At 69.8% G+C, this 57,026-nt stretch carries 51 protein-coding genes and 3 pseudogenes (2 of these 54 running past the window's edge); 29 read left to right on the forward strand and 25 right to left on the reverse strand.

The window, feature by feature from the left end:
- The 11 genes in view from asnB to ABGB12_RS29305 are tightly spaced (at most 48 nt apart) and all read left to right on the forward strand, a layout consistent with a single transcriptional unit that may run on beyond the window.
- On the forward strand, positions 1-221 hold the end of the coding sequence (gene asnB / locus ABGB12_RS29255; protein WP_347682711.1) for an asparagine synthase (glutamine-hydrolyzing). Its footprint begins 1,582 nt before the window's first position; 221 of the gene's 1,803 nt are visible here — the last part of the coding sequence; its start codon lies beyond the left edge, outside the window; its stop codon occupies positions 219-221.
- Between the two features lie 29 nt (positions 222-250).
- Positions 251-1,105 (forward strand): TauD/TfdA family dioxygenase, encoded by an 855-nt coding sequence (locus tag ABGB12_RS29260; RefSeq protein WP_347682712.1) that lies wholly within the window; start codon positions 251-253, stop codon positions 1,103-1,105.
- An 8-nt stretch (positions 1,106-1,113) separates the two neighbouring features.
- Positions 1,114-2,712 carry a GMC family oxidoreductase N-terminal domain-containing protein gene (locus tag ABGB12_RS29265; protein WP_347682713.1) on the forward strand — a complete coding sequence of 533 codons (1,599 nt, stop codon included), beginning with the start codon at positions 1,114-1,116 and terminating at the stop codon, positions 2,710-2,712.
- Positions 2,713-2,725: 13 nt separating this feature from the next.
- Complete coding sequence (locus ABGB12_RS29270; protein WP_347682714.1) at positions 2,726-4,114, forward strand: hypothetical protein; 1,389 nt, start codon at positions 2,726-2,728, stop codon at positions 4,112-4,114.
- Positions 4,111-4,806 (forward strand): methyltransferase domain-containing protein, encoded by a 696-nt coding sequence (locus ABGB12_RS29275; protein ID WP_347682715.1) that lies wholly within the window; start codon positions 4,111-4,113, stop codon positions 4,804-4,806. Before ABGB12_RS29270 ends, ABGB12_RS29275 begins: the two co-directional genes overlap by 4 nt.
- Before the next feature lie 48 nt (positions 4,807-4,854).
- Positions 4,855-6,117 carry a diaminopimelate decarboxylase gene (locus tag ABGB12_RS29280; RefSeq protein WP_347682716.1) on the forward strand — a complete coding sequence of 421 codons (1,263 nt, stop codon included), beginning with the start codon at positions 4,855-4,857 and terminating at the stop codon, positions 6,115-6,117.
- On the forward strand, positions 6,114-6,944 hold the full coding sequence (locus ABGB12_RS29285) for a 2,3,4,5-tetrahydropyridine-2,6-dicarboxylate N-succinyltransferase (protein ID WP_347682717.1): 831 nt from the start codon (positions 6,114-6,116) through the stop codon (positions 6,942-6,944). Before ABGB12_RS29280 ends, ABGB12_RS29285 begins: the two co-directional genes overlap by 4 nt.
- Positions 6,945-6,946: 2 nt before the next feature.
- Positions 6,947-8,128 (forward strand): aminotransferase class I/II-fold pyridoxal phosphate-dependent enzyme, encoded by a 1,182-nt coding sequence (locus ABGB12_RS29290; RefSeq protein ID WP_347682718.1) that lies wholly within the window; start codon positions 6,947-6,949, stop codon positions 8,126-8,128.
- On the forward strand, positions 8,118-9,713 hold the full coding sequence (locus tag ABGB12_RS29295) for an AMP-binding protein (protein ID WP_347682719.1): 1,596 nt from the start codon (positions 8,118-8,120) through the stop codon (positions 9,711-9,713). The genes ABGB12_RS29290 and ABGB12_RS29295 overlap by 11 nt, the downstream gene beginning before the upstream one ends.
- Entirely contained in the window at positions 9,710-9,955 is a 246-nt protein-coding gene (locus ABGB12_RS29300; RefSeq protein WP_347682720.1) for a phosphopantetheine-binding protein, read from the forward strand. The genes ABGB12_RS29295 and ABGB12_RS29300 overlap by 4 nt, the downstream gene beginning before the upstream one ends.
- 5 nt (positions 9,956-9,960) lie before the next feature.
- The gene (locus ABGB12_RS29305) at positions 9,961-10,902 is read left to right on the forward strand and encodes an amidohydrolase family protein (protein ID WP_347682721.1); all 942 of its coding nucleotides are present in this window, start codon (positions 9,961-9,963) and stop codon (positions 10,900-10,902) included.
- Positions 10,903-10,959: 57 nt separating this feature from the next.
- Here ABGB12_RS29305 and ABGB12_RS29310 read toward each other — a convergent pair.
- Positions 10,960-12,138: pseudogene (locus tag ABGB12_RS29310) on the reverse strand (RNA-guided endonuclease TnpB family protein); the annotation flags it as partial.
- A 104-nt stretch (positions 12,139-12,242) separates the two neighbouring features.
- Here ABGB12_RS29310 and ABGB12_RS29315 point away from each other — a divergent pair.
- The 10 genes from ABGB12_RS29315 to ABGB12_RS29360 are packed head-to-tail and all read left to right on the forward strand — an operon-like array spanning position 12,243 to position 21,253.
- A complete protein-coding gene (locus ABGB12_RS29315; RefSeq protein ID WP_347682722.1) occupies positions 12,243-13,148 on the forward strand; it encodes a chlorinating enzyme in 906 nt (301 codons plus the stop codon).
- Positions 13,148-13,420, forward strand: coding sequence for a hypothetical protein (locus tag ABGB12_RS29320; protein WP_347682723.1), 273 nt, complete (start codon positions 13,148-13,150; stop codon positions 13,418-13,420). Before ABGB12_RS29315 ends, ABGB12_RS29320 begins: the two co-directional genes overlap by 1 nt.
- Positions 13,417-14,337, forward strand: coding sequence for a hypothetical protein (locus ABGB12_RS29325; protein ID WP_347682724.1), 921 nt, complete (start codon positions 13,417-13,419; stop codon positions 14,335-14,337). Before ABGB12_RS29320 ends, ABGB12_RS29325 begins: the two co-directional genes overlap by 4 nt.
- A complete protein-coding gene (locus ABGB12_RS29330) occupies positions 14,334-14,789 on the forward strand; it encodes a GNAT family N-acetyltransferase (RefSeq protein WP_347682726.1) in 456 nt (151 codons plus the stop codon). Before ABGB12_RS29325 ends, ABGB12_RS29330 begins: the two co-directional genes overlap by 4 nt.
- Positions 14,790-14,793: 4 nt before the next feature.
- A complete protein-coding gene (locus ABGB12_RS29335; protein ID WP_347682728.1) occupies positions 14,794-15,738 on the forward strand; it encodes a hypothetical protein in 945 nt (314 codons plus the stop codon).
- A 16-nt stretch (positions 15,739-15,754) separates the two neighbouring features.
- Positions 15,755-16,288 (forward strand): cupin domain-containing protein, encoded by a 534-nt coding sequence (locus tag ABGB12_RS29340; protein ID WP_347682730.1) that lies wholly within the window; start codon positions 15,755-15,757, stop codon positions 16,286-16,288.
- A complete protein-coding gene (locus ABGB12_RS29345; protein ID WP_347682733.1) occupies positions 16,278-17,543 on the forward strand; it encodes an MFS transporter in 1,266 nt (421 codons plus the stop codon). Before ABGB12_RS29340 ends, ABGB12_RS29345 begins: the two co-directional genes overlap by 11 nt.
- Before the next feature lie 3 nt (positions 17,544-17,546).
- A complete protein-coding gene (locus ABGB12_RS29350; RefSeq protein ID WP_347682736.1) occupies positions 17,547-18,755 on the forward strand; it encodes a hypothetical protein in 1,209 nt (402 codons plus the stop codon).
- Positions 18,752-19,975 carry an ATP-grasp domain-containing protein gene (locus tag ABGB12_RS29355; protein ID WP_347682740.1) on the forward strand — a complete coding sequence of 408 codons (1,224 nt, stop codon included), beginning with the start codon at positions 18,752-18,754 and terminating at the stop codon, positions 19,973-19,975. The genes ABGB12_RS29350 and ABGB12_RS29355 overlap by 4 nt, the downstream gene beginning before the upstream one ends.
- Positions 19,976-20,008: 33 nt before the next feature.
- A complete protein-coding gene (locus tag ABGB12_RS29360; RefSeq protein ID WP_347682744.1) occupies positions 20,009-21,253 on the forward strand; it encodes a cation:proton antiporter in 1,245 nt (414 codons plus the stop codon).
- A 649-nt stretch (positions 21,254-21,902) separates the two neighbouring features.
- Here the strand turns inward: ABGB12_RS29360 and ABGB12_RS29365 are convergent.
- From ABGB12_RS29365 to ABGB12_RS29375, 3 genes and pseudogenes are all read right to left on the reverse strand, one after another.
- Positions 21,903-24,131 carry a DEAD/DEAH box helicase gene (locus ABGB12_RS29365; RefSeq protein ID WP_347682747.1) on the reverse strand — a complete coding sequence of 743 codons (2,229 nt, stop codon included), beginning with the start codon at positions 24,129-24,131 and terminating at the stop codon, positions 21,903-21,905.
- Positions 24,128-24,958, reverse strand: coding sequence for a hypothetical protein (locus ABGB12_RS29370; protein WP_347682750.1), 831 nt, complete (start codon positions 24,956-24,958; stop codon positions 24,128-24,130). Before ABGB12_RS29370 ends, ABGB12_RS29365 begins: the two co-directional genes overlap by 4 nt.
- Before the next feature lie 209 nt (positions 24,959-25,167).
- Positions 25,168-25,380 (reverse strand): annotated as a pseudogene (locus tag ABGB12_RS29375) (transposase family protein); the annotation flags it as partial.
- Positions 25,381-25,712: 332 nt separating this feature from the next.
- Here ABGB12_RS29375 and ABGB12_RS29380 point away from each other — a divergent pair.
- On the forward strand, positions 25,713-26,939 hold the full coding sequence (locus tag ABGB12_RS29380; RefSeq protein ID WP_347683022.1) for an IS110 family transposase: 1,227 nt from the start codon (positions 25,713-25,715) through the stop codon (positions 26,937-26,939).
- Between the two features lie 9 nt (positions 26,940-26,948).
- On the opposite strand, the pseudogene ABGB12_RS29385 reads toward ABGB12_RS29380, so the two are convergent.
- From ABGB12_RS29385 to ABGB12_RS29400, 4 genes and pseudogenes are all read right to left on the reverse strand, one after another.
- A pseudogene (locus ABGB12_RS29385) lies at positions 26,949-27,364 on the reverse strand (transposase family protein); the annotation flags it as partial.
- 262 nt (positions 27,365-27,626) lie between these two features.
- Entirely contained in the window at positions 27,627-28,502 is an 876-nt protein-coding gene (gene meaB, locus ABGB12_RS29390; RefSeq protein ID WP_347682753.1) for a methylmalonyl Co-A mutase-associated GTPase MeaB, read from the reverse strand.
- Between the two features lie 103 nt (positions 28,503-28,605).
- The gene (locus ABGB12_RS29395; RefSeq protein WP_347682755.1) at positions 28,606-29,748 is read right to left on the reverse strand and encodes a thiolase family protein; all 1,143 of its coding nucleotides are present in this window, start codon (positions 29,746-29,748) and stop codon (positions 28,606-28,608) included.
- Positions 29,741-31,204 carry a class I adenylate-forming enzyme family protein gene (locus ABGB12_RS29400; protein WP_347682757.1) on the reverse strand — a complete coding sequence of 488 codons (1,464 nt, stop codon included), beginning with the start codon at positions 31,202-31,204 and terminating at the stop codon, positions 29,741-29,743. Before ABGB12_RS29400 ends, ABGB12_RS29395 begins: the two co-directional genes overlap by 8 nt.
- 54 nt (positions 31,205-31,258) lie before the next feature.
- Here ABGB12_RS29400 and ABGB12_RS29405 point away from each other — a divergent pair, with 54 nt between their 5' ends.
- Positions 31,259-32,023, forward strand: coding sequence for an SDR family NAD(P)-dependent oxidoreductase (locus ABGB12_RS29405; protein ID WP_347682759.1), 765 nt, complete (start codon positions 31,259-31,261; stop codon positions 32,021-32,023).
- Positions 32,024-32,084: 61 nt separating this feature from the next.
- Here ABGB12_RS29405 and ABGB12_RS29410 read toward each other — a convergent pair whose 3' ends face one another.
- The 14 genes from ABGB12_RS29410 to ABGB12_RS29475 form a co-directional block, all read right to left on the reverse strand.
- Positions 32,085-33,635 (reverse strand): AAA family ATPase, encoded by a 1,551-nt coding sequence (locus ABGB12_RS29410; protein ID WP_347682761.1) that lies wholly within the window; start codon positions 33,633-33,635, stop codon positions 32,085-32,087.
- Positions 33,636-33,751: 116 nt separating this feature from the next.
- The gene (locus tag ABGB12_RS29415; RefSeq protein ID WP_347682763.1) at positions 33,752-34,519 is read right to left on the reverse strand and encodes an enoyl-CoA hydratase/isomerase family protein; all 768 of its coding nucleotides are present in this window, start codon (positions 34,517-34,519) and stop codon (positions 33,752-33,754) included.
- A gap of 1 nt (position 34,520) precedes the next feature.
- Positions 34,521-35,612 (reverse strand): acyl-CoA dehydrogenase family protein, encoded by a 1,092-nt coding sequence (locus ABGB12_RS29420; RefSeq protein WP_347682765.1) that lies wholly within the window; start codon positions 35,610-35,612, stop codon positions 34,521-34,523.
- Positions 35,599-36,504 carry an acyl-CoA dehydrogenase family protein gene (locus tag ABGB12_RS29425; RefSeq protein WP_347682767.1) on the reverse strand — a complete coding sequence of 302 codons (906 nt, stop codon included), beginning with the start codon at positions 36,502-36,504 and terminating at the stop codon, positions 35,599-35,601. The genes ABGB12_RS29420 and ABGB12_RS29425 overlap by 14 nt, the downstream gene beginning before the upstream one ends.
- On the reverse strand, positions 36,482-37,885 hold the full coding sequence (locus tag ABGB12_RS29430) for a class I adenylate-forming enzyme family protein (RefSeq protein WP_347682769.1): 1,404 nt from the start codon (positions 37,883-37,885) through the stop codon (positions 36,482-36,484). Before ABGB12_RS29430 ends, ABGB12_RS29425 begins: the two co-directional genes overlap by 23 nt.
- Before the next feature lies 1 nt (position 37,886).
- A complete protein-coding gene (locus ABGB12_RS29435) occupies positions 37,887-38,948 on the reverse strand; it encodes a CoA transferase (RefSeq protein WP_347682771.1) in 1,062 nt (353 codons plus the stop codon).
- Complete coding sequence (locus ABGB12_RS29440) at positions 38,945-39,901, reverse strand: LLM class F420-dependent oxidoreductase (RefSeq protein WP_347682773.1); 957 nt, start codon at positions 39,899-39,901, stop codon at positions 38,945-38,947. The genes ABGB12_RS29435 and ABGB12_RS29440 overlap by 4 nt, the downstream gene beginning before the upstream one ends.
- On the reverse strand, positions 39,886-40,296 hold the full coding sequence (locus ABGB12_RS29445) for a cobalamin B12-binding domain-containing protein (protein WP_347682775.1): 411 nt from the start codon (positions 40,294-40,296) through the stop codon (positions 39,886-39,888). The genes ABGB12_RS29440 and ABGB12_RS29445 overlap by 16 nt, the downstream gene beginning before the upstream one ends.
- Positions 40,296-41,873 (reverse strand): methylmalonyl-CoA mutase family protein, encoded by a 1,578-nt coding sequence (locus tag ABGB12_RS29450; RefSeq protein WP_347682777.1) that lies wholly within the window; start codon positions 41,871-41,873, stop codon positions 40,296-40,298. Before ABGB12_RS29450 ends, ABGB12_RS29445 begins: the two co-directional genes overlap by 1 nt.
- A 163-nt stretch (positions 41,874-42,036) precedes the next feature.
- Complete coding sequence (locus ABGB12_RS29455) at positions 42,037-42,369, reverse strand: hypothetical protein (protein WP_347682779.1); 333 nt, start codon at positions 42,367-42,369, stop codon at positions 42,037-42,039.
- A 13-nt stretch (positions 42,370-42,382) separates the two neighbouring features.
- Entirely contained in the window at positions 42,383-43,210 is an 828-nt protein-coding gene (locus ABGB12_RS29460) for an NAD(P)-dependent oxidoreductase (protein ID WP_347682781.1), read from the reverse strand.
- Between the two features lie 23 nt (positions 43,211-43,233).
- Complete coding sequence (locus ABGB12_RS29465; RefSeq protein ID WP_347682783.1) at positions 43,234-44,661, reverse strand: FadD3 family acyl-CoA ligase; 1,428 nt, start codon at positions 44,659-44,661, stop codon at positions 43,234-43,236.
- Positions 44,658-45,836 (reverse strand): amidohydrolase family protein, encoded by a 1,179-nt coding sequence (locus ABGB12_RS29470; RefSeq protein ID WP_347682785.1) that lies wholly within the window; start codon positions 45,834-45,836, stop codon positions 44,658-44,660. The genes ABGB12_RS29465 and ABGB12_RS29470 overlap by 4 nt, the downstream gene beginning before the upstream one ends.
- Before the next feature lie 30 nt (positions 45,837-45,866).
- The gene (locus ABGB12_RS29475; RefSeq protein WP_347682787.1) at positions 45,867-47,429 is read right to left on the reverse strand and encodes an AMP-binding protein; all 1,563 of its coding nucleotides are present in this window, start codon (positions 47,427-47,429) and stop codon (positions 45,867-45,869) included.
- A 65-nt stretch (positions 47,430-47,494) separates the two neighbouring features.
- Between ABGB12_RS29475 and ABGB12_RS29480 the strand changes: the two genes are divergently transcribed.
- The 4 genes from ABGB12_RS29480 (at position 47,495) to ABGB12_RS29495 (ending at position 51,238) form a co-directional block, all read left to right on the forward strand.
- Complete coding sequence (locus tag ABGB12_RS29480; RefSeq protein ID WP_347682789.1) at positions 47,495-48,475, forward strand: ferredoxin--NADP reductase; 981 nt, start codon at positions 47,495-47,497, stop codon at positions 48,473-48,475.
- Between the two features lie 33 nt (positions 48,476-48,508).
- The gene (locus ABGB12_RS29485) at positions 48,509-49,231 is read left to right on the forward strand and encodes an enoyl-CoA hydratase/isomerase family protein (RefSeq protein ID WP_347682790.1); all 723 of its coding nucleotides are present in this window, start codon (positions 48,509-48,511) and stop codon (positions 49,229-49,231) included.
- Complete coding sequence (locus tag ABGB12_RS29490) at positions 49,221-49,949, forward strand: alpha/beta hydrolase fold domain-containing protein (protein WP_347682792.1); 729 nt, start codon at positions 49,221-49,223, stop codon at positions 49,947-49,949. Before ABGB12_RS29485 ends, ABGB12_RS29490 begins: the two co-directional genes overlap by 11 nt.
- A 74-nt stretch (positions 49,950-50,023) precedes the next feature.
- Positions 50,024-51,238 carry a hypothetical protein gene (locus tag ABGB12_RS29495; RefSeq protein WP_347682794.1) on the forward strand — a complete coding sequence of 405 codons (1,215 nt, stop codon included), beginning with the start codon at positions 50,024-50,026 and terminating at the stop codon, positions 51,236-51,238.
- A gap of 83 nt (positions 51,239-51,321) precedes the next feature.
- Here ABGB12_RS29495 and ABGB12_RS29500 read toward each other — a convergent pair whose 3' ends face one another.
- The 3 genes from ABGB12_RS29500 to ABGB12_RS29510 all read right to left on the reverse strand — a co-directional run bounded on the left by ABGB12_RS29500 (position 51,322) and on the right by ABGB12_RS29510 (position 55,434).
- Positions 51,322-52,623 (reverse strand): amidohydrolase family protein, encoded by a 1,302-nt coding sequence (locus tag ABGB12_RS29500; RefSeq protein WP_347682796.1) that lies wholly within the window; start codon positions 52,621-52,623, stop codon positions 51,322-51,324.
- 142 nt (positions 52,624-52,765) lie between these two features.
- Positions 52,766-53,971 (reverse strand): CaiB/BaiF CoA-transferase family protein, encoded by a 1,206-nt coding sequence (locus ABGB12_RS29505; protein ID WP_347682798.1) that lies wholly within the window; start codon positions 53,969-53,971, stop codon positions 52,766-52,768.
- On the reverse strand, positions 53,968-55,434 hold the full coding sequence (locus ABGB12_RS29510) for an aldehyde dehydrogenase family protein (RefSeq protein WP_347682800.1): 1,467 nt from the start codon (positions 55,432-55,434) through the stop codon (positions 53,968-53,970). The genes ABGB12_RS29505 and ABGB12_RS29510 overlap by 4 nt, the downstream gene beginning before the upstream one ends.
- 226 nt (positions 55,435-55,660) lie before the next feature.
- Here ABGB12_RS29510 and ABGB12_RS29515 point away from each other — a divergent pair, with 226 nt between their 5' ends.
- Both ABGB12_RS29515 and ABGB12_RS29520 read left to right on the forward strand, forming a co-directional pair.
- Entirely contained in the window at positions 55,661-56,467 is an 807-nt protein-coding gene (locus ABGB12_RS29515) for a TauD/TfdA family dioxygenase (protein WP_347682802.1), read from the forward strand.
- On the forward strand, positions 56,464-57,026 hold the 5' portion of the coding sequence (locus ABGB12_RS29520; RefSeq protein ID WP_347682804.1) for an SDR family NAD(P)-dependent oxidoreductase. It continues 142 nt past the right edge of the window; only the first 563 of its 705 coding nucleotides appear in the window; it begins with the start codon at positions 56,464-56,466; its stop codon lies off the right edge, out of view. Before ABGB12_RS29515 ends, ABGB12_RS29520 begins: the two co-directional genes overlap by 4 nt.

Below are 57,026 nucleotides of genomic sequence, written 5' to 3' on the forward strand. Positions count from 1 at the left end.
ACCGGACGCTGCTCGCCGAGGCGTCCTGGATCGTCAACGACCCCGGCTCCCCGCTGAGGCACCTGTTCGACACCGCCCGGATGAACGATCTGATCCAGCGGATCACCGCCGGACGGATGAACGACGAACTGCCCGGCGGATCGAATCCGGCGGCGTTGCTGATCCAGCTCGTGGAAATGCGTCACTGGGTCGAGGACTATCAGGTCGAGATCCCCGCCTGAAAAAAATCTCGGCAGGAATGGAAAAGCGCATGCTAGAACTGCGTCCGATCACTGAGGGAATCGGCACCGAGGTACTCGGTATCGACGTCACCGAGAAAATCTCGAACACAGATTTCGACCGTATCTACGAGGCGTGGATCGATACGACGATCCTTCTCATCAGGGGCCAGGACATGACCCCGGACCAGCACGTGGACTTCACCCGCCGTTTCGGCGAGGTCTTCTCCTACACCCGTTCGAAGTTCAACGAGCAGGAGCGCCCCGAGATCCTCGTGCTGTCCAACATCACCAAGAACGGCAAGCCGATCGGCTCCCCCTACAGCGGCCGGGTGTGGCACAGCGACGGCGCGTACCTGGAGAACCCCCCGGCGGGTTCGATGCTGTACGCCCGAGAGGTGCCGCCGGTCGGCGGCGACACCTGGTTCGGCAACATGTTCGGCGCCTACGAGGCGCTTCCAGAGGAGCTCAAGGCGCGGATCGAGGACCTGAAGGTCGTCATCAGCCGGGTCCGCTCCCGCCCCTACAACTACCCCGACCGCCCCGCGCCCACGGAGCAGGAGCGTGCCGAGTGGGTCGACGTCTCCCATCCGATGGTCCGGGTCCACGAGGTCAGCGGACGCAAGGCCCTCAACGTCGGCGGGAACGTTCCCTGGCGGATCGAGGGCATGTCCGAGGACGAGAGCGCCCCGCTCATCACCTTCCTCCAGGAGGTCGCGGTGCTTCCGCGCTTCACCTACCGCCACCGGTGGCAGGTGGGCGACATCATCCTGTGGGACAACCGCAGCGCCATGCACCGCGCCACCCCCTACGACGAGACCGGCACCCGGCGCCTGATGCACCGCACGACCATCACCGGCGCGCGTTCCGTGCGTCCGGCCGCGTAGGAGCAGCCGTGCGCGACCCCCATTACGTCATCGTCGGTTCCGGCGCCGCGGGCGGCGTCCTGGCCGCCCGGCTCAGCGAGGACCCCGGCGTCCGGGTGCTCCTGCTGGAGGCGGGCGAGGAGCGCCGCAGCCCGCTGCTGTCCATTCCGGCGGCCGAGACCCTCCTCATGAACAACCCGAAGTACGACTGGTGCTTCACCACCGAGGCGGACCCCACCATCGCGGACCGCTCCGTCTCGATCCCGCGCGGCCGCCTCCTCGGCGGCTCCAACGGCATGAACGGCATGATCTTCGTCCGGGGCCAGCGGGAGGACTACGACGACTGGGAGGCCCAGGGCAATCCCGGCTGGTCCTGGGAGGGCGTCCTGCCCTCTTTCCGCCGTCTGGAGCGCGCGGTCGGCATCACCGGCGAGACCCGGGGCACCGACGGCCTGATCCACGTCGGTCTCCCCCGGGAGCGCGACGTCCTGTGCGACACGTTCCTCGAAGCGGCGGTCAAGTCCGGCTATCCGGAGAACCCCGATTACAACTCGGGCGACCAGGAAGGCTTCGGCTACTACCAGGTCAACCACGACAGGGGACGCCGTTCCGCCGTCGGCTCCTACCTGAAGCTCGCCCGGAGCCGCCCGAACTTCGCCGTCCTGACCGGAGCCCTCGCCACACGCCTCGTCTTCGACGGCAAGCGCTGCACCGGCGTCGTCTTCCGCCACAAGGGGCAGGAGCGGATCGCCCGCTGCCGGCGCGAGGTCATCGTCAGCGCGGGCGCCGTGCAGTCACCGCAGCTGCTGGAACTGTCGGGCGTCGGCTCGGCCGACGTCCTGCGCGCCGCCGGGGTCCCCGTCGTCCACCACCTGCCCGGGGTCGGGGAGAACTACCGCGACCACTTCGCCTCCCGGCTGCGCTGGCGGGTCACCCGGCCCATCACCTTCAACGAGCGGTCGCGCGGCATGCGCCTCGCCCGCGAGATCGCGGTGTACCTGCGCGGCCGGCGCGGCCTGCTCAGCCTGCCGATCGCGCTCGGACACGGCTTCGTCCGCTCCACCGGCGCCGAGCCCAGGCCCGACGTGCAGTTCCACTTCGCCCCGGCCAGCTACGGGGCGGGCGCCACCCGCCGGCTCGACACCGAGCCCGGCATGACCCTCGGCGTCTACCCGCTGCGCCCGCTGTCCGCCGGGTCGATCCACATCCGGGAAGCCGATCCGACGGCTCCGCCCGCGATCCGCCCCCGCTACCTCGAGCACGAGGAGGACGCGCGGCGGCTGGTCGCCGGGATGCGCCTGGCCCGCGCCATCGTCGAGAACCCCGTGTTCGACGCGCTCCGGGCGCACGAGCTGGTCCCCGGCCCGGACGTGCGCACCGACGACGAGTTCCTGGACTACGCCAAGAGGAACGGCGACACCTCCTACCACCCGGTCGGCACCTGCCGGATGGGCGCGGACCCGATGGCGGTCGTCGACCACCGCCTGCGGGTCCACGGGCTGGCGGGCCTGCGGGTCGTCGACGCCTCGGTCATGCCGTCGATGGTCTCGGGCAACACCAACGCCGCGGCCATGATGATCGGCGAGAAGGGCGCGGCCATCGTTCTCGAGGACCAGCGGAATGACTAGAGAGGAAAGGTCCGTGGCCGACGCGCTCGCCGCCGACAGATTCGATCACGCCTCCAACCTGTCCAGGACGGGCACCTACCGGGAATACCGCAGCGCCTTCTGGCCGCCGTCCGCCGGGTACGAGCTCTCCTGCCTCGACCTCGGCCCGGCCGGCCCCGGCCTCGGCGGGGAGTTCCTCGCCGGGCTCGCCGCGCTGAAGTCGGCGATCGAGGCCGAGTGGCAGCGGGTCAAGGAGATCGGCGTGCCCGCGCGCCGCCGGTTCAACGACCCGGCCCCCGTCGCCAAGGCCCTGCGGGAGATCGGCGGAAGGCTGCCGGGCGAGCAGGACCGGCGTGCGGCGGCACTGCGCGCCGACGCCGTCGAAGGCGGCTACTCCGACGAGATCCTCGCCGAGCTCGCCGGGCTCAAGGAGGAGTACACCCTCGTCGCAGGCCAGGTCTCCACCTGGTACGGCAAGGAGGTCAAGGGCCTGCCGACGGCGTTCGCCTGCCGGCGCGACGGCGTCCGCCAGGCGTTCGTCGACGCGGCGTCGGGCATGCGGGAGGAGACCGGGGACTACCTGCGCTCCCTCCACCCCGACCTGAAGCTGGGCGACGTGCCGGCCTTCGGCGCGGCCGAGCTGTTCTTCATGGCGGGAGAGGGAAACCTCCACCCCAAGCACATCGCCTACTTCCTGCCCGAGGACGAGGGCGTCAAGTACTCGCCCTTCAAGAAGACCTACTACTTCGCCAACACCCACGAGGCGCTGCTCCGAAGCGCCTCGGCCCCGCTGTCGGAGGAGTTCCTCCGGGTGGGCGACGGCTTCGACCCGGCGGCGGAGCGGTTCGCGGCCGTGCCGGTCCTCGGGGTCCTCGGCCACGAGTTCGGGCACTTCGTACACCGGCCGTCGACCGACTTCAAGGAGCTGAACGCGGCGGACCGCTGGGTGTCCGTCACGCTCCAGGAGGTCGCCGCCGACGTGTTCGGCACGCTCATCCTGGCGGAGGTGTGGGCGGAGCGGTTCGGCTTCACCGCCGCCGACGTCATCTCCTACTACCTCGCCGAATGCCTCCGGTACACCTCACGGGGCCTCGGCCACTTCCCCGACAGCGACGGCATGTACCTGCAGCTGTCCTACTTCCGGCAGTTCAGCGCGCTCGCCTTCGAGAACGGCGGGAGCGGACCCGTGCTCACCGGAGATCCGGAGGTCGTGCTGGCCGGGCTCCGCTCGCTCGCCAGGGTCCTGGCGGACGCCCTGCTCGCGGGCGGTTCCGACCAGGCCCGCAAGCTCTACCGGGCCTTCGGCCCCGCGACGCCGGCGCCGCTCGCGTCGCTCGTCGAGGAGCTGCGCCGCAGACCGCTCAAGTCCGTCGAGTACACGCAGGAACACCTCTACTCGAGAGCCGACCAAGGACAGGGATGATTCAGACGAAGCAGGATCTGGACCAGGTTCGCGACTACTACACGGAGCTTCGCCAGGTCGGACAGGCCGAGGAGAGCATCTACGCCATCTGGGAGCGCGGAGGCGCGTTCCAGGACTCCATCACGCCTTCCACCTACGTCCCGGAGTACCGCTCGCACATAGTGCTCAAGCTGCTCTCGCTCACCCAGAGCGGGGCGCAGATCTTCTCCCTGGGCTGCGGCAACGGTTTCGTCGAGGGCGACCTCGCCCGGCTGGACCGGAGGGTCCGCGCGATCGACGTGAACGACGAGGCCGTCGCGCTCACCTGCGACAAGGGCGTCGAGGCGTTCACCGCGGACTACTTCGCGATGCTCCCCTACGACCTCGGCACACCCGACGTCGTCTACGCCGACGGTTTCCTCGGCCACCTCTTCGACCCCGAGGAGGGCACCGGCCCCGCGCTGGCCAAGCTCAAGACCTTCGACCTCAAATCCGGCAGCCACCTGGTCTTCTCCAACGACGCCCCACGGGATCCGGCGCTGCCGTTCACGCCGCACGACCGGCTCAAGGACTTCTGGTTCATCTCCAAGGAGCACCTCAGCGAGCGTCTGGCCGAGCACGGGTTCGAGCCGGTGGAAACGTACTACTTCCCCTACCTGCGGCCGATCAGCGGCCTGCGCAACCGGACGATCTGCATCGCGCGGGTGCCATGACGACCCGAGTGGACCGTGACACGGCGCGAGAACCGAGAGGAGGTGGACTTGCCGGCGTCTGAGGAGTTCACCACGAGGCTGCTCCCGATCCTGGAGGACCTCGTCGCGGCCTACGGCACCCCGTTCCACATCTACGACGCCCGCGGCATCGTCGCGACGCACCGCGAGATGGCCGGGGCGTTCGAAGGCGAGCCCTTCCAGCAGTACTTCGCGGTCAAAGCCCTGCCCAATCCGAACGTGCTGCGGCTGCTGCTGGAGGAGGGCAGCGGTCTCGACTGCGCCTCGCCGGTCGAGCTGGAGCTGGCCGAAAGGCTCGGCGCGCAGGGCGAGGACATCGTCTTCACCTCCAACAACACCTCGCCGCACGAGTACGCGATGGCGCTCAAGGCGGGCGCTCTGATCACCTTCGACGACCGGGCGTTCTTCGAGCGCACGGACGAGCTGCCGGAGATCGTGGCGTTCCGGGTGTCTCCGCACGGGCTGGCCGCGGGGTCGTCCCTGATGGGCGACGCCACCCGCACCAAGTTCGGCGTGCCTGCCGAGGAGCTGGTGGACGTCTACCGGGAGGCCCGCCGCAGAGGGGCCCGGCGGTTCGGCGTCCACGGGATGATCTGCGCGAACGAGCTGAGCGTGGAGCGCGCGGCGCGCGCCGCCTCCGACGTCATCGAGCTGGGCGCGAGGGTCGCCGAGCAGGCCGGCGTCGAACTGGAGTACGTGAACGTCGGCGGCGGCCTCGGCATCCCCTACCGGCCGGGCGACGTCCCGTTCGACTTCGGGGCCTACGCGAGGGCGATCATCGAGCAGCGGGACCGGAGCTTCCCCGGCGCGCGGCCCCGCGTCCTCATGGAGTGCGGGCGGTACGTGACGGGGCCGCACGGCGTGCTCGTCACCACCGTGATCAACCGGAGCCGCAAGGCCCGTGAGATCGCCGGGGTGGACGCCTCGATGTCGGCGCTGATGCGGCCCGGCTTCTACGGCGCCTACCACCACGCGACCCTGCCGTTCGCGCAAGGACGTCCCGAGGTCGAGATCGACCTGGTGGGGGCGCTCTGCGAGAACATGGACAAGTTCGCGGTCGGCCGGACGCTGCCGGACCCGCGCGTGGGCGACATCGCCCTCATTCACGACACGGGCGCGCACGGTCACGCCATGGGGTTCACCTACAACGGCAGGCTCCGCCCCGCCGAGCTCCTGCTCACCGACGGCGGCGACGTCGTGGAGATCCGCAGGGCCGAGGGCATCGAGGACTACCTGGCGACGGCCCGCTGGCGGCCCGAGCCGGTACTGAGCGGCACCTGGACACGGACATGACCGGCATGGACCACGAGAAGATCATCGAGGACGCGTTCGAACGGCGGGACCGGCTGAGCGGGGCGGATCTGGAGGCCCTCTCCCCCGTCGTGGCGGCGGGTCTGGCGGCCCTGGACCGGGGCGAGCTGCGGGCGGCGCGGCCGGTCGGCGACGAGTGGGTGCCCGACACCCACGTCAAGAAGCTGATCCTCCTGTCGTTCCTCACCTCCGGAAACGAGCTGGCCGACGGCGGCCCCGGCCGTCCGCGGACCTTCGACAAGGTGCCGCTGAAGTTCGAGGACTGGGCGCGCGAGGACTTCGAGGAGGCCCGGTTGCGGGTCGTGCCCGGAGCCGTGGTGCGCTACGGCGCGCACATCGCGCCCGGCGCGGTGCTCATGCCGTCGTTCGTCAACATCGGCGCCTTCGTCGGGGCCGGGACGATGGTCGACACCTGGGCGACGGTCGGCTCGTGCGCCCAGATCGGCGCGCGCTGCCACATCTCCGGCGGCGCGGGCATCGGCGGGGTGCTGGAGCCGCTCGGCGACAGCCCCGTGGTCATCGAGGACGACGTCTTCGTCGGGGCGCGCAGCGAGATCGCCGAGGGCGTCCGGGTCCGGCGCGGCGCGGTGATCGGCATGGGCGTGTTCCTCGGCCGCTCGACCCCGATCGTGGACCGGGCCTCGGGCGAGACGAACTACGGGGAGGTGCCGGAGAACGCCGTCGTCATCCCGGGGACGCGCGCCGACCCCGGCCGGCCGTGGCTGGCGCTGTCGGCCGCGGTGATCGTCAAGTACGCCGACGAGCGCACCCGCGGCAAGACCGCCCTGAACGACCTGGTGCGGGAGTGACCGTGCCCGAACCCGGCGCCTTCGACCGGCTGCACGGCCTGCTGGCCGACGCCGCCCCGCCGCCGGGGCTGGAGCCGATCCACCTGCACCTGGGAGAGTCCCGGCTCGCGGTGCCCCGCGACCTGGACCTCGGCCCGCTCACCGACGTGGACGCCTGGTCGCGCTACCCGCCGCTCGGCGGGACGCCCGCCCTGCGCGCCGCCTACACCGGGTGGCTGGAGCGAAGGTTCGGCGTCGGCCGGTCCCTGGCGGACGGGCGGATCGCGGTGGAGCCCACGGCCGGCACCAAGCACGCCGTCTCCGCCGCCCTCGCCCTGGCCGTCGCGAAGGCGGGGCGGGACGCCGCCGTGGTCATGCCGAACCCGTTCTACCCGACCTACCGGGCGGCCACCGCGGCGGCGGGCGCCCGGAGCGTGTTCTATCCGGCGGACGGCGACCCCGCGGCCGGTGTCGCGGACGCCATCGCCGAAGCGGGCGGACGCGTCGCGGCGGTCATCGTGTGCGATCCCGGCAACCCGCGCGGCGACGTCGCCGGCCCGGAGGCGCTGACGGAGATCGCCAAGCACGCGTCGGCGGCGGACGCCCTCCTGATCGTCGACGAGTGCTACACCGACCTGGCCACCGGCGAGCTCCCCGAGGGATACCTCTCCCTGGTTGAACGGAACGCAGCCGGGACGGGGCGCTTCCTCGTCCTGCACACCCTGTCCAAGCGGTCGGCGATGCCGGGGCTGCGCAGCGGGTTCGCCGCGGGCGACCCCGTGACCACGGCGGAGTTCGCCGCCCACAACCGCGCCTGCGGAGTGTCGACGGCCGTGCCGGTCGCCGCGGTGGCCGCCGCGCTGTGGTCGGACGACGCCCAGGTGCGCCGCGCCCGGGAGGCGCTCGCCCGAGCCTGGGACCTGGCCGACGAGGCGCTCGCCGGGCTGCCCGGCTACCGCAGGGCCGAGGCGGGCTTCTTCCTATGGCTCCCGGTCGGCGCCGACGACGAAGCGGCCGCGCTGCGGCTGTGGCGCGAACAGGCGCTGACCGTCATGCCCGGCCGGTACCTCGCGGCCGACGCCGGCGGGCGCAACCCGGGGGCGGGGCATCTGCGGATCGCCCTGGTCCACCAGGGGCCGCGGCTGCGCACGGCCCTCGCCCGCCTGGCCTCCGGACTCCACGGAAGGAGTGTTCATGTCCGCTGACCTCACCGGCCTCCCCGAGCGGCTGGCCGCCGCCCCCGACCGGACGATCCGCCTGGTGGGACTCGACGGGAGGCTCCACACCAGGACCTTCGCCGAACTGCGTGACGACGTGGCGGCCCTGACCGGGGAGCTGCGGGAACGCGGAGTGGCCGAAGGCGACTTCGTCGGCGTCCTCGGACCGAACTGCTACGACTGGATCGTCGTCGACCTCGCGCTGCTCGGCATGGGCTGCGTCTCGGTGGCCTTGGCCGTCCAGGGACGGCCGGAACCGGAGGAACTGGCGGAGCTGGTCGAGCGCTACCGCCTCACGGCGCTACTCGTCGTCGGCCGGGCCGTCCCGTCTTCGGAAGGGCTGCCGCCCGCCGCGGCGCTGCTGGAAGAACGCCCGCTGCGGTTCACCCCGCGTGAATGGGGCCCCGGCGACCGGCCGGAACTGCCCGCCGACGTGTTCACCGTCGCGTTCTCCTCCGGGACCTCCGGTTCGCGCAAGGGCCTGATGCTCACCCGGTCGGGTGTCATGAACACCATCACCACCTCGCGTGAGGCGTGGGAGGTCACCGGAGACGACGACATCCTCATCGTGATGCCGTTCTCCAACTTCCAGCAGCGGTATCTGATGTACCTGGCGATCGTCTCCGGCTGCTCGGCGACGGTCGTCGCGCCCGAGCGCATGTTCCAGCAGCTGAAGAAGCTCGAACCGACGATCGTGCTGGGCCCGCCGTCGTTCTACGAGATCGTCGCCAACCGTGTCGACGCGGCGGAGGGTAAGGAGAAGCTGCCCTACCAGGTGGCCGCACTGCTGCACGCCGCGCTTCCCGAAGGGCTGACCCGGAGTCTGCGGGCTCGGCTGGGCCACCGCTGGACCGGCATGTACGGGTCGCGGGTCCGGTTGATGTTCACCGGCTCGGCGCCCGTCCCGCCGCACGTCGTCCGGCTTTTCCAGCAGCTGGGCGCCCCGCTGTTCGAGGTCTACGGCAGCACCGAGGTCGGCTGGATCGCGTTCAACCTGCCCGGACGGCACCGCACCGGAACCGCGGGCCGCCCCGTGGCGGGCATCGAGGTGACGCTGGCCGACGACGGAGAGGTCGTCGTCCGAAGCCCTCACCCGCAGGCGGCGGGCTACGTGTTCGACGGCGTGGAGACCCGGCCGTCGGTGTTCCTGCCGGACGGGTCGATCACCGGCGGCGATCTCGGCGTGTTCGAGAAGGGCGGTTTCCTGCGGCTGGCCGGCCGCAAGAAGAACGTGATCATCACCCGGAGCGGGGTCAAGATCAACCCCGAGGAGCTGGAGCTGGAACTGGAGAAGAGCTCCCCCGCCACCCGCGTCCTCGTGGCGTCGCCCGCCGGCGACGGGCTCCTGACCTGCGTGGCGTGGCTGGAGGACGGCGACTCGCCCGAGCTCGCCGCCGGGGTCGAGGCGGCGGTCGCCGAGTTCAACCGGACCCGGGACGCCGCCCACCGGATCGCCGAGGTCGTCCTGCGGCCGAACAAGGAACTGACCGTGGAGAACGGATTGCTCACCAGGAACTTCAAGCTCGACAGGACGGCGGTCATGCGCGAGGTCTTCGCGGAGGTGGCGCGGTGAAGGCGCTGACGGACGAACGGGTCTGCGAGCTCATCGGCAGCGTCCTGCCCAGGGCCTCGGCCAAGGGCGGTATCAAGCCGTCGATGAGCCTGCGCTCGGACCTGGGCGTGGACTCGGTGGGGTTGATGAGCATCGTGTTCGTCCTGGAGGAACAGGCCGGGATCGACGCGTTCGGCTACGTCGACCGGTTCGTCAAGGCCGAGTACGTGTCCGACATCATCGACATCGTGCGGGAGGGCTGAGGCCGGTGACCCGTCCCATCATCGACTTCCACTGCCACATCGCCGACACCATGTGCTTCCCGCCGTCCTTCCGCGACGGCGTCGTGGCCAACATGGAGCTGGCGCTGCGGGCCAAGGGCGTCCCCATCCCGCGCGAGAAGGTCGCCCGGATGCACGACGGCACCCTGAACGACCCGTCCTGCGACGAACTCGTCGCGCAGATGGACGAGGCGGGCATCGACGAGGCGGTCCTGCTCGTGCCCGACTTCACCTACGCGCTGCGCGACGGCTCCCACACGATCGAGGAGATCCTCGAACACCACAAGAAGGTCGTCGACCACTACCCCGGCCGGTTCCGCGTCTTCGCCGGGGTCGACCCCCGGTGGGGCGCGGACGGCCTCGCCCTGTTCGAGCGCTCCATCACCGAGTTCGGGTTCGACGGGCTGAAGCTCTACCCGCCGTGCGGCTACCGCCTCTCCGACGACATCCTGTACCCGTTCTACGAGCTCTGCGCGCAGTACGGGCTGCCGGTGCTCACCCACATCGGGGCGACCTCCCCGGTGCTGGACTTCGAGGCGGCCCTGCCGATCCACATCGACCGGCCGGCCCGCGACTTCCCCACCGTCGACTTCGTCCTCGCCCACGGCAGCGTCCACTACCCGGACGAGTGCGCGATGCTCTGCAACAACCGCCCCAACATCTACATCGACGTGAGCGGTTTCGAGGCCAACGGAGTCCCCGGCCTGAACGCCCTTTTCCGCAAGGGCATCAACCACAAGATCCTCTTCGGCACCGACTGGCCGATCTTCCGTCTCCAGGGCAGGCAGTCCGACTTCCTGACCAGGCTCCTCACCGAGGAGGCCTTCCCCCCGGAGATGACCGAGACCGAGCGGGACCTGTTCTTCCACGGGAACGCCGCCCGGCTGCTCGGCAAGCACAAGGTGAAGAACCCCGAGAAAGGCAGCTGAGAGTTGACCTCCTCCGACGCCCTGAAGGGCGGGGATTCCTTCCCTCACGGGTCGGTGTTCCTGCTTCACCGCCGGTTGCCCGCCGGGCTCGCGCCCTTGAGGTCCTACACCGGCTCCACAGGCGTTTCAGCTCTCCGCCAGCCCGGCGGCGAGAAGGTTCCTGGCTGCGTTGACGTCCCGGTCATGACAGGCCCCGCACCGGGTGCAGGTCCACTTCCGGACGCCCAGCGGCATCTTCGCCGCCCGGTGTCCGCAGGCGGAGCACAGCTGGGAGGAGGGGAACCAGCGGTCCACGACCACGAGGTTCCGCCCGTACCAGTCGGCCTTGTACTCCAGCATCGACCGCAACTCCCGCCAGGCGGCATCCGAGATGGCGCGGGCCAGGGAGTGGTTCTTGACCATGTTGCGGACGGCGAGGTCCTCGATCACGACCGTTTGGTTCTCACGGACGAGCCGAGTGCTCAGCTTGTGCAGGAAATCCCGCCTGCGGTCGGTGATCCGGGCGTGGACGCGAGCGACCTTCCGGCGGGCTTTCTCCCGGTTCCTGCCGCCCTTGGCCTTGCGGGACAACTCCCGCTGGGCCCGGGCCAGCCGGCGGCGGTCCCGCTGCTCATGCCGGGGATTGGCGATCTTCTCCCCGGTGGAGAGCACCACCAGGGACGTGATCCCGGCGTCCACGCCCACCGACTGCTCCACGGGGTCGAGGCGGGCGATGCGGTCCTCGCACAGCAGGGACACGAACCAGCGCCCGGCCGCGTCCCGCGACACCGTCACCGTGGACGGCTGCGCGCCCTCCGGCAGGGGCCGGGACCACACGATGTCCAGCGGGCCGTCCATCTTCGCCAGGGTCAGCCGCCCGTCGCAGAACGTGAAGGCGGAGCGGGTGTACTCGGCGGACGCGCGGGACTTCTTCTTGGACTTGAACGTCGGGTACTTCGCGCGTTTGTCCCAGAAGTTCACGAACCCGGCCTGCAGATGCCGCAGAGCCTGCTGCAACGGAACGCAGGAGACCTCGCCCAAGAAGGCGAGCTCCTCGGTGCGCTTCCACTCGGTCAAAAGCGCGGAGGACTCCACGTAGGAGACCCGACGCCCCTCGTTGCGGTAGGCGCGGGTGCGTTCTTCCAGCGCCCGGTTGTAGACCAGGCGGACGCAGCCGAAGGTGCGCGACAGCTCCGCTGCCTGCGCCTCCGTCGGATAAAAGCGGTACCGGAACGCCCGCTTCACCTGCCGTCCCATGCCCCGCATTTTACCAAGAGAACAGACAAGAACACGCACAGTGAAGGGAGGGAGCGGCGTTTCCTCCCCCGCCTGAAGGCAGGGGTCTTCGCGCCGCGAACTAGATGACGGACACCACGGTCCAGGGTCTGACCGACGAGCAGGTGGCGTTCTTCCGCGAGAACGGCTTCGTCGGCCCGTTCGACCTGTACGACGAGGACGAGGCTCCGCTGCTGTGGAACCAGGCCAAGATCGAGATGGTCCTGTCGCAGAACAAGCCCCACAACTCGACCATCATCAACTACGACCGGCACCTGGACTGCAACACCCTCTCGGAGCACGTCGCCAGGCCGGAGATCGTCAACCGGCTCCGCAGCCTCATCGGCGACGACATCCTGTGCTGGAAGACCAACATCTTCCAGAAGACGCCGGGTGAGAGCGGCACCGGCTGGCACCAGGTCGAGACGTTCGTCGTCGGCGACACCACGACCGCCTCGACCCCGTCGCTGAAGTACACCGAGGAGACCGACTACCTCACCCAGGAACTGACGGTGTGGACGGCGTTCTCCCCGGCCGGCCGCGAGAACGGCTGCCTGCGCTTCATCCCCGGCAGCCACAAGCGCTGGTACTACGACGAGAGCAAGCCGCTGACCCTCGACGTGGAGAGCAAGACCCACGACTTCTTCGGCTACGACTACTCCGAACTCAAGCTCGACCAGGACTGGGACCCCGAGCAGGAGCAGATCGTCGAGATGGAGATGAAGCCCGGCCAGTTCGTGATCTTCCTCGCCAAGTGCATCCACGGCTCGCTGCCCAACGTCAGCGACGAGACCCGCCTGGCCTACGCCTCCCGGTACGTGGCCCCCTCGGTGAAGGTCTACGAGAACGTCGACAGCCTCAGCGAGTTCGGCGACACGATCGACCTCGACTACCACGGCTGCGTGCTGGTCTCCGGCGAGGACCGCTACGGCTACAACCGCATCCACGAGCGCAACCTCAACGGCTACGAGTTCAAGAAGGTGACCCCCTGATGCCCGCCGTGGAGACCCAGACGTCCTTGAAGAAGCTCGTCGACTTCCTGAGCACCCAGCCGGAGACCGCGCACCTGACGGAAGAGCAGGTCACCGCGGACGCCACCCGCGAGGAGCTCGGCATCGGCTCCCTGGCCGTCATCCTGCTGGTCAACAACTACATCCAGGCCAACGCGCCCGGCGTCATGATCGACCCGGCGTGGGTGCCGCGCCTCAACGACGTCGCGGGCATCATGTCGGTCCTCGACGAGATCGACCAGAGCGCGTCGTGACCCCGGCGATCGGATCGTTCGCCTGCGCGTTCGGCGACCTCGAACGCGAACCGAAGGACATCCCCGGCTTCGACGAGCTGTGGCGCGCCCAGTCGCCCGACACGGACTTCGCGTCCATGGGCGCCGGGACGTTCCGGACGATGACCCGGCCGGTCGGCGAGTACGTCGCCGACTGCGTCAAGCGCGTCCTCGACGACGCGGGGGTGCCGGCGTCCGAGGTCGACCGGATCGTGTTCGCGACGTCCGACGCCACCCTCGCCCGGCTCGGCCGGGACTTCGCCGTCGAGGTCATGCTCGGCCTGGGCCTGACCTCGGCCGTCCCGGCCGTCCTGTCCTTCCTGCAGTGCTGCAGCTCCCTCGAGGCGCTGCGGTACGGCCGGCAGGCGTTCGACGACGAGGACGTCCGTCACGTCCTCGTCGTCGCGCTGGACTTCACCCCCGACGACGCCCAGCGGGTGAGGCAGTTCGCGCTGTTCAGCGACGCGGTGGCCGGCTGCCTGATCAGCAGGACGGCCGGCGGCCCGCTGCGGCTGCTGTCGACGGCGGCGGCCGTCGACCCGGAGGGGCTGGCCGGCCACGACTCGTTCGTCTCCCGGCAGCGCGTCGCCCGGACCGCTCTGGCCAAGGCGCTCGCCAAGGGCGGGGCCGGGCTCGACCGGGTGGCGAAGGTCTTCCCCACCAACCTCTACGAGCCGCTGACGGCCTTCAACGCGATGGCCGCCGGGCTGCCGCGCCCACTGCTGCACTTCACCGGGCCGATGCGTGCGTACGCCCACTGCGGCAACTGCGACTGGATCATCAACCTGGCCGACCACGCGGACGGCCAGGGGTTGCGTCCGGGGGAGCTGTACCTGGCGACGGCCTCCGCCCCCGGCTTCTTCGCCTGCGGACTACTGGAAGGAACTCCCGCATCATGAAGATCATCGTCGACGACCTCTCCGGTCCCGAGATCGCCGCGTTCCTCGAGGAGCACGTGCAGGACATGCGCGCGATCACCCCGCTGGAGAGCAAGCACGCCCTCGACCTCGACGGGCTGCGCCGCAAGGAGATCACCTTCTGGTCGGTCTACGACGGCGACGAGCTGGTCGGCTGCGGCGCCATCAAGAGGCACGACGCCGAGCTCGGCGAGATCAAGTCGATGCGCACCTCGCCGACCCGCCGCCGCGGCGGCGTCGCCGCCCACCTGCTCGGCCACATGATCTCCGAGGCGCGGGAGACGGGCCTCAAGCGCCTCAGCCTGGAGACCGGCTCGACCGAGCACTTCCTGCCCGCCCGCAAGCTGTACGAGCGCTTCGGCTTCACCTACACCGGCCCGTTCGCCGACTACACCGACGACCCGCACAGCTCCTACATGACCAAGGTGCTGTGAGTCGGTGGCCGCCCCCGTCTACTCCTACGACAAGGACCTCTACAGCAGGGCCTACCTCAACTGCTACCAGCGCCAGTCCCTGGTCAGGCTCGGCGAGGCGGTGCCGGACGTGACGCTGCTGTTCGCCGGGGCGCTGGTCGGCACCGACGAGATCCACCGGCAGATCGTCCGGGAGGGCAGGCCGAGGTACGACTTCGAGAGCCCCGTCCTGGACGCCGAGGCCCTCGCCCTGCTCGGGGTCACCGCGCGGCAGACCCCGGCCGCCGACTACGCCGAGGCCCGGCCGCTCCTGCTGGAGGCCGTCCGCGAGAGCGGCTTCGCGCTGCCGGTCATCGACGTGTTCTACCTGCCGCACTGCGTCGAGTACCGCAAGCAGCACGTCACCCACACGATCATGCTGACCGGCCTGGAGGACGGCCACTGGTCGTTCGTCGACGACAACCCAGCGAGTGTCCTGTGCGAGTACCGCTTCCCCGAGCGGGTCGTGGCGGACGCGTTCGACAACGGCGAACTCCGCCAGGTCAGGACGTTCACCACGGCCGGATACGACCCCGCCGAGGCCGCCGCCGGAATCGCCGCCATGTTCGCCGCGCGTCTGGAGGCCTACACCGACACCTACGCGGTGCTGAAAGGCGCAGCGGACCTGCTCGGCTCCCCGTGGATCGCGCCGGGCCGGGCGATCACCCTGCTGGGCGACGTCTTCACCGTGTACCTCGGCTCCCGGACCTGCCTGCGCGAGTACGTCCGCCGGCAGCTCCCCGACCCGGAGACCGACGCCCTGCTGGGGACGGCCGTCGAACGTGCGGCCGGGCTGCGCAGCAGGCTCCTCATCGGCGCGGTCACGGGCCTCGTCGACGTGTCGGCGCTCGCGGCGGAGGCACTGACCCTGAAGGAAACCGAAGAACGACTCCTGGACCGGCTGCGCGCCGAGGTCCTGCAACGACTCTGAGACAAGGAGCGCGCTTTTGCCCATCCAGCCCCGCCTCGTCGTGACCGGCGGCGCCGCGGAGGTCCTCATGGACGCCTCCGCCGAGCCCGTCACCGTCGGAGCCTCCCCCGGCGTGGAGTTCTTCCTGCTGTGGGGCACCCCGGACGGCACCCCCTCGGTCGGCGCGAAGCCCGCGGAGCCCGTCACGCTCCCGTTCTTCGCCGGGCCGGGCGGCACCCGGCTGCTGCTGGCGCGGTACGCGCCCGCCTCGTCGGTGCCGGAGCCCGCCGGGGATCCGGACGCGCTGCGGGCCGAGGCCGACGCGCTGCTGCCGGGCCTGCTCGACCCTTTCGAGCCGGGCGACGACTCCGGCATGCACTCCACCGACACCCTCGACTACGGCATCTGCCTGGAGGGCGAGCTGTGGCTGGAACTGGACGACGGGACCGAGGTCCGCCTCACCCCCGGCACCTGCGTGGTGCAGCAGGGCACCCGGCACGCCTGGCACAACCGCTCGGACGCGCCCGCGCTCATGTGCTTCGTCGGAATCGGCGCCGTCCGTGAAGGGTGAGCGCCACTCGGCCCGCGCCTACCTGGACGTCCTGCGCGAACGGGACTTCCGGTTGTTGTGGACGGGCTCGGTCGTCAGCCTGATCGGCGACGGCAGCACCTGGATCGCCCTGTCGTGGATCGCCGTCACGACGGGCGGCGTCGGCAGCCTGACGCTGCTGGGCGTCTGCTACTTCGCGCCGATCCTCGTCGGCGGGCCGATGGCCGGATGGATCGTCGACCGGTTCTCGCGCCGCTGGATCCTCGTCGCCGACTGCGTCCTGCGCGGGCTGGTGATGCTGAGCGTCCCGCTGTACGCGCTCTTCTCCGACGTGCCGCTGCCGTACCTGTACGCGGTCGCCGCCGTGTACGGCCTGCTCAAGATCATCCCGATCGGGGTGGTGCCCGCCGTCATCCCCGAGCTGGTGCCCAAGAGCGGGCTGAGCGCCGCGATCGCCCTGGAGATCACGGCCGCGTCCGCGGCGAACCTGATCGGGCCCGCGGTCGGCGGCGCGCTGATCCCGCTGATCGGCGCGCACGGCGTCCTGACCGTCGACGCGCTCTCCTACTTCGTGTTCGCCGGAGCCGTGCTCGCCATGAAGGCACCGCTCGACAAACCGCCCCACCGGGCCGGGGAGAACACCGCCGACCGCGGCTCGTGGCGGCCCGTCCTGGCGTTCCTGCGCCGCGACAGGGTCATGCTGGTCATCACGATCGCGTTCTCGACCCTGAACGTCGGGCTGGGCATGCTCATCGTGATGCAGCCGTGGCTCGCCCACGAACGGCTGCCCGGCGGGGCCGTCATGCTCGGCGTGCTGGTCAGCGTGCTGGCCGGGGCCGAGCTGGTCGGCTCGCTCGTCGGGGGCGCGGTCCGCCCCGCCCGCCGCCCCATGCTCCGCATGGGCCTGCTCCAGCTCGTCTGCGGGGCGGGGTTGCTGCTCCTGCTGCCCGTTGACCCCGTCCTGATCCTCACCGGGCAGGTGGTGTGCGGGCTGGCCACGTCGGTGCTGGTCGTCTTCTCGCAGACCGTGCGCTACGAGCGCACCCCCGAGGAGCTGCGCGGCCGCACCATGACCCTGATGCGCACGCTGATGCTCGGCGCGGTGCCGCTCGGCTCGATGTTGTGCGGCCCCCTGCTGGACTCCGGCTCCTACACCGCGACGGTGCTGGTGATGGCGGCCCTGGTCGGGCTGCCCGGCGTGCTCTCCCTCCTCGTCCGCGACCACACGGCCGAGGGGTCCCCCCTACCCGTCCCCGCCCTGGGAAAGGCCGACTGACCCATGCGCATCCTCGTCATGCACCGGATTCCCGACTCCTTCGCCCGCTACGCGCAGAACATCGACCACGAACGCCACGAGGTGACCTACGTCAGCGCCGCCGACCGGGTCGCGACCCTGCCGCAGGGCGTCCGGGCCCGGTTCGTGGAGCGGCCCGGCACCGGGGACACCGCCCGGGAGGTGCTGGAGGCCGTCGCCGGGCTGCCCGTCCCCGACCTGGTCATCGCGATGTCGGAATACGACCTGCTGCCCGCCGCGCGGGTGCGGGAGGCGCTGGGCACGCCCGGCCCGCGGGAGGCCGACGTCCTGCCCGTCCGCGACAAGGTCGTCATGAAGGCGGCGGTCGAGGCGGCCGGGCTGCGCGCCCCCCGCTACCTGCCGCTGGGCGCGGCCCTCGCCGGAGGGGAGAGCGCGGTGCCCTGGAAGGGCAGGACCGTGCTCAAACCGCTGTCGGGAGCCTCCAGTGAAGGGGTCAGCGAGCACCCGACCGTCGCGGCGGCGCTGAAAGCGGGCCGGTCCGTGGACGCCGCTGACCACGAGATCGAGGAGTTCGTCGAAGGCCCCGTCATCCACCTGGACGGGCTCATGGCGGACGGCGACCTCCACTCCGTCCTGGCGTCCCGCTACCTCGGCACCTGCCTGAGCTACGCGCGGGAGGGCACACCACTCGGATCGGTGCAGATCGACACGCCGCCGGACCTGGCGGACTGGGCCCGGGACTGCCTGCGCGCCGTCGGCGTCCTCGACGGGCCGTTCCACCTGGAGGCGATCCTCAGCGGCGAGGGTCCGGTGTTCCTCGAGGTCGGGGCCCGCCCCGGCGGAGCCGACATCGTGGACGCGTTCGAGCTGGCGACGGGCGTGCACCTGCAGTCGGCGCAGGTGCTCCAGCTCGTGGGAGAGACCGCGGGCCTGCCGCCCGCCCGCACCCCCGGGCCCGACGGGATGTACGGGTTCTTCGTGATCCCCGGCCACACCCTCGGCTCGCGGTACTGCCGGATCAGCGGCGAGGAACGCTTCCGCGACGACCCGCTCGTCCACCGCTGGGTACAGCGCGCCCCCGACGAACCCGTCAAGGACACCATCACCTACGCCGACTTCGACATCCCCGTCGCGGGCGTCATCGGCCCGGCGTCCTCGGAAGTCCTCGAAGGCTTCCTCACCGAACTGTTCGCCACGATCCGGGTCGAACCCGCCCACAGGGAGCTGCCGTGACCACTCCGCTGCTGCTGCTCATCACCACCGGCCTGCGCGACTACCGCGAATACCTGCTGCGCTCCATCGCCACGCGCTACCGCGTCCACCTCGTCACCGCCATCGAACCCACGTGGGAGAAGGCCTACCTGGACGGCGCGACCGTCGTCCCGCACACCGGAGCCGAACACGTCGTGCCCGCCGCCCGCGCGCTCGCCTCCGCCGAGCCCGTCGCGGGCGTGCTGAGCTGGCACGAGGAGCACATCGTGCAGTCCGCGCTCGCCGCCGAGGAACTCGGCCTGCCCGGCACCCGCGCCGACGCCGTCCGCCGCTGCCGCGACAAGTCCGCGACCCGCGCGGCCCTCGCCGCCCGCGGCCTCCCCCAGCCCGGCTTCGCCCTGGTCGGCGACCTGGCGGAGGCCAAGGAGGCCGCCGCCCGCATCGGCTACCCCGTGGTCATCAAACCGCGCGCCGCCGGCGGCAGCCAGGGCGTCGTCCTGGTCGCCGACGAGGACGAGCTCGCCGACCAGTTCACCGCCACCCGCGACGTGCCCGTCTCCGACCAGCCCGTCTTCGACCAGGGCGTCCTGGTGGAGGAGTACCTGGAGGGACCGGAGATCAGCGTCGACGCCGTCGTCCGGGGCGGCAGGGTCACTCCCGTGTTCGTAGCCCGCAAGGACATCGGCTTCCCGCCCTACTTCGAGGAGACCGGCCACGTCCTGGACGCCGCCGACCCGCTCCTGACCGATCCCGGGCTGCTGCGCGTGCTGTCGTCCGTCCACGAGGCCCTCGGCTGCGCCGACGGCTGGACCCACACCGAGCTCAAGCTCACCGCCGACGGACCCAAGCTCATCGAGGTCAACGGCCGTCTCGGCGGCGACCTCATCCCCTATCTGGGCCTGCTCGCCACCGGGGTCGACCCCGGTCTGGCCGCCGCCGACGTCGCCTGCGGCACGGCGCCCGACCTCACCCCGTCCGTCTCCCGGACCGCCGGGATCCGCTTCTGCTACCCCCCTCGCAACGACACCCGCGTCGCCTCGCTGTCCTTCCCCGAGGCCCTGCCGCCGGGCGTCGACCTGGCGGTCCCGCTCGTCGCCCCCGGCGACGTCGTCTCCCCGCCCCGCAAGGGCCTCATCGACGGCCGCGTCGCCCTGATCACAGCGACCGCGGCATCCCCCGCGGACTGCCGAGCCCTCCTCGACCGGGTGGAACGGACCCTGACCCTGACCGCCGCGCCCTGACGACCCCGCCCCCCGAACGACGGGACCGCCACCGTGACCTCTGACCAGCTCGTCATCCTGCTGTTCGACCTCGCCCTGGTGTTCGCCGCCGCCTGCCTCATCGGCTCCCTCGCCCGCCGCGTGGGCCAGCCGCCCGTCATCGGCGAGATCATCGCCGGCATCCTCATGGGCCCGACCCTCCTGGACGGCGCCGTCGGAGACCTCCTCTTCCCTCCGGAGGCCCGCCCCTACCTGACGGCGCTGGCCGACGTGGGCGTGGCGCTGTTCATGTTCACCGTCGGCTTCGAGCTCGACCACCGGCTCTTGAGGGGTATGCGCCGCGCCGTCACCACCGTCTCGATCGGCTCGGTGCTCCCCGCGTTCGGGCTGGGCGTGCTCCTGGCCTGGTACCTGCTGCCCGACGGGTCCGCCGCGTCGCTGCTGTTCCTGGGCGTCGCGATGTCGGTGACCGCCCTGCCCGTGCTGGCCCGCATCCTGCACGACCGCGGCATGACCCGCACCCCCGTCGCCGCTCTCGCCCTCTCCAGCGCCGCCGTCACGGACGCCTTCGCCTGGCTCGCCCTCGCCGCGCTCACCGTGCTCGCCGGACACCACGGCCAGTGGCGGCTCCTGCTGCTCCCCGTTCTCCTCGCCCTGCTGTCGGCGCTGCGCCCCGCGGCCCGCCGCCTGATGGCCCACGCGGAGCGGACCGGCGGCTCGACGCAGCGCGTCCTGGCCCTCGTGGTCCCCGGCCTGCTCCTGTCCGCGGCCTGCACCGAATGGATGGGCCTCCACTTCATCCTCGGGGCCTTCCTCTTCGGCCTCCTCCTGCCCAAGGACGACCTCCCCCAGATCCGCACCGAGGTCGAGGACGCCGTCCACAAGATGGGCACATCTCTGCTGCTGCCGCTCTTCTTCGTCACGGCCGGCCTGAAGGTGGACCTCTCCCGGATCGGCTGGGATGGTCTCGGCCACTTCGCCCTGATCATGCTGGTAGCCATGGGCGGCAAATCCGGCGGCGTCTTCCTGGCCGCCCGCCTCTCCGGGCTGCACCGCCCCGAGTCGGCCACCCTCGCCGTCCTCTTGAACTCCCGCGGCCTCACCGAACTCGTCATGCTCTCGGCAGGCCTCTCCCTTGGCCTCCTCGACCAGGACCTCTACTCCCTGATGGTCCTCATGGCCGTCCTCACCACCGCGTTGACCGGCCCCCTCCTCCGCCTGGTCGTCCCGCGCGCCCCGGCCGCCGCCGAGCCCTCCCCGGTCCCCGCCGGCACCGGCCCTCCTCCCCCGCCCTCCTGAGCGGCTTCGTCAGGCCGTCCGGGTGGAGGCGCGGAGGAGGGTGTGGGCCAGGGAGAGGATCTGGGCGTGGGCCCGGGCCTCTCGGCGGGCCGGGGTGTCGGCGCGATGATGGGCGTCGATCCTCCCCTGGCCTTCCCCAGCCTTGACCGCGACGCCGGGCGGTTGGCCTCACTCGCATACCGTCTACTCGGCTCGGCCGCCGACGGAGGATGCCGTGCAGGACGTGTTCCTGCGTCGGCAAGCCGCCGACCGCGACCGGATCGAGACGCCGGAGGCGTGACTGACCAAGATCGCGATGATCTTCCTCGACGCTGTCTCCTTGGGACGGGCCGAACGGCTGGTCGCACTGCCCACCGAGGACGTGACCGCGGTCTCGGACAGCGCCGGACGCGCCGAGAAGCTGTTGTTCCCCACCCTTCAGCGGATGGCCGCCGCCCTGCGGGACACGCTCAAGCCGAGCGGAGCCGAACAGCGGTTGGTCGGTGGCTCCCCCCTCGCTGCACGTCGGCGTGGTCAACAGCTCCCCCGCCGTAATCGACGGCCGGGTGGAAGAATCGCGGAAGATCGAGGCTAGCGCAACGAAAACCGAAAACTAATTCACCTTCCGCCCCAGATGGGTCTGGTCACAGTTCATGGAGGTCAATTCAAATTAGACAAGACTTCCCTTCACTGGCTCCATTAGGCCGTTAGCGACCGCCCGAATGAGTACCTCGGGAGCTCCTCCGTCATCCTCGTTCACGTAAACGCGAACCTCTCTCTGCGCACGACTGAGCGCGAGATAGAGAAGGGATAGAAGACGGGTCCTTTCATTGGCCGTCGGAGCAGCGACGTTCAGATCTGGAATACCGGCCACGAGCACCGAGTCGAACTGCAGTCCCGCCAGATACTCTGCAGGTCCGACGACGAGCCCACGGCGCCGATAGCCAAGGCCTTCGATATCAGACCGTCCGGAAATCGTGGACACATGGAACTTACCGGACTGACCGATGTGAGAAGCCAGCTCGCTGAACCTCCGCCACTGACGGGTATCGACCACTGCGAGAGCCAATCGCCCAGATGAGTACAGCTCCTGAACTGCTCGAAAGATGTCGATATCCTCAGCAGGGCGGGAGGCAGCCGAAATCAAACGCGGCACAGGACCATCGTCCTGCGCCGATTCCACAGTGGTGAAGTCGATATCCCAGTGGCGCCCCAGGTCGAGGGTTGGAAACTCATGATGAACGTGCTTGATCAGGTCAAGGATCTGTGGCGTGAACCTATGCACTGTCGTGAGTTCGAAGTTGGCTATATCACCGAGTTCCCTGTCCGTTGTGGCCGAGCTCGATGACCGGGTACCGTCAGCCGCCAGGCCGATAAATGCCTCAGACGGCGACTGACGGGGATCAAAAGCCATGAAAATTCTCGGGTAAGTTGAGACATCTCGGGTGAGGTAATGGAGCACCTGGCGCTCCAACGGACTAAAGAGATGGAACTCGTCCACGAACACCAGATCATATCCTTGCACCCTTCGTGCGCGGTTCCATTCATGCTTCTCAAGATCTTTTAGGAAGTCCGCAAGCACCTGATCTGATGTGACGAGAAAACGAGCATCAAGACTTGCCATGTACCTCGAGTAGAGCAGGAACACCACCTGCATATCCTCCCGAGTACTGAGAGGAAGCATCCATGATGCACGAGGCAGCTGGAAATAGCGCAGCTCCGACCCGACTCCGGGGAAGATGGATGAAGCGCCGATGACGGAGCCGAATTCGATCAACAGATCCCATGCAAGCGCAAGTCGATCATCATTATCTTCCGAATCAAATCTCAACCGCAGAGTCTCACTTACGCGCCCTCGATAGGTAATCCAGTCTCTGGAAATGAAATCATCCAGAAGTTCTGTTATCTCATCCAATTGGGCTCGCTTGCCACTGTAACTGTCTTCGCCAATCAGACTGAAACCAGAATCGCCGTGAACATATCGCGGGGATGTCGTCTGTGCGATTTCCAGGAGCGGGAACACGTCTATCTCGTTCAGTAGACCGAGCCCCATCGAATCAATGGAGTCCGCGATCTGCGCAGCGAGCGCCCAACTGTGCGTTACGACAAGAACACGTATGCCATCCCCCGTTTCACGGAGGCGAAGCACCTCCCGGATGGCTTTCAATGTCAACGCGAGAGTCTTACCTGACCCCGCAGGTCCTCGGAGACGTATGGACTTGTCCGTCGATGCCATGATAAACGCACGTTGATCGTTGCTCACAGCCTCCAGCCACTGTTCATAGGACCACCCCTTGGTGGTCGACTGGTCGAGCGCCGGGAGGTACATCTCGACATCGGATGGTTCGGACCGTCGAGCTTGAGCGAAGTATTCCCTTGCAGAGGAGATCACCCGATCCCACCCGTCGTCCAAACTGGGAATCGGCAGCCGGTTGGATGCTTCGAACTCTTCAAGCGTTGCTCTCCGGTCAGATGTGGTAGTGGTCCAAAACACGATGTCCACACCCTCGCCAGGCAGGATCTCAGCGATCCAACGACTTGCCTGCGTATCATTTTTCGGTACCACAAAGAAAGAAATATAATTGTTGTGCTTGTATTGGTGCCAACCTCTCGGCAAGGAAATCGAACCAGGAGTTCGCGCCCTCTCAGCAAAGCTCGCCATCCGACTCAAAACATCCCTCCTGAGATCCGAGAGATGCTCCGGAGCATAACGCTCCTTGATGTTTTGTTCGCGCATCAGGATGATACGCTGAGCATTTTCTGAATCTTCGGCAGCGATCAAGAAGTCAATTTCTGATGTGCTCATCTCGAAGAGGACAGAGGAAGCCGATATAGCTTCAGGAGAGAGCCCGGTGGCGAGCTCTCTGAGTGCACGCACGGTCAGCACCAATGGCTTCATTTGAAATCATCTCCCAACAGCTCCGAGTACAGGTCACGCAAGTCTTCATATTCTCGAGGAAGGCCGATCGACATGAACACCATCGCAAACCTCTGGACAAGTGCGTGCGTGAATCGATCCCGTATGCGAGAAATCCGGCGGTACTTAGCCTCTATCCGCCTCTGCCCTATCGATATCTCGGGCTCCCAAACCTGCTCGAGGTGCCGGAGGTAGGCGAAATAACCCGAATCGAGCTTCCGTGCAATAGAAGCCAGAAAGAGCGCATCGCCTGGTGGCCGCACGTATGCATCTTGCAACGGAGACATCACGCTCTTCAAAGCGTTCTCTCGCTTTGGATGTCCCTTTCCCAGAAGCTGCGCCTCCACGAGCGAGTCAATACTCTCCTTGAGATTGGATACCGGGGCGTCGATCATACGAATAGCTTCGAAATCAGCTCTCGCCTGCTGGGCCGTCGGCCCTTCCAATCCCAGTCTCATGATGATGGTCGCAGGAGGCTCCTCACTCGCCCACTCCCGAAGCCGTTGGTCGCTGATACCGGGTGCTCCGGCCCTCGACAAGGTCGCGCGTATAGCGACCAGGCGTTTCTTGACAAGTCGCTCACGAATCTTGGGGACTTGCATTTCTGTCAAGTATTCGTCGGCCGTGAGCAAGGGGACACAGGTGACGCGCCCCTGATGTTTGGCATGGGCGAAGTCGCAGTCAGCCGTAATGATCAAGAGATGTCGCTGCCACATTGACGTGGCTGCGTCAACGGCCTCCAGCACATCGCCCTGCCGGAGAGGGTCAGTCACACCCACCTCTTGGTATTCAGTGAATGCCTCGGCCACTACGCATCCTCTCCGAACACCCAAACCACTATATATCGATTCCCACCGTATCCGAGAGAAGGTGTTCCAAGAGAGTTTTTAGTGAAAGTTCAAGAGGGGACTGACGTGACTGGTGTGGCAATGCGCACAGGACAACACCAGAATGCCAAATATTCCGATATGTCCGCCTTATCGCCCGTGCGGTCGGGCCGCTCATCATGGAGCCTCTTTCATCCCCGGGCGGCTTGAGCGGTTCGGTGGTTCTGCAGAACGGCGATCGCTTTGACCAGGTGGTCGGCCTTGCCGGGGCTGCACCGCAGCTTCTGCAAGACGCGCCATGACTTGAGCTGCGCGTTCGCGCGCTCGCCAGGCCCGCGCAGCTTGGCGTGCGAGCGGTTGGCCTGCTTCTGTTCCTGACCTTGTACGGGGTGATGACGACCGCGGCCTCGGCTCCCTGATAGGCCTAATGAGCAGATAGGGCCCGGTCTGGTGGCTGCGAGAGAGACCTGATGAGTAGGCGGCGCTGGTAGCGCTACGACAAGAGCGGTCGTTTCGTTCAGCCCCGGGCCGGGCTGCTGGTATTGGTGGCCTGAGCCGCCTGCAGGGGTTCATCTCTTGTTTGAGCCGGGGCCGTTGAGTCCTTGACGAGTGAGAGGGCCCTGCGGGTGCCTGAGGTCACGAAACCGCTGGTGGGATGGTGGACCTGGAGTCCTGTCATGAGGGCGCGGAGTGACCTTCAGCCGGTCGGAGCGACGAGTGGGCGGAAGGGATGCCTATGACCGTGTTCTGCGGGATCGACTGGTCGGAGGAGCATCATGACGTAGCGGTCATCGATGCCGAGGGCAAGCTGCTGGCACGACGGCGTATCAGCGATGACGCCGCCGGGTTCGGGGAGCTGCTGGAGCTGCTGGCGCAGACCGGGGACGGCCCGGGCGGCGTGGTGCCGGTGGCGATCGAGACCTCGCGGGGGTTGCTGACGGCCTGCCTGCGGGCCACGGACCGACCGGTGTATGTGATCAATCCGATGGCGGTAGCCCGGTATCGGGACCGGCACGCGGTCTCGCGCAAGAAGTCCGACCACGCCGATGCGATGGTGCTGGCCAACATCCTGCGGACCGATGCGGCGATGCACCGGCCGCTGCCGGACGACTCAGACCTGGTCCAGGCGATCGCGGTCCTGGCCCACACCCAGCAGGACGCGGTCTGGGACCGCACCCAGGCCCACAACCGGCTGCGGTCGCTGCTACGCGAGTACTACCCGGGCTTCCTGGCGGCGTTCCGTCAGGCCCGCGGCGGCATCATGCGGCCCGAGGCGCGTGTGATCCTGGCGGCCGCACCGACCCCGGCAGCCGCGGCGGAGCTGACCGTCGACCAGCTCGCTGGACTGCTGCGCCAGGCCGGTCGGCAACGTGGTCTGGCCGCCGAGGCCGCCCGCCTCCACGAGGTCTTCACCGCCCAGTACCTGCGCCAGCCTTCGTTGGTCGAACAAGCCATGGGCCGGCAGGCACTGGCGCTGCTACGGGCGCTGGACGCGGCCTGCCTCAACGCCGACGAACTCGCCGTGGCCGCCGAACAGGCTTTTGACCAGCACCCGGACGCCGAGATCATCACCAGCCTGCCCGGTTTGGGCTGGCTCACCGGTGCCCGGGTTCTGGCCGAGCTCGGAGATGACCGCTCACGGTTCGCCGATGCCAGAGCTCTCAAGGCCTATGCCGGATCAGCGCCCGTGACCCGCGCCTCGGGAAAGAGCGTGTTCGTCATGCACCGGCGCGTCAAGAACCAGCGCCTGGCTGGCGCCGGCTACCACTGGGCCTTCTCCGCACTGACCGCCTCCCCGGGCGCCCGCGCCCACTACCAGCGACGACGCCAAGCCGGAGACGGCCACGCCGCAGCCCTGCGCAACACCTTCAACCGCCTCCTGGGCTGCCTGCATCACTGCCTGCAAACCCGCCAGCACTACCAGGAGACCATCGCCTTCGCCATCGCTCCCGCACCAGCTTGACACCTTCACCGCATGGGATGTCTTGTCGGCCAGGGTGAGGATCCCGCTCTTTTGCAGCTCGCGCAGGATGCCCCACACACGAGCCGCGGTCAGGTCGTGGGTCTTGCCCGCCATCGCCCCGGACGTCCCCAGGATGCTGCCGTCCGGGCCAGCGATGACCTGCACGTTCATGCCGTGGCATTGGTTTTTGACCGAGAAGTAGGGCCGGTCGGCCGCCACGCGGTCGCCTCCGAGACTCCTAATCCGGCTGCGAGCTGGGCGAACGTCTCTCCTTTGCGCAGGTAGACCAGGACCAGCAGTGCCTGTTGGGTCGGGTTCAAGCGCCGCCACCGCGACCTGATCGCCCTGCGGTGGCGGCGGACGCTGGCGGCCACGTAGTTCAGTGTTGGGCGCGACAAATCGACCGCGGCGCGGTAGAACAACATCCAGAAGCTCCTGGTGGGACAGGCCGATTGTGGTGATCAACCCGTCTACCAGGGGCTTCTCTGCGTCCAGGGGCGAATCCTCAACCCGCGATCATGCCGTGACCAACGGTCCTCATCAAGGATGCAAGAGGCTCAGTGCACCGTCTGCCAGGGCGGCAGATGAATCGTCGCTTTGACCTCGGTGGTTCGAGCCACACGGTGGTTGGACCAGCGTTCTCCTTGGCTGACGAACGCTGAGAGCAGGGTCAGGGCCGCGGCTTCGTCAGGCCGTCCGGGTGGAGGCGCGGAGGAGGAGCTCGGCTGCGGTGTAGGCGTCGTGGCCGCCCCCGGCCACGGCGGCGGCCAGGCGGGGCAGCTCCGGGTGGGTGTGCAGGAGGGTGTGGGCCAGGGAGAGGATCTGGGCGTGGGCCCGGGCCTCTCGGCGGGCCGGGGTGTCGGCGCGGTGGTGGGCTTCGATCGCGTCGACCAGTTCGGTCAGGCCCTCGCCCTTGGAAGCGGTCAGTGAGAGGACGGGGGCGTCCGTTTCCATGTGGAGGTCGCGGACGGTTTGCTGGGCGCCTTCCCGGTCGGCCTTGTTGACGACCAGGAGGTCGGCCACCTCCAGGAGGCCGGCCTTGGCGGCTTGGACGGCGTCGCCCGCACCGGGGGTGAGGACGACGACGACCGGGTCGGCCACGGCGGCGATCTCGATCTCCGACTGGCCCACGCCGACCGTCTCCACCAGGACGAGGTCGTAGGAGAGGGCCGCCAGCACGCGGACCGCGGCGGGGACGGCGGCGGCCAGGCCGCCCAGGTGGCCCCGGGTGGCCAGGGAGCGGATGAGCACCCCGGGGTCCGTGGTGTGGGCGGCCATCCGGATGCGGTCGCCGAGCAGCGCTCCGCCACTGTACGGGGAGGACGGGTCGACGGCCAGGACGGCCACGCGCAGGCCGCGTTCGCGGTAGGCGCCGACGAGCGCGGCGACGGTCGTCGACTTGCCCGCGCCGGGCGGACCCGTCAGGCCGACGACGCGGATCGTGCCCGAGTCCAGGGCGGCGAGCACCTTCTCCCGCTCCTCGCCCTCGACCAGGCTCAGCAGCCTTCCGGCGGCGCGCGGTGAACCGCTCCGCGCGGCGTCGATCAGATCCGGGATGTTCACCGCGCGCCGTTCCCCGGGAGTGCGGCGGCGGACCGGGGGCGGGAGGGCGGGACCGGGCGCCGGGGTCGTGGGCTCCCGGTCCCGCCGAGGGGGGACGGGCGGGTCACGGGGCGTGGACCTCGATGACCGCGGCCGAGCCCATGCCGCCGCCCGCGCACATCGCGGCGACGCCGACGCCGCCGCCGCGGCGGCGCAGCTCGTGGACGAGGGTGGTGAGCATGCGGGCGCCGGTGGCGGCGACCGGGTGGCCGAGCGAACAGCCGCTGCCGTTGACGTTCACCTTCTCCGGGTCGATGCCGAGCATCCCGACGGTGGCGACGCACATCGCGGCGAACGCCTCGTTGATCTCGAACAGGTCGACGTCGGACAGCGACAGGCCGGCGCGGGACAGGGCCTTGGGGATCGCCTTCACGGGGGCCAGGCCGGTCTCGGCGGGGTCGACGCCGACGGACGCCCAGGAGCGGACGGTGGCCAGCGCGGGCAGGCCGAGGCGGTCGCTCGCCACGACCAGGGCCGACGCGGCGTCGTTGGCGCCGGCGGCGTTGCCCGCGGTGATGCTGAAGCCCTCGATCTCCGGGTGCAGCGGCTTGAGCGAGGCGAGCTTCTCCAGGCTGGTCTCGCGGCGCGGGTGCTCGTCTACAGAGAACAGCCCGTGCGGGGTCTCGATCGGGACGATCTCCTCCTTGAACCGGCCCTCGTCGATGGCGCGGACGGCGTTGCGGTGCGAGCGCAGCGCCCAGGCGTCCATCTCCTCGCGGGTCACGCCGGCCCGGACCGCGGCGTTCCAGCCCACCGTGATCGACATGTCGAGGTTGGGGGCGTCGGGGCGGTTCGGGTGCGTGGGCGGGTTCCACGGGTCGATCCAGTCCTCGCCCGACCGGAACCGGAGCTTGGGCGAGGTGGAGGAGGAGTTCACTCCCCCGGCGATGACGAGCTCGTCCATCCCGGCACGGATGCTCGCCGCCGCGCTCTGCACGGCGGTCAGACTCGCCGCGCAGTGCCGGTTCTGCGCCTGCCCCGCCACCGAGGTGAGACCCGCGGTGATCGCGGCGTGGCGGGCCACGACGCCGCCGCCGTACAGGCCCTCGCCCAGGATCACGTCGTCGATCAGCGCCGGGTCGAGCCCGGACGCGGCGGCCGTGAGCACATGATGGGCCAGGTCGTAGGCGGTGGTGTCGCGCAGCGTCCCCTTGAACGCGGTGCCGACGGGGGTGCGGAGCGCGGAAACGATGACCGCTTCAGGCATGGGTCTTCTCCATCTCGGCCAGCAGGGTGCGGCGCAGCAGCTTCCCTGTGTCGGTCTTGGGCAGGTCGTCGCGGAACACGACGGTGTCGGGCGTCTTGGAGGAGCGCAGCCGGTCCTTGACCCACCGCTTGAGCTCCTCTTCTCCGACGGGTTCGGCGGAGTCGGCAGTACCGGCGGCGCCGACAGCGCCGACGACGAAGGCGACGATGCGCTGTCCCCACTCGGTGTCGGGCACCCCGACCACCACGGCCTCGCCGACGCCCGGGTGGGCCAGGAGCACGTCCTCGATCTCGGCGGGGGCGATGTTCTCGCCGCCCCGGATGATGGTGTCGTCGGCGCGCCCCTCGATGAAGACGTAGCCGTCGGCGTCGAGCCGGCCGCGGTCGCGGGTGGAGAACCAGCCCTCTCCGTCCAGGACGCTCCGGCCGCTGTACTCGCCGGAGATCTGCTCGCCCCGCACGTACACCAGGCCGGTCTCGCCCGCGCCGAGCACCTCGCCGTCCTCTGAGCGGATCTGGAACTCCACGCCCGGGACCGGGCGGCCCACCGAGCCCAGGCGGTCCCGCACGGCGGGGTCGTCCGACGTCAGGGCCTTGCGGTGGTCTCCGGGGCCGAGGACCGCGATGGAGGAGGCGGTCTCGGTCAGGCCGTAGGCGTTGACGAACCCGGTGTTCGGGAAGACCTTCAGCGCCCGCTCCAGGACGGGCAGCGGCGTCCGTGAGCCGCCGTACGCGAGGCTGGCCAGCGTCGGCGTCCCGGCGTCGTCGCCTTCCACCTCGTTGACGATGCGCGCCAGCATCGTCGGCACCACCAGCGCGTGCGTGACGTGTTCCCGCCGGACGGTCTCCAGCCAGTTCCGGGGGTCGAACGCCGCCTGGTAGACGACCCGGCGCCCGGTGTAGATGTTCGTCAGGAGATTCGCCAGGCCCGCGATGTGGTACGGCGGGACGGCCACCAGGGCGGCGGCGTCCTCGTCAGCCGACCCGAACTCCAGGGTGTTCATCACGTAGGCGAGCAGGTGCTTGTGGCGCAGCACGGCGGCCTTCGGCTCGGACGTCGTGCCGCTGGTGTAGAGGAGGACCGCCACGGCGTCCGGGTCCGCGGGCGTCTCGGCCCCCGAGGGGGCGTCCGCGGGTTCGAGCAGCCCGTCGAGGTCTTCCTGGTGCAGGACCAGGGCGCCGGGGTGGCGGGCCTGCAGGCCGTTCAGCTGGTGGTCGCCGAGCCGGTAGTTCAACGGCACGAACGGCACGCCCGCGATCGCCGCCCCGAAGAGCGCGACGGGGTAGGCCAGGTGGTTGGTGCCCAGGTAGAGAACGGCCGGGTGATCCCGGAACCGGTCGGCGGCGGAGCGCGCGAGGCTCAGAAGCTCGGAGGCGGTCACCGTGCGGCCGTCGGCCGTCACCGCCGGCCGGTCGCCGGCCGATGCCGCCATTTCAAGGATCAGGGTGATATTCATGAGAATGCTATTCTCTCAAATCAAGAGCTTGGGTTGCAAGAGAGGAAAACGCCAATGCAGATCAGTGGATGCTCGGCGCTGGTGGTCGGCGGCACGGGCGGCCTCGGCGAGGCCACCGTCCGGCGCCTGCACGCGGCGGGCGCGAAGGTCGTCGTCGCCGACGTCAACGACGAGAAGGGCAAGGCGCTGGAGCAGGAGCTCGGCGTCCGCTATCTGCACGCCGACGCCGGCAGCGAGGACGACGTCCGCGCGGCCATCGCCGCGGCGGAGGCCGAGGGCCCCTTCCGCGTCTCGGTGGACACCCACGGCGGCCCGGCCGGAGGGGGCCGCCTCGTCGGCAAGGACGGCGAGCCCATGCCGCTGGACGCCTTCCGCACGACCCTCGAGTCCTACCTCGTCAGCGTCTTCAACGTCATGCGCCTGACCGCCGCCGCGATGGGCCGCCAGGAGGTCTCCGAGGACGGCGACCGCGGCGTCATCGTCAACACCGCCTCCATCGCCGCCTACGAGGGCCAGATCGGCCAGCTCCCCTACTCCGCGGCCAAGGGCGGCGTCGTCGGCATGACCCTGGTGGCCGCCCGCGACCTGTCCCCCCTGGCCATCCGCGTCGTCACGATCGCCCCCGGCACCTTCAACACCCCCGCCTACGGCCAGCACGCCGACCGGCTCGAGGCCCACTGGGGCCCCCAGGTCCCCCACCCCCGCCGCATGGGCCGCTCCGCCGAGTACGCCGCCCTCGCCTGCCACATCGTCGAGAACACCTACCTCAACGGCGAGGTCATCCGCCTCGACGGCGCCCTCCGCTTCCCTCCCAGGTGAGCCGGGCGGGAAAGGAACGGCTCGGACGTGAGAACGTCCGGGCCGGGTCCCGGGTCAGGGTTCAGACGCGGAGCAGGGTGATGGGACGGCCGGACGGGCTGGTGGTCTCGGTCATGGACAACGGGGCGGAGCGCTGGTCGAAGACGACGAGGGTTCCACAGGGCAGACCCATGCGCTCCAGGTAGCCGTCCAACTGGCCCAGGCCCTCGGCCACCGGGTCGATGCGGCCCGGGCGGTGGACCTTCAGCTCGACGGCCTCCCACTGCGCGGTGCCGTCGGGGAGTGGCCAGCGGACGAGGAGGTCGATGCGGCCCCGGCCCACGGCGTACTCGCGGTCGATGATGCCGCCGCCGTTGACGACGCGGTGCAGCCAGGCCATGAACACCAGCTGGCAGGCCGCCTCCGAATAACTCTGTCCGCGGGTGAGGATCTCCCCTTGCAGGCGCCAGAACCCGGAGAACTCCGTCAGAAGCTTCACGAAGTCCAAGCGGCCCTCGGAGGTGACGAACGAACGCGAATCGACCTGGATGCCGCTCTCGATCTGCTCGGTCAGGACCCGGGCGATGACCTCCTGATAGATCGGATTGGCGATCTGCAAGGGGTTGCTCAACTTGATCAGGCCGAGATCACGAACGTAGGAGGCGTCGTCGTTGTAGGCCAGGTCGACGGAGGGCGCGGTACCGGCGAGCATCGGTTCGATGATGCGCTTGACCGGCGGCTCGTTCAACCGGGCGACCAGCGAGTCCAGGTGCGTCGCACGGGAGCGGATCAGGCGTTCCGCAGCCGTTTCCATGTGCCCGTCGGTGATCAGCTCGGACACCGGCACGCGCATCTTCTTGATGACTTCGCGGGCCAACGCGTTCACCAGCCACGGCTGTCCTTGGCAAGCCTCGAAGGCCCGCTGGACCGCCTCGGGAGTGAACTTCTGCCCGGTGGCCTCCGTGTGCTGTTCATACAGCTCCGCTACCTGCGCGTAGGTGAAGTCGGCGAGGCGGATGGAGTCGACCTTGATGTTGAACGGGCTGGACGTCCCGAACCGCTCCGGGTCGCCGCCCGAGGCGGCCTTGTAGTCACGAACGTCCCGCAGACCGCACAGCACGACGGAATGAACAAATTTGCGGGGCCCGAGTCGGTGACCGTCGCGCAACTGGCTCAGGACGCTGACCAGGTTGTCGCCGGTCAGGGTGTCGATCTCATCGAAGAACAGAACCAACGGAAGAGGACAGCGGACCGCCCAGTCCCGCAGCGCCCTGCGCAGCTGGTTCCCCGGTACCGCATCCGGCCACGGAGCGGGCGGACGGAACTCCGGCGCCAACTCCATGTTCTCGGCGGCCTCTGCGATCGTCCCGAGAAGTTGGGCTTCCGCATCCGCGACCGTCTTCGCCCTTTTCACCGTCTCGCAAGAGAACGAGACCGCGACGTACTCCCCCTCCGCGTTGAGCGTTCGAGCCAGTGTCTCCAGCACGGTGGTCTTCCCCGACTGGCGAGGGGCATGGAGAACGAAGTAAGCGCCCTCCTCGATGTACTCCCGCGCCTCGGGCAGCCGGGGCTCCGGCGGGAGCATGTAGTGCCTGTCCTCCCGGCAGGGACCGGCCGTGTTGAAGTACCTCACGCTCCGCACACTACAGGTCGACGGTCCGTGGCATAGCGGGTTCTCGTGCCGCCCACGGCGGTCCAGAAGGGTGAGGAAGGGAGGACCGTCGTGGGCGGCCGTCGGACACCGCCGGGTCAGCCCTTGCCGGCGGTGAGCCTGTCGATGATGGCGGCGAAGTCGTCGGTCTGGAACGACTGCTCCTCCTGGCTCATCGCGTAGTCGAGGGTGGCCAGGACGGCGCGTTCGAGGTGCAGGTTGAGGAGGCGCTTGGTGCTCTCGACCGCCTGCTGGGGGAGCTTGGCGACGCGCTCGGCGCAGGCCAGGGCCTCGGCCAGGGGGTCGGCGACGACGTGGTTGGCCAAACCCATCTGGACGGCGCGGTCGGCGGGGATGCGGGCGCCGGTGATGGCGTATTCCTTGGCCAGGAGCAGGCTGGTGTGCAGCGGCCAGGTGAGGGGGCCGCCGTCGGCGGCGACCAGGCCGACCTGGACGTGCGGGTCGGCGAGGTAGGCGGTCTCGGCCATGTAGGCGATGTCGCTGAGGGCGACGAGGCTGCAGCCCAGGCCGACGGCGGGGCCGTTGACGGCCGCGACCACGGGGACGCGGCAGCGGGCCATGCCCAGGACGAGGTCGCGGCCGTGGGCGATGGTGCGGGCGCGGAGGTCGGGGTCGGCCTTCAGTTCCTTCAGGTAGGAGAAGTCTCCGCCCGCCGAGAACGCCTTGCCCGCACCGGTGAGGACGGCGGCTCGAGCCGAGCGGTCCTCGCTGAGCTGCGGCCAGAGCCTGGCCAGGCCGGTGTGCAGGGACTCGTTGACCGCGTTGAGGGCCTCGGGGCGGTTCAGGGTGATGATGCGGAGCGGGCCTTCCTCACGGACCTCGATCTCCTTGGGCACGTCGTACATGTCAGGCTCCCAATCCGAGGATGCGCGAGGCGATGATGTTCTTCTGGATCTGCGAGGTGCCGCCCATGACGCTCTGGGCGCGGCTGTAGAGGTAGGTGCCGAGCAGTTCCGGGTCGCGGGTGCCGGCCACGGCCAGCGCCGCGTGCCCGACCGACTGCTCGGTCCAGGTCATGAGCAGCTTGTCCAGGGAGCCGTCGGGGCCGTGTTCGACGCCGTCGAGCCGCTCGGACAGGCGGCGGCGCACGTGCAGGCGCAACATCTCCGTCTCCACCGCGGCCCAGGCGAGTTCCTCGGGGACCTCGCCGCCGCCCACGCGGGCCAGGAGTTGGCGGACGGTCTTGCCGTAGCGGGCGGAGTAACCCAGTTCGGCGGGTTCGCGTTCGTGGCCGACGATGGTCATCGCCAGTTTCCAGCCCTCGCCGGGCACGCCGACCATCTGGTTCGCGGGGACGCGGGCGCCATCGAAGAGAACCTGGCCGAACTCGGTGGTCACCCCGTTCATCATCCGCAGCGGGCGCTGCTCGATGCCGGGCTGGTGCATGGAGACGACGAAGCCCGACAGGCCCTTGTGGCGGGGTGCGTCCGGGTCGGTGCGGGCCAGCAGCAGGCACCAGTCCGCGACGTCGGAGTAGCTCGTCCAGATCTTGTGGCCGTGAAGAACGTACTCGTCGCCTTCGCGGGTCGCGGTCGTCGTCAGGGAGGCCAGGTCGGAGCCCGCGCCTGGCTCGCTGAAGCCCTGGCACCAGCGCTCCGTCCCGTTGATCATGCCGGGGAGGAAGCGGCGCCGCAGCTCCTCGCTCCCGTGCCGGCCCAGGCCCTGCATGAGGTAGCCGAGGCTGGGGCGGGGCGGGGCGCCCGCGCGGGCCAGTTCCTCGTCGAGGATGACGTCGTAGACGGGCGGCAGCTCGTGGCCGCCGTGCTCCTTCGGCCAGGAGAGGCCGAAGAACCCGGCGGAGTACAGCGCCTGGTGCCATTCGCCCTGCTTGCGCCAGTACTCGTCCCCCGACGTGGGGAACCTTCCGGCCGTCTCCGCGAGCCAGGACCGCAGCCGCTCCCGGAAGGCGGCCTCCTCGGGCGAGTCACGAAAGTCCAAGGTCGATCTCCTTCAGGCTCACGGGGAACAGGTGGGTGGAGGTCAGCGCCCGCCGCAGATACACGTGGGCGAGGCATTCCCAGGTGTTGCCGATGCCGCCGTGCACCTGCACGGACGTCTCGCAGACGGTCCTCGCGGCGCGGGCGCAGTAGACCTTGGCGATCCGGGCGGCCCGCAGCGCCTCGGCGGGTTCGAGTTCGTCGACGGCCCAGGCGGCGTGCCGCAGGACGCTCACCGAGCCCTCGATCAGGGCGAGGGACTCGGCCAGCAGGTGCGCCACGGCCTGGTAGGAGCCGATCGCCTTCCCGTACTGCTCGCGCACCTTGGCGTAGTCACAGGCCAGGCGGTGCGCGCCGCGGGACGTGCCCACCAGGTCGGCGGCGGTGACGACGAGCGCCAGCGCCCGCCAGCGGTCGGCCTCCTCCTCGGCCAGTTCGCCGACCGTCTCGAGCGGGCCGACGACCTCGGCGGTCCGGCGGGTCAGGTCGGCTCCGGGCGTGAGCGTGCCGACCCGCCCTGCCAGCACCCGGGCGCCCTCCAAGGTGAGCACCCGCTCGATCCCCCGGGAGTCCAGGGCGTCGGCGCCGACCGCGACCGTCCAGGACCCGTCCGGTTCGCCGGTGCGCCCGCGCAGGTCGTCGGCGAGCACGGGCCCGAGGAAGGGGACGTCGACCAGGCCGCGCCCGAACTCCTCGGCGACGACCGCGACCTCCACCCCGGAGGCGCCGTCGGAGCGCAGGGTCCGCCAGCCGGTGGCGGTGACGGCCTTCTCCAGTCGGGCGAGACGTTCGGCGTCGTCCAGGTCGAGGACGGAGCCGGGCCCCAGGTCGTCGGCGAGCCGGGCGGCGGCGGCCCGCAGTTCCAGCTGTTCAGTGGTCAGACGTGCGTCCATGACGCTCCTTGAGGACTCGGCGCAGCACCTTGCCGGAGGGCAGGCGGGGGATCTCGGCCACGAGCAGCACTTCGCTCGGCCGCTTGTAGGAGGCCAGCCGCTCACCGACCAGCGCGACGAGCTCCTCGGGCTCGACGGGGCCCCGCGTCGCGACGGCGGCGACGATCGCCTCGCCGTTCGCGGCGTCGGGGACGCCGAACACCGCGCAGTCGGCGACGGCCGGGTGGCCGTGCAGGACCGCTTCGACCTCGGCGGGCGCCACCTGGAACCCGCGCACCTTGATCATCTCTTTGGACCGGTCGGTGAGCCGCACCCAACCGTCCTCATCGACGCTGCCGACGTCGCCGGTGCGGTACCAGCCGTCGTCGAACGCTCCGGCCGTGGCCTCCTCGGGCAGGTACCCGGCCATCAGCGACTCCGCGCGGGCCTGGATCTCCCCGGTCTCGCCGGGGGCGACCGGCTCGCCGGTCTCCAGCGACACCACACGCAGTTCCACGCCGGGCGCGGCGCGGCCGGCGCTGTCGAGCCGCGCGCCTTCGACGGGGTTGCACGCGATGACGGGCAGCTCGCTGGCCCCGTAGGCGGGCATCCAGCCGATCCCGGTCCGCGCGGTGACGGTCTCGGCGACGCTCGGCGTCACGGGCGTCGCGCCCCACATGATGTAGCGCAGCGACGAGAGGTCGTAGGACTCCAGCTTCGGATGGGACGCCAGGGCCAGCGCGATCGGCGCGACCGCCATCTCCACGGTGATCCGGTCGGTCTCGACGCACCGCAGCATGCTCTCCAGGTCGAACCGGCGGTGCAGCCGCACCCGGGCGCCGGTCTGCAGCGCGGTGACGATGTTGAGGATGCCGAGGATGTGCGAGGGCGGCGTGGTCACCTGGATCCGGTCGTCCGCGGTCAGCTCCAGCACCTGACGCCAGTGCTCGACGGCCGCGCCGAACGAGGCGTGCGTGTGCCGGACGGCCTTGGGCATGCCGGTCGTGCCGGAGCTGAACACCAGCAGGGCGTCGGAGCGCGGGTCGTGCTCGGGGAACGGCTCGTGCCCCGGCTCGATCGGCTCGTCCAGGTGCAGCATCGGCATCAGCCCGGCCAGCACCGGGTGGTCCCCCACCGCGTGCGACGGCCGCGTGATCGCGATGGCGTGCTCGGCCTCGGTCCGCTTCCAGGCCGGGCTGAACAGCACGACCGCGGCGCCCAGCCGCCAGACCGCCTGCACCGCCGCCACGAACTCCGGCCGGTTCGACGACATGAGCGCCACCCGGTCCCCCGGACGCACCCCTCGCCGCGCCAGCGTCCCGGCCATCCCATCGGCCAGCTCCCGCAGTTCGGAGAGGGTGTAGTCCCTGTCCTCGAAGACGAGGGCGATCCGCTCGCTCATGTCACCTCCTCGCATCAGGACCGGACAGGCCGCCGTGTTCGCCCAGGCGGGGCGGGGGGCGGTAGTCGGGCTCGTGGCCGGTCACCTTGACGGAGGTGCCGACGAGGCGGAAGCCTCCGGCCGTCACGACCATCTCGGGGGTGGCCTCCAGTGCCTCGGGGAGGGTGCGGACGGCCGCCGCCGGGACACCTGACGGGCGCAGGCGCGCCTCCCAGGAGACGGCGGTGTCGGCGGCCAGGGCCTCGGTGACCGCGGCCAGGACCTCTTCCCGGCGTTCGGCGCGTTCGGCCATCGTCGGGAAGCCCTCGATGCCGGCTTCTGCGGCGAAGGACTTCCAGAAGCCGTCGTGGGTGACGAACAGGGCCAGGTGGCCCTCGGCCGTCGGGAAGAGCTGGGCGGGGACGTAGTAGGAGTGCGCGCCGTTGGGGAGGCGGCGGGGCTCCGTGCCCTCGTTGAGGTAGGCCGACGCGCGGTAGTTGAGCTGGGAGAGCATCACGTCCCGCAGCGACACCTCCACCTGGCCGCCGCGGCCGGAGACGATCTGGGCGAGCAGGCCGAGCGCGGCGGTCAGGCCGGAGGAGTTGTCGGCCGACGAGTAGCCGGGCAGCGTCGGGGGGCCGTCCGGGTCGCCGGTGAGGGAGGCGACGCCGGTGGAGGCCTGGACGACGTAGTCGAAGGCCGGGTCGTCTCCCGCGTCCATGCCGAAGCCGGTGAGCGCGACGCACACGACGCGCTCGTTCCAGCGTTTCAGGTCGTCGTAGGTGAGGCCGAGCCGACGGATCGCCGACGGCTTCAGGTTCACCAGCAGCGCGTGGGACTCGGCCACGAGTTCGCCCAGCCGGGCTTGGCCGTCCTCGGAGTTCAAGTCGAGGCACACGCTGCGTTTGCCGCGGTTGAGGCTGGCGAAGTAGGCGTCGCTCACCTGGCGGGAGATGTCCCCGCCGGGCGGCTCGATCTTGGTGACCTCCGCGCCGAGGTCGGCGAGCATCATCGTCGCGTACGGGCCGGCCAGCATGTGGCCGACCTCCAGGATCCTGATGCCTTCCAGCGGGCCGGGGCTCATCGGAAGCCCTTCGCGAGCTCGGAGATCATCTCTCGCGTCCGGTACTTGGAGGCGACGAGCTCGTCCCGGGTGTCGCCGATCGGCAGCAGGCGCACCGACAGGTCGGTGACGCCCGCGTCGGCGAACCGCTGGAAGCGCTCCGCGATGGCCTTCTCGTCGCCGGCCGCGCACAGGTCGCCGACGTCCCTGGCGTCGCCGTACTCCAGCAGCCGCTGGTAGTTCGGTGAGATCTCGGCCTCGCCCAGGATGCGGTTGGCGCGCTCGCGTGCCTCGTCGACCCGCGAAGGTTCGCACAGGCATACCGGGACGCCCGCGACGATGCGCGGGGCCGGGCGTCCTGCCTCCTCGGCGGCCTTGGTGATGCGCGGCACGACGTGCTCGGCGACCGCCCGCTCGTCGGCCATCCACAGGACCGTTCCGTCGGCGTGTTCGCCCGCCAGTTTCAGCATGACGGGGCCGAGCGCGGCGACCAGCACCGGCATCGGGGACAGCGGGCCGAGGTCCAGCGGGTTGTGCACCTGGAACGTGCCGTTCTCCACGTCGACCGGGCCGGGGCCGTTCAGCGCGGCGCGCAGGACCTCCAGGTAGTCGCGGGTGTAGGCCGCGGGCTTCTCGTACGGCAGGCCGAGCATGTCCTGGATGATCCAGTGGTGGGACGGGCCGACGCCCAGCGCCAGCCGCCCCCCGGCCGCGGCCTGCGCGGACAGCGCCTGCCGGGCCAGCGCGATCGGATGCTGGGCCTGCAGCGGCACGACGGCCGTCCCCAGCTCGATGCGCGAGGTCCGCGCGCCCATCAGGGCCACGGCGGTCAGCGCGTCGAAGTCCGTCGGGACCTGCGGGATCCAGGCGCTGTCCATCCCCGCAGCCTCGGCCCACTCTATGTCGGCGAGCAGCTTGGCGACCTTGCGGGCGCCGTCACCCCGCTCGGCCCCGATCATCACACCGATCCGCATGTTTCCTCCACATCGGTCAGCGCCCGGACCTCCGCCACGAGGACGTCCAGCGGGGTTCCGGTCGGGAAGACCGCGGCGGCGCCGGCGGCCTGGAGCTTGGGGACGTCGCCCTGCGGGATGGTCCCGCCGACGATGACCGCGATGTCCCCGGCTCCGGCGGCGCGCAGGGCCTCGACGGTTCTGGCGGTCAGGGCGACGTGCGCGCCGGACAGGATGCTGAGGCCGACGACGGCCACGTCCTCCTGCAGGGCGATCGCCACGATGTCGTCGACCTTCTGCCGGATGCCGGTGAAGATCACCTCGAAGCCGGCGTCGCGCAGGGTACGGGCGACGATCTTCGCGCCGCGGTCGTGGCCGTCCAGGCCGGGCTTGGCCACGAGGACTCTTGTAGGCATCAGAACACCACCGGTTGCTGGAATTCGCCCCAGACGTCCTTCAGGGCGGCGACCATCTCGCCGACCGTGCAGTAGGCGCCGGCGCAGTCGATCAGGGGACCCATCAGGTTCTCGGTGCCCTCCGCGACGCGGGACAGGGCGGCGAGGGCGTCGCGGACGGCCGCCGGGTCGCGTTCCGCCTTGACCTTGGCCAGACGTTTGAGCTGCCGTTCGCGGCCCTCGGCGTCCAGCTCGTAGGTCGCCAGGTCGGGTGCGGGTTCGTCGGAGACGAAGCGGTTGACGCCGACGACCGGCTTCTCCCCCGCCTCGACCTCCTGATGGAGCTTGTAGGCCTCGTCGGCGATGAGGCCCTGCAGGTAGCCGTCCTCGATGGCGCGGACCATGCCGCCGTGCCGCTCGAGGTCAGCCATGATCTCGACGATCCTCTCCTCGGTGGCGTCGGTGAGCGCCTCGACGAAGTAGGAGCCGCCGAGCGGATCCGCCACGCGGGTGACGCCGGTCTCGTAGGCGAGGATCTGCTGGGTGCGCAGGGCGAGCGTCGCCGACTCCTCGCTGGGCAGCGCGAACGGCTCGTCCCAGGCGGCGGTGAACATCGACTGGACGCCGCCCAGCACCGAGGCCATCGCCTCATAGGCCACCCGGACGATGTTGTTCTGCGCCTGGGGCGCGTACAGGGAGGCACCGCCGGAGACGCAGCCGAAGCGGAACATCGACGCCTTGTCGGAGGAGGCCCCGTACCGCTCCCGGACGATCGTCGCCCAGCGGCGGCGGCCCGCCCGGTACTTGGCGATCTCCTCGAAGAAGTCGCCGTGCGTGTAGAAGAAGAAGGAGATCTGCGGCGCGAACTGCTCGATCGTCATCCGGCCCCGCTCGATGACGGTGTCGCAGTAGGTGACGCCGTCGGCGAGGGTGAAGGCCATCTCCTGGACGGCGTTGGCCCCGGCGTCGCGGAAGTGCGCGCCGGCCACGGAGATCGCGTTGAACCTCGGCACCTCGGCCGCGCAGAACTCGATGGTGTCGGCGATCAGCCGCAGGGACGGCTCGGGCGGCCAGATCCAGGTGCCGCGCGAGGCGTACTCCTTGAGGATGTCGTTCTGGATCGTGCCGGTGAGCTTCTCCCGGGGCACGCCCTTGCGTTCGGCGGCGGCCACGTAGAAGGCCAGCAGGATCGCGGCGGTCCCGTTGATGGTGAAGCTGGTGCTGATCCTGTCGAGGGGGATGCCCTCGAACAGCACCTCGGCGTCGGCGAGGGTGTCGATCGCGACGCCGACCCGGCCGACCTCCTCGCTCACCTCGGGGTCGTCGGAGTCGTAACCGCACTGGGTCGGCAGGTCGAGCGCCACCGAGAGCCCGGTGCCGCCCTGCTCCAGCAGGTAGCGGTAACGCTGGTTGGACTCTTCGGCGGTGCCGAAGCCGGAGTACTGCCGGAACGTCCACAACCGCCCCCGATAGCCGGAGGCGAAGTTGCCGCGTGTGAAGGGGAAGCTGCCCGGTTCGGGCGGCTCGGCATGCCGGTCCGCCGGTCCGTAGACCGGCTGGAGGGGGATGCCGGACGAGGTCTGGGCGAAGTCGTTCATCGCTGGATACGCTACTTGCAAAAAACGAGAATGCCAATACCACTCTAGAGAATCCAATGCCCGAGCCGCGGTTCCGGCCTGCGCGGAAACAACGAAGCCAGGCCCCGGACGGTTCGGTCGAGACGAACCGTCCGGGGCCTGGCGGCCCCCGTGGAGAGGGGGCTCAGGCTTCGCCCGCAGCCCTCTCTCCGTAAATGGAGGCGAGTCTGAGAAGCCGGATCTCCGGCCTCGGGTCGAGCTGCATCGCGTCCGACATGTCGAAGCCGCCGGCCGCCGCGAACAGCCCCGCGACGACCTCGTTCAGGTCCTCGCCCTCGATCTCGTACAGCGCGACGTAGGGGCCGTCGTCCTGCACGGGAGCGAACCGCTTCGCGCCGACGAACCCCGGCAGCGAGCACACCTCCCGCAGGTGCACCCGGTCGTACCAGTCGTTGTACTCCGCCTCCCGCTCCGGCGCGCTCGGGCGGCTGGCGACGTAGAGCACTCCACGCTCCATGGCGTTCACTCCTTCACTCTCCCGCCGGTCGACGGGCTTCGTTCAACGCGGCGGCCAGGGCGGTGAGGCCCGCGTCGAGGGCGCCCAGATCGCCGCCGAGTTCGGTGGAGACCCTCTCCAGGACCTCCATGTCCTTGCCGAGGAAGCCACCTGTGGAGGCGGCGAAGCCCGCGACCGAGCCCCTGGCCACGACTCCCGCCAGGGCACGGCTCGTGGAACTCCCGTGCGGGAGGGCGCCGAGGAGCACCGACTCGTCGACCCCCCACTGCCCGCCCAGGCGGACCGCGTCGGCCAGCAGCCCTATCTGCGCGGCGAACAGGGCGTTGTTGAGGAGCTTCACCCTCTGGCCGGAGCCGAGCGGGCCGACGTGCAGCACCGGGTCTCCGTAGCTCTCCAGTACGGGGCGGACCCGGGCGACCGCGTCCTCGGCCCCGCCCGCGAAGACGGTCAGCCGTCCCGCCGCGATGTCGTGCGGTCCTCCGCTGACCGGGGCGTCGACCACCCCGATCCCACGGGAAGCGGCCTCCTTCGCGACGGCCTCGACCGTCTGCGGGCTGCCGGTGGTGTGCACGACGAGGACGGAACCACGCGGCATCGCGTCCAGCAGCGCGCCTCCGAGGCAGACCTCGCGGACCTGCTCGTCGGTGAACACGCAGACCACGACGGCGTCCGCCTCCGCCGCGGCGCCCGCGAGACCGTCCGCGGGCCGCAGCCCTTCTCCTTCCAGCGTCCGGCGGGCCTCGGGCGAACGGGCCAGGACCCGTACGTCGTGCCCCGCCTCGCAGAGGCGGCGTGCCATCGGACGGCCCATCCGCCCGGCGCCGATGAATCCGAGTCGCATCTCGGCTCCTTCGCCGGACCCCTTCATTGCAGAAGGTCCTTCATCACCTTGCCTGTGGCGTTGAGCGGCAGTTCCTCCAAGAACACCACGGAACGGGGGACCTTGTAGCCGGCCATGCGCTCCCTGCTCCAAGCGATCAGCCCTTCCTCCGAGACCGGGGCGCGCGGGACCACGAAGGCCTTGCCCACCTGGCCGAGCCGTTCGTCGGGAACGCCGATGACGGCGGCCTGCGCGACGGCGGGGTGCTCCAGCAGGAAGCCCTCGATCTCCGCCGGGTAGGCGTTGAAGCCGCCCACGATGAACATGTCCTTCTTCCTGCCGATGATCCGCAGGTGTCCGCGTTCGTCGAGGGCGCCGAGGTCGCCGGTGCGCAGCCAGCCGTCCGGGTCGATCGCCTCGGCGGTCGCCTCCGGGTCGTCGAGGTAGCCCTGCATCACGCTGTAACCGCGGATCAGGACCTCTCCGTCGTCGGCGACGCGCACCTCGACGCCGTCGCACGGGGTGCCGACCGTCGTCGCGATGTCCTCGAACGAGTCGCCGGGACGGGACGCGGTGGCCGTGCCCGCCTCGGTCAGCCCGTAGCCGGTCATGATGGAGGTGAAGGGAAGCTCCTCCGCGACCCGGCGGATGAGCTCGACGGGGATGTCGGCGGCGCCGGTGACGGCCACCCGCAGGGACGACAGGTCCCGGTCCTTCCCGGCCTCCAGCAGCGAGTGGTAGAGGGTGGGCGGCCCTGGCAGGACCGTCACCTTCTCGCGCTCCACCAGTTCGAGGACGCGGTCCACGTCGAAGACGGGCACCGGGAGGATCGTCATGCCCCGGATCAGGGACGCGATGACGCCCGCCTTGTAGCCGAAGGTGTGGAAGAACGGGTTGACGATCAGGTAGCGGTCGCCTTCGCGCGTCCCGGCCAGGTCGCACCATTCGGAGTACAGCCGGAGCGTCTGGCGGTGGTTCATCATCACGCCCTTGGGGCGGCCGGTCGTCCCGGACGTGAAGATGACGTCGGCGACGTCCCCTCCGCTCACCCTCCGCGCGAAGGGGGAACCGCTGGACAAAAAGTCCGACTTCAGGTCGATGGCCGGCACGCCGTCCGGGGCCGGGTACTCCTGGTCCAGGAAGCCCTCCTGGACCAGGAGGAGCCTGGCCCCGCTCCGGCGGATGACGTCGCCGGCCTCCTCCGCCTTGAAGCGGGTGTTGACCGGCACCAGCACCCCGCCGGCGGTCAGCAGGCCGAACGCCGCGATGATCCACTCTGCCGAGTTGGGGGCCCAGATCGCCGCCCGGTCGCCCTTCTTCATCCCTGCCGAGGCGAAGGCTCCCGCCGCCACGCGGATCCGCTCGGCCAGTTCGGTGAAGGTCAGCCGGAGCGGCCCGTCCACGACCGCTTCGGCGTCGCCGAAGCGGTCGGAGGCGCTGAGCACCATCTCGGGGATGGTGTCCCATCTCATTTCGAGATCAGCCTGGCCAGGTTGCCGCCCATGATCTTGGCCTTCTCCTCGTCGTCGAAGGCGGTGAGCTCGTCGACGTGGGTGATGGGGTCGGCCTTGCCCTCGGGGTGGGGGTAGTCCGAGCCGAACAGCACCCGGTCGATCCCCAGCAGGTCGCCCAGCGCCGCCATGTCGTCCTCGATGAACGGGCTGACGTTGATCAGCCGGCGCATCTGCTCCACCGGGTGCTCCTCGAAGCCCTGCGGCATCTTCTTGTAGGTGTCCTTCAGACTCGCCATCAGCGGCGCCGCCCAGGACGCCCCGGCCTCCACGATCGCGATCTTCAGGTCGGGGAAGCGGGACAGGCAGCCGTGGCAGATCAGCGACCCCACCGCGTCCTCGATCGGCCGCCACTGCCCGAGGTTGCGGAAGGGCTGCGGCTTGAACGGCAGGTACTCCCGCTGCGCGCCCTCCCAGTCGTTGACGTACCGCGAGTAGCCGCTGTCGGAGGAGTGGAAGGCCACCAGCGTGCCGGTCTCCTGCACCAGCTTCCAGAACGGGTCGAACTCCGGCAGCGCGAACGACCGGGGGCCGCGGAAGCCGTAGGCCGGGGCGGGGCGGATCAGGACGGCGCGCGCGCCGCGCTCCAGGACCCACTCCAGCTCCTCGATCGCCTTCTCGACGATCGGCAGGGTGATCACCGGGGTGGTGTAGATGCGGTCCTTGTAGTTGAACGACCAGACCTCGTCCAGCCACTGGTTGAGCGAGTGGACGACCGCGTGGGTCAGTTCCGGGTCGTCCCGCATCCGCTCTTCCAGCAGGCTCGCCAGCGTCGGGAACATCAGGGTGCGCTGGACGCCCTGCTCGTCCATCAGCTCCAGCCGCGGGCCCGGCTCCCGGAACGCCGGGATCGAGCGCATCGGCTCGCCGACGATCTCCCGGTAGGACTTGCCCTCGGGGTTGCCGTTGCGGAAGTAGTCCTCCTGCGCGCCCGGACGGGCCACCACCTCGAACGTCGGGTTCGGGATGTACTCGCTGATCTGGCCCCGGACCGCGATCTTCGTCCGGCCGTTGACCTGCACGTACTGGACGGCGCCCCGGTAGTCCTTCGGCAGGTACCGGGTGAAGGCGTCCTCGGGCTCGTACAGGTGGTTGTCCGCGTCGAAGACCGGATACGGCAGTTCACGTGACGGCATTGGAATCCTCCCTTGCAGAATACGAGAATCCTATTCTCGGTTGGAGCGTACTGCAATGTCTCCGCGGTCCCGGATGCTCTGCCGCAGGACGAACTTCTGCACCTTGCCGCTGGCCGTGCGCGGGAAGTCGGCCACCTCGTGCAGCTCCTCCGGCCACTTCTGCCTGGCCAGGCCCGCCCGCTCCAGATGGGCGCGCATCCCCTCGAGGGTCGGCGCGGGATGCCCGGGCCGCATCCGCAGGACGACCGCGGCGTGTTCGCCCAGCCGCGCGTCCGGAGCCGCCACGACGGCCGCCTCCGCGACGCCGGGCAGCCCGAGCAGCTGCTCCTCGACCTCCAGGGCGCTGATGTTCTCGCCGCCGCGGATGATGATGTCGGACTTGCGGTCGGTGATCGTCAGGTAGCCGTCCTCGTCGAGCACCCCGATGTCGCCCGTGCGGTACCAGCCGTCCTCGTCGAAGGCCGCCGCGGTCAGGGCCGGGTCGGTGTAACCGAGGCACAGCTCCGGACCGCGGCTGAGGATCTCGCCGTCCTCGGCCAGCCTGATCTCCACCCCGGGCAGGACGTCCCCGTCGGTGTGGATCCGCTTGTCCACGGGCGCGGTGTGCCGCGAGCCGGTGATCGACGGGTGCTCGGTGCTGCCGTAGGAGCGGAACACCGTGATGCCCAGCTCCTCCAGCCGCGTGGTGACCGCCGAGGGCACGGACGAGCCGCCGAGGCCCGCGTACCTCATGTACGGCAGGTGCCCGGGCGTGAAGCCGGGATGGTCCAGCAGGCTCGTCACGTAGTACGTCGCGCCGCCCCCGATGCTCAGCCCGTCGCTCATCATCAGCGACAGCGCCTGCGCCGGGTCCCAGACGTCGGTGAGGTTGACCGGCGTGCCGTCCAGTACCGGGATGAGGAAGGCGTTCACCATGCCGATGAAGTGGCCGACGGGCGCCGCGGTGAGCTGCTCGCCCCGGTCCGGAGGGTAGAGCCCCGAGAGCTGGCGCGTCTCGTGCCCGAGCGTCCGGTGGCTGTGGACGACGCCCTTGGGGTTACTGGTGGTGCCGGAGGTGAAGGCGATCAGCGCGGGGCCGGCCGAGTCCGCCTCAAACACGCCCTCCATCGGCTCGGCGGCGAGCAGGTCGTCGAAGTCTCGCCCCACCACCCCGACGACGGGCACGTCGGCGTACAGGTCGGGCTGGTGTTCCATGCGCCCGAAGCGCTCGGCCGTGATGAAGGCCTTGGGCCTGACCGCGTCCAGGATGTAGCCGAGCTCCTTGCGCCCGTAGAAGTGCACGACCGGCACCACGACCGCGCCGAGGAACGACGAGGCCCAGAAGACCGCGGCGGCCTCCATCCAGTTGGGCAGCTGGAAGGCGACCACGTCGCCGGGGCCGACGCCCCGCGCGCGCAGTCCGCCCGCCAGCCTGCGCGCGATGAGTTCGACGTCGCGGAACGTCCCGGACCAGGGGCGCACCGCCGAGTGCACCCGGAACCCGGTCCCGGGAGCGCCCTGAAGGCCCCTGGCCAGCAGATCTCCGATCGTCTCCCTGGTCCACCAGCCTTCCGCCTCGTACCGCTCGACCAGTTCCGGGGGGATCGTGCGCATGATGAGAGCTCCGTTCGTAGAGATGAGAATTGTAATCTCCCAGGAGGAGAAGATAAATTCCAGACATGGCACGAGACCACGGCTTCCATCCGATCCGGATCAAGCGGATCATCCAGGAGACTGCCGACACGCGAACGTACGTCCTTGACGCGCCCTTCGACTACCAGGCCGGACAGTTCCTGACGTTCAAGGTGTGCGGAACGCTGCGCAGCTACTCGATGTCCAGTTCACCGGCCACCGATCCCGAGCTGACGACGACGGTGAAGCGTGTGCCCGGCGGCCTGGTCTCGAACTGGATGCACGACAACCTCTCCCCCGGCGACCTCCTGGAGGCGACGCCTCCCGCCGGTGTCTTCTGCCTGCGGGAGACCTCCGCCCCCCTGGTGGCGTTCTCCGGCGGCAGCGGCATCACGCCGGTCCTGTCCCTGGTCAAGACCGCGCTGGCCGCGACGGACAGACGGGTGCGCCTGCTGACCGCCGACCGGGACGGCGATTCGATCATCTTCGAGGCGACCCTGGCACAGCTGGCCGAGCGGTACCCCGGACGGCTCGAGGTCCGCCACCACCTGGACTCCCTGGCCGGATTCCTCACCGAGGCCCGGGTGAAGGAGTTCGCCGCCGACGCGCGGGACGCCGACTTCTACATCTGCGGCCCGGAGCCCTTCATGGACCTGGTGGAACGCGCCCTTCTCGCGCAGGGCGCCGACCCCGGACAGCTCTTCATCGAGCGCTTCGGGTCGGGGGACGACGGAGCCCCGGGCGAGGAGACCGAGGGCACCGTCACCATCGTCCTCTCCGGTAAGACGCACACGGTCCCGCAACACTCCGGCGAGACGCTCCTGCAGAGCGCGCGCCGGGCCGGCCTCGCCCCGCCCTTCTCCTGCGAGGCGGGCAACTGCGCCACCTGCATCGCCCAGGTCACCGAGGGCAGGGCCCAGATGAAGATCAACAATGCTCTCGACGAGGACGAGGTCGCCGACGGCTGGGTCCTCACCTGCCAGGGCGAACCGGCGACCCCGCACCTCACCGTCGTCTACGAGGACTGACGGCCCCCACACCCCAAGCTTGGAGAACCGCACATGGCAGAGGTAGAGCTCGAACTGGACGGCGGGCTGGCGATCATCACCATCGACCGCCCGCACGCCCGCAACGCCATCGCCCCGTCCACCATGGACGAACTGGACAAGGCCCTGGACGAGGCCGCGGACGCCCGGGCCCTGGCCATCACGGGCGCGGGCGACCGGGCTTTCGTCTCCGGCGGGGACCTCAAGGAGCTGGCCGCGCTGCGGACCGAGGAGCAGGCCATGGACATGGCCCTGCGGATGCGCGGCGTCTGCGACCGGATCGCCGCCTTCCCCGGCCCGGTCGTCGCCGCGCTGAACGGCCACGCGCTGGGCGGCGGGGCCGAGGTGGCGGTGGCCGCCGACATCCGGGTGGCCGCCGACGACATCAGGATCGGCTTCAACCAGGTGGCTCTGGCGATCATGCCGGCCTGGGGCGGCGCCGAGCGGCTGGCCGCGCTGGTCGGCAGGGGCAGGGCGCTGATGCTGGCGGGCTCGGGGAGCGTCCTGGACGCGGCCGAGGCCGAGCGCCTCGGGCTGGTGGACCGGGTGCTGCCCCGCGAGTCCTTCGAAGAGGGCTGGCGCTCCCTGGCCCGCTCGCTCGCCAACGGCTCGTCGCGGTCGATCAAGCACGTCATGGGCGGGGTCTCCGCCGACGAGGCCGCGCGTGCCTTCGCCCGGCTGTGGGTGGCGGACGAGCACTGGGAGGCGGCGGAGAGGGTGATGAACCGTGGCAGGTGAAGTCCACGTCGAGGAGAGCAGGTCCGGCCTGCTCGTGCGCCCACCGGACCCCGTCGGCCCGGCCGTGCTCTACCTGCACGGCGACCGCTACCTCGGCGGCTCCCCCGAGGCGGCGCTCGACATGGCGGGACATCTCGCCCTGCGGACGGGCGGCACCGTCGTCTGCGCCCGCTACCGCTCCGCCTTCCCCGCTTCGCTCCACGACGCCCACACCGCTTACCTCCACGCCGAGGCGCTGGGCCCGGTGGCAGTGGCGGGCGAGGGGTCGGGGGCGGGCCTCGCGGCGGCCCTGATGGTCCACCTGCGCGACTCCGGAGCCCCGTTGCCCCGCTGCGCGACGCTGGTCTCGGGCCTCCTGGACCTGACCCTGCAGGCGCCGAGCCTGCTGTTCAACGCCGGCGCCAACCCCGAGTTCGACCTCGACCGGCTCCGGCGGGAGGTGACGCGCTACGCCGACGGCGCGGAGCCGCACGACCCGCTGCTGAGCCCGCTGCACGCCAACCTGCACGGGCTGCCCCCGCTCCAGCTCCTGACGGCGGGCACCGACCCCTTCCTGGACGACTCGCTGGCGTTCGCCACCCGGGCCGCCCGCTCCAGCCTCGTGGTGGACCTGCACGTCCACCCCGACCCCGCCGGCCTGCGCGCCGGTCTCCTCCGCGAGATGACCACCTTCCTGAAGACATGGACCTCGGTGGAAACGCCGCCCCTCCCCGTCTGAGCCCTCGAAAGTAAGAACGCTCTGCCCGGGAGGTCGATTGCCGGAGCGGCCTTCCCGGCTTACGGTCGATGGTCATGTCCTCCGACAGATCGGCGGTCGTCATGGCAGGGGTCTCCGGCTTTCATCAGGAGGATGAGGCCGCTCGGCGGGCGCGGGAGCAGGAACTCCAGAGACTGCGGCAGGAACGCCAGGCCTTGGAGAAGGAGCGTCTGGCCCTGGAGAAGGAACGCCGCGCATGGGAGGGAATGCGCCTGGCGTGGGAGAAGGAACACCAGGCCAGAGAGAGGGAGTCACGGAAGGAGAGGACGGACGCGCAGGCCCTGGACGAGGAGGCGGCCAGGAGGACCAGCGCGGCACGGGGGCGCGTCGTCATCCTCCAGAGGCTGCTGAAGGAATCACTCGAGCGCGATCCGCGTATCGCGCCCGCGTCGCTCAAACGCCAGGCGAAGATACCTCCGCTCGAACTGGGGGATCTCGAGGAGCCGCATCCGGTTCCCTCTCGGGATGCGTATGTTCCGAGCCCTCCCGGGCCGTTCGGCCGGATGTTCGAATGGCAGCAGCATCGTTACGAGGCCGAGGTCGAAGAGGGTGAAGCGGTGTACCGCCGGGCGGTCGCGGAGCACGAACGGCAGGAGGCCAACCGGCTGCGGAGAATCGCCGAGGCGAAACGCACCCATGAGCAGGAGGCTGCTCGGATCACCCGAGAGGTCGCTGAAGAGAACGCGCGTATCGAGCAGATGATCGTCGGCCTGCGGAACGGCGATCACGACGCGCTCGGCGGCTATCTGACCATGGTGCTTCAGAAGTCGTCGTACCCTCAGGGCTTCCCGACCCGCGTCAGCGCCGTCCAACTGCCCGAATCGGCGCTCCTGGTCGTGGAGAAGCGCCTGCCGACGATCGAGGTGATCCCGCCGGACAAGGCGTTCCGGCATGTCCGGAGCCGTAAGGCCGTCGAGTCAACGCCGCGGCCGATGAGCGAGATCAGGGATCTCTACCAGAGCGTCATCGCGCAGATCGTGCTCCGCACCCTCCGGGAGGTCTTCACCGCCGACACAGCCGGCCGCGTGACGACCGTCGTCTTCAACGGTCTCGTCCGCGCCGTCGACCCGGCGACCGGCCGACGCGCCGAGGTGTGCCTCATCGCACTGCGCGCCACTCGAGAGCAGTTCGCTGACCTGGTCCTCGACGAGCCGGAGTTCGATCCGCTCGAATGCGTCCGCCGCCACTTCTCCGCAAAGCTCTCTCCACGCCCCGAAGCGCTGGTCGCCGTCGAGCCCATCCCCGTCTGAGCGGACGTCCCGGGCCGGAGCACCGTGCGAAGACGGGGCGGGAGGCACGATGCCTTCCCGCCCCGTCTTCGCACGGCCGTTCGTTACGGCTTGGCGGCGGCCGCCGTGGCCGCGCGGGCCCGCTGCCGGTAGCCCTCGAGCTTCTCCTCGGGAGCGACGATCCGGTGGCTGCGGGACTTGATCGACACATCATGGTCGGCCGACGCCGCCCGCAACGCCCCCACGGTGGCCTGCTCACGCGGGATGTGCGCGAACGGGTCGAAGGAGTACCAGCGCATCGCGTTCTCGTGGGTCATCTTGTCGATGTCCTCGTCCGAGACGTCGTAGCGCTCCAGCACCTCGTGGAGCTCCTCGGGCGCACCGGGCCACATCGAGTCGCTGTGGGGGTAGTCGGCCTCCCAGCAGATGTTGTCGATCCCGATGTCGTGGCGCAGCCGCACCCCCAGCGGGTCGCTGATGAAGCAGGTCAGGAAGTGCTCCTTGAACACCTCCGACGGCAGCCTGCCGCCGAAGTCCTGCGCCGTCCAGGTGGCGTGCATCTCGAACGTGCGGTCCACCCGCTCCAGGAAGTACGGGATCCACCCGGTGCCGCCCTCGGACAGAGCGATCCTGAGGGTCGGGAACTCCTTGATCACCCGAGACCACAGCAGGTCGGCGGCCGCCGAGACGATGTTCATCGGCTGCAACGTGATCATCACGTCCGGCGGTGAGTCCACCGCGGGGATCGACAACCGACCCGACGACCCGATGTGCACGTTGAGGATCGTGCCGGTGTCCGTCAGCGCCCGCCACAGCGGGTCCCAGTACTCGTTGTGGAAGCTCGGGTAACCGAGCGCGGCGGGGTTCTCGGTGAAGGTCAGGGAGCGGCAGCCCTTCTCCGCCACCCGCCGCACCTCGGCGGCGCACAGTTCCGCGTCCCAGATCGCCGGCAGCGCCATCGGGATGAAACGCCCCGGATAGGCTCCGCACCATTCGTCGATGTGCCAGTCGTTGTAAGCACGCACCAGGGCCAGGGAGAAGTCCGAATCCCCGGTGTCGAACAGGCGGGCGGCGAAGCCCGGGAAGGACGGGAAGTTCATCGACGCCAGGATCCCGCCCGCGTTCATGTCCTTGACGCGCTCGTGCACGTCGTAGCAGCCGGGCCGGATCTCGTCCAGGCCCTGCGGCTCCAGCCCGTACTCCTCCTTCGGCCTGCCCGCCACCGCGTTCAACGCGGCGTTCGGGATGACGGTGTCGCGGAACCGCCACACATCGGTGCCGTCGTCGCGGTGCACCAGGCGCGGCGCGTCGTCCCTGTACTTGGCGGGCAGGTGGTTCACGAACATGTCGGGCGGCTCGATGATGTGGTCATCGACGCTGATCAGGATCATGTCGTCTTTGCGCATGGACGCTCCTTGTCGATCACCCCGTGGGCCGGCTCTCGGCCGCCTCCGGGTGGAAGTCCGGTCGAAGGTGGTGTGGTGGAGCCGGCGCGCTCCACCACACCGGTCCGGGGACCGGCCTCCTCGCCGGCCGGTCCCCGGGGGCTCAGGTGACCGCGCCCGCGGTCTTGAGCGCGATGATGCGTTCCCAGTCCAGGCCGAGCTCCAGGAGGATCTCCTCGGTCTGGGCGGCGAACTCGGGGGCCGGGCCGGGCTCGGGAGCCGTCACGTCGAACTGCACCGGGTTGGCGACCAGGTCGAGCTCTCCCGCCTTGACCAGGTACTCGTTCGCCCGGACCTGGGCGTCGTCGCCCACCTGCAGGGAGTCCTGCACCGGGGCCCACGGGCCGGCCAGGGTGGCGAACCGCTCGCTCCACTGGGCGAGGGTGCGGGCGCCGATCACCTCTTGGAGGATCTCGACGGCCTGCTCGGTGTTGGCGGCGATCTGCTCGCCGGTGGCGAAGCGGGGGTCGTCGATCAGGTCCGGGCGGTCGATGTGGCGGCACACATCGGCCCAGAACTTGGTGGGCTGCAGCATGACGAAGGAGATGTGGCGGTCGTCCGCCGTGCGGTACAGACCCGAGAGGGGGTTGGCCTGCGAGCCGTGGGCCCCCGGCGGGAGCGCCTCCCAGGCCTTGCCGAGGTGCAGGGACAGCGCGATCCCGTGGCCCATGGCCCACAGTCCGCTGCTGAGCAGGGAGACGTCCACGACCGACGGCTCCCCTGTGCGCTCGCGCCGGAACAGGGCCGCCGCGATGCCTCCGGCGAGGTTCGTACCGGAGATCGTGTCCCCGTAGGCCGGTGCGGGCGGACTGATCAGCCCCTCCGAGCCGCGCGGCGTGATGCTGGCGGCCGTGGCGCCCCGGGACCAGAAGGCCGTCATGTCGTATCCGCCCCTGTCGGCCTCCACCCCGCGTGGGCCCAGCGCGCTGCCCCGCGCGTAGACGACCTTCGGGTTGACCGCGCGGATGTCGTCCACGTCAATGCCGAACTTCCGCCGGTGCCCGGGCAGGAAGCTGGTCAGGAACACATCCGCCCGGCGGGCCAGGTCCAGCAGCACCTCCTTGCCCTCGGGCGTGGACATGTCGAGGCCGATGCTGCGCTTGCCGCGGTTGGCGTGCTCGATGTTGGGGTTCGGGTCGCCCTCCACGCGGAAGGCGCCGGTCTGGCGGAGCCCGCGCTGCGGGTCTCCGTTGACGGCGTGCTCGACCTTGATGACGTCCGCGCCCCACTCGGCGAGCACGGCCCCCGCGGACGGGACGAAGCCGTACATCGCCACTTCGAGGACCTTGACCCCTTCGAGCGGCCTCATGAGACCACCGTCGCGAGGGTCTTGATCTGCAGGAACTCCTCGAGGCCCTGGACGCCCATCTCCCGGCCGATGCCCGACTGCTTGTACCCGCCGAAGGGAGCTTCGGGGCCGAAGTAGTTGCCGCCGTTGATGCTGAACGTGCCGGTGCGGATCCTGCGCGCCACCCGCAGGGCGCGCTCCTCGTCGCGGCTGTGCACCGCCCCGGACAGGCCGAAGATCGAGTTGTTGGCGATGCGCACCGCGTCCTCCTCGTCGGTGTAGGGGATGACGGTGAGGACGGGTCCGAAGACCTCGTTCTGCGCGATCTCGCTGTCGGGGTCGACGTTCGCCAGCAGGGTCGGCTTGTAGAAGAAGCCCGGATCCACCTTCTCCCCGCCGATCACCAGTTCGGCGCCCGCCTCGACGGCCCGCTGGACCATGCCGTGCACCTTGTCGCGCTGCTTCTCGCTGATGAGCGGGCCCATGTAGGTTCCGGGGTCCTTGGGGTCGCCGTACGACACCCGGCTCATGGAGGCGGCGACCTTTCCGACGATCTCGTCGTGGTTCTCCCTCGGCACGAGCAGCCGGGTGGTGAGCGCGCAGCCCTGGCCCGCGTGCGAGCAGATGGTGAAGGCGGCGAACATGGACGAGGCGTCGAAGTCGGCGTCGTCGAGGACGATCATCGCGGACTTGCCGCCGAGTTCCAGGAAGACCCGCTTCAGCGTGCCGCTCGCGGCCGCCATGATCTGGCGGCCGACCGCGGTGGACCCGGTGAAGCTGACGATGTCCACGTCCGGGTGGGTGGTGAGCACCTCGCCGACCGCCACCTCGGACGAGGCCACGACGTTGATCACGCCGGCCGGGATGTCGGTGTGCTCGGCGATCAGCTCGCCCAGGGCCAACGTGATCAGCGGGGTGTCCGGGGCGGCCTTGAGCACGACCGTGCAGCCGGCGGCGAGCGCGGGGACCACCTTGGCCAGCCCGATCTGGTTGGGGTAGTTGTACGGCAGGATCGCCGCGACGACTCCCCCGGCCTCCTTCTCGATCCAGCGGCGGTGGTGGCGGCCCCGGTCCTCGAAGGTCCCGAGCTCCTCGCTCAGGGGGTAGGTCCGCAGCAGGTCCGCGTAGAAGCGGACGATCTCGATGGGCGTGTCGAGCTGGTTGCCGTGGGTCAGCATGCGGCTCGCGCCGACCTCGGTGATCGTCAGCTCGCGCAGCTCCTCCTTGTGCTCGGTCAGCGCCCGGTGGAGCTGGTCGAGGCAGCGGACGCGCAGATCCCTGTCGGTCGACCAGTCCGTGGTGTCGAAAGCGCGCCGCGCCGCCTCGATGGCGGCCTCGGTGTCGGCGACCGTGGCGTCGGGGGCCTCGCCGAACACCTCGCCCGTCGCGGGGTCCACCGAGGGGAACGTCCGGTCGGAGCCCACCAGCTTCCCGTCGATGAGCAGGCGCTTCGTCACGCCCTGCGCCTTGTCGTCAGATCCCATCCTGCCTCCTCGTCGATGACTGGAAACTACATTCTCACTTCTTGCAAATCAAGCATCCGATAACGAGAATGCCGGTCAAGAGCCATGACTCCCACCGGCCGCGCCCGGCACCCTCATGACCGCCGCACCGCGACCTCGAGTCCCCCTTCGAACCGCAGCGCGGCCGGGGACTTCCGGAAGGACCGATTGTGAGAGTAAGGTTCTCGAAATCGGAAGGGAGATTCTCGTGATACGGACGACAGCGTTGAGCCCGTCTCTGGGCGTCGAGGTCACCGGTATCGACGACTGGCTCGACGAAGCCGTGATCGCTCAGTGCCTGGAGGCGCTGAAATGGCGCGGCGTCCTGCTCGTCCGCGGCGCGGACCTCGACGACGAGACGCAGCTCGCGTTCAGCCGCAGGATCGGCGAGGTCGTGAACGTGAACGGCTCGGAGATCTTCACGGTCTCCCTCGACCCCGCCAAGAACGCGGCGGCCGAGTACCTCAAGGGCACCTTCCAGTGGCACATCGACGGCACCACCGACCCGGTGCCGATCAAGGCGACCACCCTGACGGCGCGGCACGTGGCCATGGCCGGCGGCGGCACCGAGTTCGCCAGCACCTACGCCGCGTACGACCACCTGACGCGGGAGGAGCGCCGGCGCTACGAGGGCCTGCGGGTCGTGCACAGCTTCGGCGCCTCCCAACGGCTGACCAGGCCGCACGCCGGCGAGAAGGAGAAGGCCTTCTGGGACACCCTGCCCAAGCAGGAGGTGTCGCTGGTCTGGGAGCGCGCGGACGGCCGGCGCTCGCTCGTCATCGGCTCGACCGCCGACCACATCGTCGGCATGGACCCGGACGAGAGCCGCGCCCTGCTCGACGAGCTCCTCGACTACTGCACGCAGGAACGTTTCCGCTACACCCACGACTGGCGGGTCGGCGACCTGGTCATGTGGGACAACACCGGCATGTTGCACCGGGCTCTCCCCTACGACGCGTCCTCCGAGCGGGAGATGCACCGGACCACGATCTTCGGCGATGAGGCATTCACATGAGAACAGCTGTAGTGACCGGCGGCGGCTCGGGAATCGGGCGGGCCATCACCGAACGTCTGAGGGCCGACGGGCACCGCGTCGCCGTGCTCGACCTCGCCCCGCCGGACGCCGAGCACTCCTACAAGGCCGACGTGACCGACCGGGAGCAGATCGAGGAGGCGCTCGTCTCGATCCGAGCGGACCTGGGCCCGGTCACCATCCTGGTCAACGCGGCGGGGATGGACGGGTTCAAGCGTTTCGCCGACCTGAAGTTCGAGGTCTGGCAGCGGGTGATCGACGTCAACCTGAACGGCGTCTTCCACTGCACGCAGGCCGTGCTCCCCGACATGGTCGAGGCGGGCTGGGGACGGGTCGTCAACATCTCCTCCTCCAGCGCGCACTCCGGGCAGCAGTTCATGGCGCACTACGTGGCGGCCAAGTCCGCGGTCAACGGGCTGACCAAGGCGCTGGCGCTGGAGCTCGGCCCCTGCGGCGTCACCGTCAACGCGGTGCCGCCCGGCTTCATCGACACCCCGATGCTGCGCAAGGCCGAGGAGCGCGGACTGCTCGGCGGAACGAT

The organism is Actinocorallia sp. B10E7 (assembly GCF_039871655.1).
Taxonomy (GTDB): domain Bacteria; phylum Actinomycetota; class Actinomycetes; order Streptosporangiales; family Streptosporangiaceae; genus Actinocorallia.

Excerpts from the sequence above, each read along its gene's own strand:
- ABGB12_RS29260 (WP_347682712.1), top strand. The coding sequence starts at position 251 with ATGCTAGAACTGCGTCCGATCACTGAGGGAATCGGCACCGAGGTACTC.
- ABGB12_RS29275 (WP_347682715.1), top strand. The coding sequence starts at position 4,111 with ATGATTCAGACGAAGCAGGATCTGGACCAGGTTCGCGACTACTACACG.
- ABGB12_RS29285 (WP_347682717.1), top strand. The coding sequence starts at position 6,114 with ATGACCGGCATGGACCACGAGAAGATCATCGAGGACGCGTTCGAACGG.
- ABGB12_RS29295 (WP_347682719.1), top strand. The coding sequence starts at position 8,118 with ATGTCCGCTGACCTCACCGGCCTCCCCGAGCGGCTGGCCGCCGCCCCC.
- ABGB12_RS29315 (WP_347682722.1), top strand. The coding sequence starts at position 12,243 with ATGACGGACACCACGGTCCAGGGTCTGACCGACGAGCAGGTGGCGTTC.
- ABGB12_RS29320 (WP_347682723.1), top strand. The coding sequence starts at position 13,148 with ATGCCCGCCGTGGAGACCCAGACGTCCTTGAAGAAGCTCGTCGACTTC.
- ABGB12_RS29330 (WP_347682726.1), top strand. The coding sequence starts at position 14,334 with ATGAAGATCATCGTCGACGACCTCTCCGGTCCCGAGATCGCCGCGTTC.
- ABGB12_RS29350 (WP_347682736.1), top strand. The coding sequence starts at position 17,547 with ATGCGCATCCTCGTCATGCACCGGATTCCCGACTCCTTCGCCCGCTAC.
- ABGB12_RS29365 (WP_347682747.1), bottom strand. The coding sequence starts at position 24,131 with ATGAAGCCATTGGTGCTGACCGTGCGTGCACTCAGAGAGCTCGCCACC.
- ABGB12_RS29380 (WP_347683022.1), top strand. The coding sequence starts at position 25,713 with ATGACCGTGTTCTGCGGGATCGACTGGTCGGAGGAGCATCATGACGTA.
- ABGB12_RS29395 (WP_347682755.1), bottom strand. The coding sequence starts at position 29,748 with ATGCCTGAAGCGGTCATCGTTTCCGCGCTCCGCACCCCCGTCGGCACC.
- ABGB12_RS29400 (WP_347682757.1), bottom strand. The coding sequence starts at position 31,204 with ATGAATATCACCCTGATCCTTGAAATGGCGGCATCGGCCGGCGACCGG.
- ABGB12_RS29405 (WP_347682759.1), top strand. The coding sequence starts at position 31,259 with ATGCAGATCAGTGGATGCTCGGCGCTGGTGGTCGGCGGCACGGGCGGC.
- ABGB12_RS29415 (WP_347682763.1), bottom strand. The coding sequence starts at position 34,519 with ATGTACGACGTGCCCAAGGAGATCGAGGTCCGTGAGGAAGGCCCGCTC.
- ABGB12_RS29425 (WP_347682767.1), bottom strand. The coding sequence starts at position 36,504 with ATGGACGCACGTCTGACCACTGAACAGCTGGAACTGCGGGCCGCCGCC.
- ABGB12_RS29430 (WP_347682769.1), bottom strand. The coding sequence starts at position 37,885 with ATGAGCGAGCGGATCGCCCTCGTCTTCGAGGACAGGGACTACACCCTC.
- ABGB12_RS29435 (WP_347682771.1), bottom strand. The coding sequence starts at position 38,948 with ATGAGCCCCGGCCCGCTGGAAGGCATCAGGATCCTGGAGGTCGGCCAC.
- ABGB12_RS29440 (WP_347682773.1), bottom strand. The coding sequence starts at position 39,901 with ATGCGGATCGGTGTGATGATCGGGGCCGAGCGGGGTGACGGCGCCCGC.
- ABGB12_RS29445 (WP_347682775.1), bottom strand. The coding sequence starts at position 40,296 with ATGCCTACAAGAGTCCTCGTGGCCAAGCCCGGCCTGGACGGCCACGAC.
- ABGB12_RS29450 (WP_347682777.1), bottom strand. The coding sequence starts at position 41,873 with ATGAACGACTTCGCCCAGACCTCGTCCGGCATCCCCCTCCAGCCGGTC.
- ABGB12_RS29455 (WP_347682779.1), bottom strand. The coding sequence starts at position 42,369 with ATGGAGCGTGGAGTGCTCTACGTCGCCAGCCGCCCGAGCGCGCCGGAG.
- ABGB12_RS29460 (WP_347682781.1), bottom strand. The coding sequence starts at position 43,210 with ATGCGACTCGGATTCATCGGCGCCGGGCGGATGGGCCGTCCGATGGCA.
- ABGB12_RS29465 (WP_347682783.1), bottom strand. The coding sequence starts at position 44,661 with ATGAGATGGGACACCATCCCCGAGATGGTGCTCAGCGCCTCCGACCGC.
- ABGB12_RS29470 (WP_347682785.1), bottom strand. The coding sequence starts at position 45,836 with ATGCCGTCACGTGAACTGCCGTATCCGGTCTTCGACGCGGACAACCAC.
- ABGB12_RS29475 (WP_347682787.1), bottom strand. The coding sequence starts at position 47,429 with ATGCGCACGATCCCCCCGGAACTGGTCGAGCGGTACGAGGCGGAAGGC.
- ABGB12_RS29480 (WP_347682789.1), top strand. The coding sequence starts at position 47,495 with ATGGCACGAGACCACGGCTTCCATCCGATCCGGATCAAGCGGATCATC.
- ABGB12_RS29485 (WP_347682790.1), top strand. The coding sequence starts at position 48,509 with ATGGCAGAGGTAGAGCTCGAACTGGACGGCGGGCTGGCGATCATCACC.
- ABGB12_RS29495 (WP_347682794.1), top strand. The coding sequence starts at position 50,024 with ATGTCCTCCGACAGATCGGCGGTCGTCATGGCAGGGGTCTCCGGCTTT.
- ABGB12_RS29500 (WP_347682796.1), bottom strand. The coding sequence starts at position 52,623 with ATGCGCAAAGACGACATGATCCTGATCAGCGTCGATGACCACATCATC.
- ABGB12_RS29505 (WP_347682798.1), bottom strand. The coding sequence starts at position 53,971 with ATGAGGCCGCTCGAAGGGGTCAAGGTCCTCGAAGTGGCGATGTACGGC.
- ABGB12_RS29510 (WP_347682800.1), bottom strand. The coding sequence starts at position 55,434 with ATGGGATCTGACGACAAGGCGCAGGGCGTGACGAAGCGCCTGCTCATC.